The 57,671-nt window shown below is 45.6% G+C and carries 46 protein-coding genes and 3 pseudogenes (1 of these 49 cut by a window edge); 15 read left to right on the top strand and 34 right to left on the bottom strand.

The annotated features are described in order from the left end of the window. A protein-coding gene (locus QUA50_RS11015; RefSeq protein ID WP_333263063.1) for a peptidylprolyl isomerase crosses the window boundary here: on the bottom strand, window positions 1–366 show its beginning. It extends 432 nt beyond the left edge of the window; only the first 366 of its 798 coding nucleotides appear in the window; the start codon lies at window positions 364–366; its stop codon lies beyond the left edge, outside the window. Between the two features lie 85 nt (window positions 367–451). After that, complete coding sequence (locus QUA50_RS11010) at window positions 452–2,125, bottom strand: hypothetical protein (RefSeq protein WP_333263060.1); 1,674 nt, start codon at window positions 2,123–2,125, stop codon at window positions 452–454. A gap of 537 nt (window positions 2,126–2,662) precedes the next feature. Here QUA50_RS11010 and QUA50_RS11005 point away from each other — a divergent pair. Then, window positions 2,663–2,806, top strand: coding sequence for a hypothetical protein (locus QUA50_RS11005; protein WP_333263057.1), 144 nt, complete (start codon window positions 2,663–2,665; stop codon window positions 2,804–2,806). A gap of 347 nt (window positions 2,807–3,153) precedes the next feature. Here QUA50_RS11005 and QUA50_RS11000 read toward each other — a convergent pair whose 3' ends face one another. From QUA50_RS11000 to QUA50_RS10965, 8 genes are all read right to left on the bottom strand, one after another. Further along, window positions 3,154–3,477, bottom strand: a complete 324-nt coding sequence (locus QUA50_RS11000) for a hypothetical protein (RefSeq protein ID WP_333263054.1) — start codon at window positions 3,475–3,477, stop codon at window positions 3,154–3,156. Window positions 3,478–3,521: 44 nt separating this feature from the next. Further along, complete coding sequence (locus QUA50_RS10995) at window positions 3,522–5,288, bottom strand: GNAT family N-acetyltransferase (protein ID WP_333263051.1); 1,767 nt, start codon at window positions 5,286–5,288, stop codon at window positions 3,522–3,524. A gap of 121 nt (window positions 5,289–5,409) precedes the next feature. After that, window positions 5,410–5,736, bottom strand: coding sequence for a TonB-dependent receptor (locus QUA50_RS10990; protein WP_333263048.1), 327 nt, complete (start codon window positions 5,734–5,736; stop codon window positions 5,410–5,412). Between the two features lie 40 nt (window positions 5,737–5,776). Then, window positions 5,777–6,022: a hypothetical protein gene (locus QUA50_RS10985; RefSeq protein WP_333263046.1), complete on the bottom strand. Its 246-nt coding sequence runs from the start codon at window positions 6,020–6,022 to the stop codon at window positions 5,777–5,779. A 321-nt stretch (window positions 6,023–6,343) separates the two neighbouring features. Next, window positions 6,344–6,619: a hypothetical protein gene (locus QUA50_RS10980; RefSeq protein ID WP_333263043.1), complete on the bottom strand. Its 276-nt coding sequence runs from the start codon at window positions 6,617–6,619 to the stop codon at window positions 6,344–6,346. A gap of 405 nt (window positions 6,620–7,024) precedes the next feature. Then, window positions 7,025–7,495 (bottom strand): HetP family heterocyst commitment protein, encoded by a 471-nt coding sequence (locus QUA50_RS10975; RefSeq protein ID WP_333263040.1) that lies wholly within the window; start codon window positions 7,493–7,495, stop codon window positions 7,025–7,027. A gap of 59 nt (window positions 7,496–7,554) precedes the next feature. After that, complete coding sequence (locus QUA50_RS10970; RefSeq protein ID WP_333263038.1) at window positions 7,555–9,357, bottom strand: HlyD family efflux transporter periplasmic adaptor subunit; 1,803 nt, start codon at window positions 9,355–9,357, stop codon at window positions 7,555–7,557. Between the two features lie 346 nt (window positions 9,358–9,703). Continuing rightward, window positions 9,704–12,874: an ABC transporter transmembrane domain-containing protein gene (locus QUA50_RS10965; RefSeq protein ID WP_333263035.1), complete on the bottom strand. Its 3,171-nt coding sequence runs from the start codon at window positions 12,872–12,874 to the stop codon at window positions 9,704–9,706. Window positions 12,875–13,742: 868 nt separating this feature from the next. Between QUA50_RS10965 and QUA50_RS10960 the strand changes: the two are divergent. Together QUA50_RS10960 and QUA50_RS10955 are read left to right on the top strand one after the other, a co-directional pair. Then, a pseudogene (locus tag QUA50_RS10960) lies at window positions 13,743–13,868 on the top strand (DEAD/DEAH box helicase); the annotation flags it as partial. A gap of 372 nt (window positions 13,869–14,240) precedes the next feature. Then, the gene (locus QUA50_RS10955) at window positions 14,241–14,543 is read left to right on the top strand and encodes a UPF0175 family protein (RefSeq protein ID WP_333263033.1); all 303 of its coding nucleotides are present in this window, start codon (window positions 14,241–14,243) and stop codon (window positions 14,541–14,543) included. Window positions 14,544–15,072: 529 nt separating this feature from the next. On the opposite strand, the gene QUA50_RS10950 is transcribed toward QUA50_RS10955, so the two are convergent. Next, window positions 15,073–16,248, bottom strand: a complete 1,176-nt coding sequence (locus tag QUA50_RS10950; RefSeq protein WP_333263030.1) for a leucine-rich repeat domain-containing protein — start codon at window positions 16,246–16,248, stop codon at window positions 15,073–15,075. 285 nt (window positions 16,249–16,533) lie between these two features. Between QUA50_RS10950 and QUA50_RS10945 the strand changes: the two genes are divergently transcribed. The 3 genes from QUA50_RS10945 to QUA50_RS10935 all read left to right on the top strand — a co-directional run bounded on the left by QUA50_RS10945 (window position 16,534) and on the right by QUA50_RS10935 (window position 20,526). After that, on the top strand, window positions 16,534–18,471 hold the full coding sequence (locus tag QUA50_RS10945) for a long-chain fatty acid--CoA ligase (RefSeq protein ID WP_333263027.1): 1,938 nt from the start codon (window positions 16,534–16,536) through the stop codon (window positions 18,469–18,471). Window positions 18,472–18,622: 151 nt separating this feature from the next. Next, window positions 18,623–19,063: a YlqD family protein gene (locus QUA50_RS10940; protein ID WP_015179467.1), complete on the top strand. Its 441-nt coding sequence runs from the start codon at window positions 18,623–18,625 to the stop codon at window positions 19,061–19,063. A gap of 173 nt (window positions 19,064–19,236) precedes the next feature. Continuing rightward, window positions 19,237–20,526, top strand: coding sequence for a dihydrolipoamide acetyltransferase family protein (locus QUA50_RS10935; protein WP_333263025.1), 1,290 nt, complete (start codon window positions 19,237–19,239; stop codon window positions 20,524–20,526). A gap of 489 nt (window positions 20,527–21,015) precedes the next feature. On the opposite strand, the gene QUA50_RS10930 is transcribed toward QUA50_RS10935, so the two are convergent. Then, window positions 21,016–26,280: an AAA family ATPase gene (locus tag QUA50_RS10930; RefSeq protein ID WP_333263070.1), complete on the bottom strand. Its 5,265-nt coding sequence runs from the start codon at window positions 26,278–26,280 to the stop codon at window positions 21,016–21,018. Window positions 26,281–27,145: 865 nt separating this feature from the next. Here QUA50_RS10930 and surE point away from each other — a divergent pair. Then, entirely contained in the window at window positions 27,146–27,823 is a 678-nt protein-coding gene (gene surE / locus QUA50_RS10925) for a 5'/3'-nucleotidase SurE (RefSeq protein WP_333263022.1), read from the top strand. 1,241 nt (window positions 27,824–29,064) lie between these two features. Continuing rightward, complete coding sequence (locus QUA50_RS10920; protein WP_333263020.1) at window positions 29,065–29,937, top strand: pentapeptide repeat-containing protein; 873 nt, start codon at window positions 29,065–29,067, stop codon at window positions 29,935–29,937. A 146-nt stretch (window positions 29,938–30,083) separates the two neighbouring features. Here the strand turns inward: QUA50_RS10920 and QUA50_RS10915 are convergent, their stop codons facing one another. The 11 genes from QUA50_RS10915 to QUA50_RS10865 form a co-directional block, all read right to left on the bottom strand. After that, window positions 30,084–31,298: an FAD-dependent oxidoreductase gene (locus tag QUA50_RS10915; RefSeq protein WP_333263016.1), complete on the bottom strand. Its 1,215-nt coding sequence runs from the start codon at window positions 31,296–31,298 to the stop codon at window positions 30,084–30,086. 198 nt (window positions 31,299–31,496) lie between these two features. Then, window positions 31,497–31,634, bottom strand: coding sequence for a hypothetical protein (locus tag QUA50_RS10910; protein WP_333433653.1), 138 nt, complete (start codon window positions 31,632–31,634; stop codon window positions 31,497–31,499). Window positions 31,635–31,691: 57 nt separating this feature from the next. Further along, the gene (locus QUA50_RS10905; protein WP_333263013.1) at window positions 31,692–33,224 is read right to left on the bottom strand and encodes an NAD(P)/FAD-dependent oxidoreductase; all 1,533 of its coding nucleotides are present in this window, start codon (window positions 33,222–33,224) and stop codon (window positions 31,692–31,694) included. A gap of 495 nt (window positions 33,225–33,719) precedes the next feature. Further along, the gene (locus tag QUA50_RS10900; RefSeq protein ID WP_333263012.1) at window positions 33,720–34,205 is read right to left on the bottom strand and encodes a CRR6 family NdhI maturation factor; all 486 of its coding nucleotides are present in this window, start codon (window positions 34,203–34,205) and stop codon (window positions 33,720–33,722) included. 212 nt (window positions 34,206–34,417) lie between these two features. Next, window positions 34,418–36,346 carry a DUF3685 domain-containing protein gene (locus tag QUA50_RS10895; protein WP_333263009.1) on the bottom strand — a complete coding sequence of 643 codons (1,929 nt, stop codon included), beginning with the start codon at window positions 36,344–36,346 and terminating at the stop codon, window positions 34,418–34,420. A gap of 47 nt (window positions 36,347–36,393) precedes the next feature. Further along, on the bottom strand, window positions 36,394–38,538 hold the full coding sequence (locus QUA50_RS10890) for a hypothetical protein (protein WP_333263006.1): 2,145 nt from the start codon (window positions 38,536–38,538) through the stop codon (window positions 36,394–36,396). Window positions 38,539–39,275: 737 nt separating this feature from the next. Continuing rightward, complete coding sequence (locus QUA50_RS10885) at window positions 39,276–39,740, bottom strand: Fur family transcriptional regulator (protein WP_333263004.1); 465 nt, start codon at window positions 39,738–39,740, stop codon at window positions 39,276–39,278. Between the two features lie 10 nt (window positions 39,741–39,750). Further along, window positions 39,751–39,909, bottom strand: coding sequence for a hypothetical protein (locus QUA50_RS10880; protein WP_333263001.1), 159 nt, complete (start codon window positions 39,907–39,909; stop codon window positions 39,751–39,753). A gap of 5 nt (window positions 39,910–39,914) precedes the next feature. Beyond that, window positions 39,915–40,889 carry an Hpt domain-containing protein gene (locus QUA50_RS10875; protein ID WP_445301931.1) on the bottom strand — a complete coding sequence of 325 codons (975 nt, stop codon included), beginning with the start codon at window positions 40,887–40,889 and terminating at the stop codon, window positions 39,915–39,917. A gap of 181 nt (window positions 40,890–41,070) precedes the next feature. Further along, window positions 41,071–41,325 carry a hypothetical protein gene (locus QUA50_RS10870; protein ID WP_333069422.1) on the bottom strand — a complete coding sequence of 85 codons (255 nt, stop codon included), beginning with the start codon at window positions 41,323–41,325 and terminating at the stop codon, window positions 41,071–41,073. Further along, on the bottom strand, window positions 41,289–41,435 hold the full coding sequence (locus QUA50_RS10865; protein ID WP_333299460.1) for a hypothetical protein: 147 nt from the start codon (window positions 41,433–41,435) through the stop codon (window positions 41,289–41,291). Before QUA50_RS10865 ends, QUA50_RS10870 begins: the two co-directional genes overlap by 37 nt. A gap of 160 nt (window positions 41,436–41,595) precedes the next feature. On the opposite strand from QUA50_RS10865, the gene QUA50_RS10860 reads away from it, so the two are divergent. From QUA50_RS10860 to QUA50_RS10845, 4 genes are all read left to right on the top strand, one after another. Continuing rightward, complete coding sequence (locus tag QUA50_RS10860) at window positions 41,596–41,856, top strand: sulfiredoxin (RefSeq protein ID WP_333262995.1); 261 nt, start codon at window positions 41,596–41,598, stop codon at window positions 41,854–41,856. Between the two features lie 70 nt (window positions 41,857–41,926). After that, window positions 41,927–42,478: a DNA starvation/stationary phase protection protein Dps gene (gene dps, locus QUA50_RS10855; protein ID WP_333262992.1), complete on the top strand. Its 552-nt coding sequence runs from the start codon at window positions 41,927–41,929 to the stop codon at window positions 42,476–42,478. A gap of 78 nt (window positions 42,479–42,556) precedes the next feature. Next, complete coding sequence (locus QUA50_RS10850; RefSeq protein ID WP_333262989.1) at window positions 42,557–43,261, top strand: helix-turn-helix domain-containing protein; 705 nt, start codon at window positions 42,557–42,559, stop codon at window positions 43,259–43,261. Window positions 43,262–43,500: 239 nt separating this feature from the next. Beyond that, window positions 43,501–43,827, top strand: coding sequence for an STAS domain-containing protein (locus tag QUA50_RS10845; RefSeq protein WP_333047161.1), 327 nt, complete (start codon window positions 43,501–43,503; stop codon window positions 43,825–43,827). 56 nt (window positions 43,828–43,883) lie between these two features. Here QUA50_RS10845 and QUA50_RS10840 read toward each other — a convergent pair whose 3' ends face one another. Beyond that, a complete protein-coding gene (locus tag QUA50_RS10840; protein WP_333262986.1) occupies window positions 43,884–45,020 on the bottom strand; it encodes a SpoIIE family protein phosphatase in 1,137 nt (378 codons plus the stop codon). Between the two features lie 435 nt (window positions 45,021–45,455). Between QUA50_RS10840 and QUA50_RS10835 the strand changes: the two genes are divergently transcribed. Next, entirely contained in the window at window positions 45,456–45,932 is a 477-nt protein-coding gene (locus QUA50_RS10835) for an anti-sigma regulatory factor (RefSeq protein WP_333298642.1), read from the top strand. 60 nt (window positions 45,933–45,992) lie between these two features. On the opposite strand, the gene QUA50_RS10830 is transcribed toward QUA50_RS10835, so the two are convergent. The 5 genes from QUA50_RS10830 to QUA50_RS10810 all read right to left on the bottom strand — a co-directional run bounded on the left by QUA50_RS10830 (window position 45,993) and on the right by QUA50_RS10810 (window position 52,325). Then, window positions 45,993–46,760, bottom strand: coding sequence for a DUF1350 family protein (locus QUA50_RS10830; RefSeq protein WP_333262981.1), 768 nt, complete (start codon window positions 46,758–46,760; stop codon window positions 45,993–45,995). Between the two features lie 447 nt (window positions 46,761–47,207). Next, a complete protein-coding gene (locus QUA50_RS10825; RefSeq protein ID WP_333262978.1) occupies window positions 47,208–48,299 on the bottom strand; it encodes a glycosyltransferase family 2 protein in 1,092 nt (363 codons plus the stop codon). Between the two features lie 501 nt (window positions 48,300–48,800). After that, a complete protein-coding gene (locus tag QUA50_RS10820; RefSeq protein WP_333262976.1) occupies window positions 48,801–49,901 on the bottom strand; it encodes a DUF3616 domain-containing protein in 1,101 nt (366 codons plus the stop codon). Between the two features lie 312 nt (window positions 49,902–50,213). Next, window positions 50,214–51,851 (bottom strand): AAA family ATPase, encoded by a 1,638-nt coding sequence (locus QUA50_RS10815; RefSeq protein ID WP_333262973.1) that lies wholly within the window; start codon window positions 51,849–51,851, stop codon window positions 50,214–50,216. Between the two features lie 189 nt (window positions 51,852–52,040). Further along, a complete protein-coding gene (locus QUA50_RS10810) occupies window positions 52,041–52,325 on the bottom strand; it encodes a DUF2470 domain-containing protein (RefSeq protein WP_333262970.1) in 285 nt (94 codons plus the stop codon). Window positions 52,326–52,627: 302 nt separating this feature from the next. On the opposite strand from QUA50_RS10810, the gene QUA50_RS10805 reads away from it, so the two are divergent. Further along, the gene (locus tag QUA50_RS10805) at window positions 52,628–52,768 is read left to right on the top strand and encodes a hypothetical protein (RefSeq protein ID WP_333298640.1); all 141 of its coding nucleotides are present in this window, start codon (window positions 52,628–52,630) and stop codon (window positions 52,766–52,768) included. A 315-nt stretch (window positions 52,769–53,083) separates the two neighbouring features. On the opposite strand, the gene QUA50_RS10800 is transcribed toward QUA50_RS10805, so the two are convergent. The 4 genes from QUA50_RS10800 to QUA50_RS10785 all read right to left on the bottom strand — a co-directional run bounded on the left by QUA50_RS10800 (window position 53,084) and on the right by QUA50_RS10785 (window position 55,882). Further along, window positions 53,084–53,302 carry a hypothetical protein gene (locus tag QUA50_RS10800; protein ID WP_333262965.1) on the bottom strand — a complete coding sequence of 73 codons (219 nt, stop codon included), beginning with the start codon at window positions 53,300–53,302 and terminating at the stop codon, window positions 53,084–53,086. A gap of 110 nt (window positions 53,303–53,412) precedes the next feature. Next, the gene (locus QUA50_RS10795) at window positions 53,413–54,042 is read right to left on the bottom strand and encodes a response regulator transcription factor (RefSeq protein ID WP_333263068.1); all 630 of its coding nucleotides are present in this window, start codon (window positions 54,040–54,042) and stop codon (window positions 53,413–53,415) included. Window positions 54,043–54,125: 83 nt separating this feature from the next. Next, window positions 54,126–55,157, bottom strand: a complete 1,032-nt coding sequence (locus QUA50_RS10790) for a response regulator (protein WP_333262963.1) — start codon at window positions 55,155–55,157, stop codon at window positions 54,126–54,128. Beyond that, window positions 55,154–55,882 (bottom strand): response regulator, encoded by a 729-nt coding sequence (locus QUA50_RS10785; protein ID WP_333262961.1) that lies wholly within the window; start codon window positions 55,880–55,882, stop codon window positions 55,154–55,156. Before QUA50_RS10785 ends, QUA50_RS10790 begins: the two co-directional genes overlap by 4 nt. 29 nt (window positions 55,883–55,911) lie before the next feature. Between QUA50_RS10785 and QUA50_RS10780 the strand changes: the two are divergent. Beyond that, window positions 55,912–56,646, top strand: a pseudogene (locus tag QUA50_RS10780) (IS1 family transposase). A gap of 48 nt (window positions 56,647–56,694) precedes the next feature. Here the strand turns inward: QUA50_RS10780 and QUA50_RS10775 are convergent. After that, a pseudogene (locus QUA50_RS10775) lies at window positions 56,695–57,671 on the bottom strand (ATP-binding protein); the annotation flags it as partial.

Here is a 57,671-nt window from a genome sequence, read left to right as displayed (position 1 = left end):
TATTTGATCGAATTGCAATTTGTTTTGAACAAAAATCTTTTCTACTTCTTTGCTAAACAAGTGTTCGGCTAGTTTTTGGCTGAGAAGCCGATCGCAAATTCCGGCCTCTAGATATTCTACAGAAATCATCTGATCGACCAGCCAAGCAATCGTATCGGCGGCTTTCTCCAAACGCTTCTCCCGGCGGAGTTGGTCGCCCACAGCTTGAATTTCGTCGGGAGTCACAGTTAACCCCCGTTCCTTGGCTGCTTTCTCAATAACTTTTTTCTGCAAAACCTTTTGACTAAATGTTTTTAATTGCATCTCTTGTCTGAGTTGTTCGATGATTTCACTTGCTTCAATTAATGGCCCGTAAAAGTCCTTCATCTTTCTCTATCAACCTATATAAATTTATTAACTTCATCCCCGGACGCTTCCTGCGGGGTAGTTGGGGTTAACGGTTAACGGTTAGCTACAAGATGTCATTTGGCAAACTAATAAAATCAGCATTGCTCAAAGTTGTTGCACCCGCTGCGTTAACTGTTCCCAAAACAACAGCTAAAATTCGATCGCCATTATTTGAACTAAACTTGACCAGAGTCGCGTCTGCCGTACCGTCACCATCCGCATCAAACGCGACGAGTGTCAAGTCTGCTACCGAAAGTCCCCCTATTAGCCCTATTCGATCGCCTTGAGCGGGATTGAAATCAACGACTCGATCGGCTAACAATGGATTAGCTGCTGCACTCCCTGTTTCGGATCTCAAGGCAAAGGTATCAGCGCCGCTACCTCCAATCAATGTATCGCTGCCGAAGTCGCCGCAAAGAAAATCGTCGCTGTTGCCACCACTGAGCAAATCTTGACCTTTTCCTCCCCGCAAAGTGTCGTTTCCATCGCCTCCATCGATCGCATCATCACCTTTGTTACCTGTGACAATATCGTCGCCGCTTCCTGCAAAAATTCGATCGCTCCCGCTACCGCAAATAATCACATCGCTGTCGCTGGTGCCGAGCCAATATCCGTCGCCGTTGCTGTCGTAGCTGATAGTTAATGCTGCAGGATAGTTTTCTGGGGCGACCATTTCTGGAGGCGCGGTTGTCTCAGCATTGCTGCTGTTGGTATTGTTGCCGGGAAGTGCGATCGAATTATTGCTGTTACTGTTATCTGTGGGATTAGAAGCGATCGCGCTGCTGTCACCACCAGCCGTACCCGCATTCTCATTATTTGAGGGTGTTGGCGGTGTTGGCGGTGTTGGCGGTGTTGGCGGTGTTGGCGCTGGTGCGGGCGCTGGTGCGGGCGCTGGTGTTGCGATGTTAGTTGTGATGTTAGTTGTTGGTGGAGCGCCTGTAGCAGCGGTTGCTTCTGCACTGCCAGAAGTAGCTCCCGGAGTATAGCCTGTCTGATTGCTAGTGCTACTGCCTGCGGGGGAAGTTACTGTCGCGCTGCTGTTGTTAGTAACGCCTTGATTATTGGCGATCGAGCTCGTTTCGCTCGAACTGCTACTCTCTGAAGGCGCTGGTGTTGGTGCTGGTGTTGGCGCTGGTGTTGGTGCTGGTGTTGGCGCTGGTACGGGGGCTGGCGCTGGTGCGGGCGCTGGTGTTGGCGCTGGTGCTGGTGCTGGTGTTGGCGCTGGTGCGGGCGCTGGTGTTGGCGCTGGTGCGGGCGCTGGTGTTGGCGCTGGTACGGGGGCTGGTGCTGGTGCGGGCGCTGGTGCTGGTGCGGGTGCGGGCGCTGGTGTTGGTGCTGGTGCGGGTGCGGGCGCTGGTGTTGGCGCTGGTTCAGGCGCGGGCGTTGGTGCTGGTGCTGGCGCTGGTGTTGGCGCTGGTGTTGCTGCTGGAGCCGAAGCTGTGGCGCTAGTAGTTGGCGGAGCAACGGAAGAAGTTTGCGCTTGTGCACTCCCGCTGCTAGAGGTAGCCCCCGCAGCGTAAGCAGTCTCACTGCTGGTACTGCTTCCCGTCGGGGAAGTGGCTGTCGCACTGCTGGTGCTGCCTGCACCGCTGTTATCTACAAAGGCACTAGATGTGCTGGAACTACTGCTGCTGCCCGCACCAGGGTTATTCGCCAACGAATTCAAGGTGTTTAAACTATTGCTGTTTCCAACAATATTATTTAAGGACTCAGGAGCTAATGAATCTAATGGAGGCATCGCGATTTATCTCCTTTTACCTGTATGTAAAGACCAAAAGCACTTGCACGAGCGCTGACATTGCCAATCTCAATGAATGCCAATGTAGGATTTTAAAGAGTGTGAAACAATTGGTTTTGACTTCAGACTAAAGACTGAAATATTTTTAATAAATGAACCTTGGTGCATCCCGAAAATAGGACGAAATAAAACTGTTACTAATACCAATCTGGGCGATCGGTACAGATTGCCATTTGCATTTGATTTAGCCATCACCATCACTCTCAAAAGGCTTGTATAAATTTAAACTGCACCTTCCTTGCACTCGCCCTTACTCAAAAAATATGAGGGCGTACTGCTAAAGATGAGCAAAAACCGTGTTTTATTTCGATTTACCTAAATATATCTGGACTAATTAGAGGTATGTTGCCAATTTGGCAGATTTGTTTCAAATTATCAGACTTACGCAAGTTTTCAATGTTTACACTCTTTGTATCCGAGCGCGCCCTTGCTGGTGTTGAAGGCCGATCGACACACCGCTGCTCCCGTTCCTGAATTTTGATTGACAGAGCGGGGTTTGGCAGCAGTTTGATGACTGTGGTTGACCGGATGGGAGGGGACTTGGAAGGGCGGTTGGAGGGGCTTGCATCAGCCTCTAAGGCGACGGATTTGGCCGATTTGAATACGATCGCGATCGAATAGATGCGGAGTCATGGCAGGTGCAGGGCGATCGCGATCGCCCCGCACCTGCGATGATGGGGAAGTAATTAGAATTGGCATTCAGCGAGTAGGGGCGATCGGCTTTTTCCTGGGCTGAAACCAGCTCGTACCCCTGACGTAGTGGTTAATAACTCTCTTTTGTCACTTCGGGCGAGAGTATAGCGGTATGGTGCGTCGCTCATTGATAGTCGTAAACAATCAGAATTCTGGCGGCGACGCACCCTACTTTAATTAGAATAGGAGTAGGATAATCATCTCTACCAAAAGTGACAGAAGAGGGATAATTAAAAGCTAAAAAGGGCTTAAGCCCTCAGTGCAAGCTATCAAAGTTAGTGTGGCAAGTCCATCGCCTTCACAGTAACAGTCTCAAAAGCATAGTTTGCTCCCGATCCTGATTTAATTTTTACTTGGACTTTATCAAAGCCTGAGTAGTAAACATCAACATCAGCTAGAGGATTAGTGCCAATGGCTATAGCTGTTCCTGTACCCGTTGCTTTCGTAACTTTACCTTTGTTTCTAAAAATAATGTCTGTAGCAGTCAAAGTGTTTCCACTGTCCACTACTGCAAAGGCATCCAATCCCAATGCAGCACCCCCTAAAATCAACTCGTTTTCTGAAATATTTTTGAGGTAGGACAAATCAGATATCAACATAATAATGCTCCTTGTTTTTAAACTAATCGAAACTCACTTACAGGCTAGGCAGGTATGGGAGTTTTTCGCTCGCAGTTACTTGCGGTTTGATGTTCAGCTTGTTCTTGCAGCAGCCGCTCCAAATTATAGTGAGCCTCTGCTAAATCTGGTTTCATAGAGAGGGATTGGCGATAGTAGGCGATCGCTGTTTTTAAATCCCCTACTTGTTTACATTTGGAGCCTAAATCATTGTTCATTGCCGCGTAATGAGCTTGTTTCTCTAAGGATAGCTTTCCTTGAGCATGAAGCGCATTAGCTAAGTTAACCTCAGCTTCAACGCAATCCGGCTTTAGTTCTAGCGCTTTTTGATAGTAGGCGATCGCATCTTCCCATTTGCCTTGCTGCTGTAGAGCATAGCCAAGGTTATTGTATGCGGCGATCGCATCAGGCTGTAGAGCTAGGATTTGATGATAGGATTCTATCGCGTCGGATAACCGATCTTGAGTTTGATATAAATTCCCCAAACCAAATAAAGCCTTGATAGAGTTTGGCTGCACCTGAAGCAGGTTTTTCAGTAAATTTTCTGCCGTTTGGTACTCACCTTTTTGCCTCATCAACACCCCCAGTCCATAGAGTGCTTCTGGATGATTTGATTGAGCTGCCAAAATCTGATGGTATCCCTGCTCAGCTTTGGTGAGTCGGTTCGCTCGATGATCCCGCACAGCAAGTTGAATTGCTAAAGGAAGAAGATCCCTAACATCCTGTTGTCTCTTCTGGCCATTCTTGTATGTGGCTACGATATGCTGCAGGTGCCGATCTTTAGCTCCAAAAGAATACTTATATTCCTCATTCCCAATTAAAAAGTCGTACACTTTAAATCCATTTTGAATCGCGTATCGAATTGCATCAGCATGGAGGATAAGCCCCGGTGGAGGATTTTTAAAAGTTTGATCGCGACCTGTAATCACAAATAGCATGGATTTTTGCTGAAAATCAACAAAGTTGGCGATCGCCCCTAAAGGTCTGCCTCCTTTCCACAGAACCGAAAGATACAGACAGTTATGTTCAAAACAATGACGTAAAATAAGGCGATTGTAACCCAGGAGCACCTCAAAGGTATCCCCTTTTTGCTTTTTCCATCTGGACTCCCATAATTTGAGTAGGATTTCAATATGAGATTTCCAATTTTCTGCGTTAATGTGGGTGATATAAAACTCATCAGAGCTGTCAACTTTCCTTAAAAAGCGTCTGATTTTTTGACGAGTATTGACACCGACAGAGTTTTGCAGATATTGCTCCCAGTCATCTGGTAATGAAACATAAGGAGCCAGATAAATATCGGGTTCTTCTTCATTCACATTTTGAAGGCGGACTTGACTAATTTCAAAACAATCGGTACAGAAATTACTCAAGAAGAGAGACATCCGTGTATCTGTTTCTAGAATACTTTTTACATTGAAACTAGACCATACTAACTTTTGCTGGATGTAAGCAGCAAAAGCAGGAATTACTTCGGCTTCATAACCAGGCAGGCAAATAAGTCCTGTGTAATCTGCCATGCTATTTCCTGCCATGCAGATTTCTGTTTCAAAGCCGCCTCCATCCTGGTGGTTTAATAAAGTTTTTAGAGGGAAAAAAGCAACATAGGATGAATCTTTGGTATCTGGTTTTGCAGCTAATATGAAGCACGGCTCATGCACCATCTGCAACCATCCAGATAACCAAATCCAGGATAAGAAAAAGTGAGCCTGACGATCGGCAGCGTATACAGAATCCCAATTTTCTCTGATTTTCTTAAATGTTTCAAAATTATCAATTTTCTCAATCTGCATATAATTTTTCCTCACGAATTATACTCCCCATATTTGTCGGTTAAGACTAGATCCTCCTAATCCTCCTGAGAGGATGTCTGAAACCCAGCATTATCCATCCTCTTCCTATCGGGTGAGATTATTAACGCCCAAAAAATGAAATTGAAGTGCTGCGAATTGTAGATGAAGCAGTTTGGTTTCCAGTGTTTGCATAGGCTGTGCCTGTTGCATAGGCTCTACTATACTCAAGATTACCCAAGTCTTTAACCGTTGTGTTGGTTACAGTATTTGTATAAGTTTGATTGCCAATGGCAAGTCCACCTGCAACAGCTATCGCATATCCACGACCCGCTGCTGTTGTGGCGAATGTATCAGCGTAAACATTGCCACCACCTACAACAACTGTGATTTCGCTTTCGTTAATTGGTTCTAAATAACTTAAGTCAGAGATGATTAAGCAATATTTCATGGCAGGATAACGATAAGTTTTTAGCAGACTAAATTCATTATTAAATTGAAGAGATTCTAGAGGAACTCGATGTTGATGAAGTGCTGCTAAAACTAGATGAAGAAGAACTACTAGAACTCGATTTGGCGTAACTGCTGGAGCTATTAGCAGATGAAACCTTTACAGAAACGCTTTGACTAATTTCACCTCGATCATCGCCAGATGCTTCGACTACGCTTTTCGCCTCAGCAATAATTTTCCCATCGGGTGAGACTATGCGTTTGACAACAACTTTATAGTCAGTCATGAATTTTAAACCAATTTTTGTTGATAATAAAATTGGATAGATCCTAAATTTTTGATTGGGAGATGGTAATTGCCTAAAGCTCCATTTTCAACTAGATGGCGGTAGTTAATTACTTGTTTTAAAGCAAAATAATCAACTAGGTAAATCATCTACTAAGTAAGGCGGTCAGAATCAACCCAACTATGTAAGAAAACCTCAATTCTCTGTATTAAATTATTAGTAGGGCTTGAGCTCTGAAGCCCTACTATCAAATAGTTGAAATTGTTTCTGCCGACCCACTTATTCCAATTTCCAAGTGACTTGATGAATTGGAGTTATATGCTAGCTAGCTGCAGAAAATCCTGTGGAGGCAGAATACTTACCTTCTACAACAGTAGTAAAGATTTGGGTGGAGGTATCTTTCCCAAAAGCTTCAGATTGAGCTGTCGCTAGATTGCCCTTGATGTCAACAAATTGCGTGTAAATTTTGTCAACGTCAAAGCGTTCCTTAACATTGAGTTTAGCAAAAACATTTGAGTTGAGGCGGCCGAAAAAGATACCACCAACTACATCAGAAGTTTCAGCAGTCTCCAAGTAGTTCAGATCGGAAATAATCATGGCTTTTATCCTTTTTGCTTGTGAGTTGTTTGCTAGAAGCAACCTTTGGTTGTTCTGTATTTAATATAGCTAGGCTAATCATACCTGTGTTGCCATTTTGGCAGATTAATTTTGCTAGGTACTGAAAACGAAAAAGGTAGGCTACTCAATCAACTTGAGTAGGATTAGTATTGCCGAAACAGAGGAATAACAGTATTAAACTCGATCGCGAATCAGTATAAATCGACAATAGCTAAAATCGGGTTTCTGAGTATAAAGTAATTAATTTGGCTAAGGTTGCCATTTTGGCAGATTTATTGAAAGCGCGGATGTTCGATACTCAAAAACCCGATCGCCCGCAGCTCCTTCTACCAAAAAACAGGTACGCTCAAGGCTAGCGATCGGGTTGTCGGTATCTCGACTAAATTACTTACCCGCCCAATTAAACAAGCGCGTCTTAAATCCCGCAAAAAATCCTTGACTTGGAATTGGCAAACACTCAACCTTCGGCATCGAGAGATATTGCCCTTCCTTGACTTCAAGTCCAAAACCTCTGGTATCTGAGTGCAACTCGCTAAAAGCCTCAGTTACATAACCCCCTCGAACTCCGGCTCGTTTTTCCCTCACCACTTCCACATAATCTAAATCCGCAATTTTGCCCGATGCAGGCTTAGTTTCCGATTTACTCGACTTGCTGATTTGACTGTTTTCCTTAAGCAAGCGGTTGGAAGTACGGTAAGGGATATAGTCTAGAGGGTTGTAACCCGTGCACCGCAAAAGTAAAAAACAAGCCCAAGAATACTTTCCTGCCAGGATGGCTGAAATTATCTCATCCAATTGTTCTGGTTTGATTCCAACTTGGGAATGATTGGCAGAATGGTGAAATTGGGAATTCATTATTTTATCCTGTTTTGTGTATAGAGAGTGACAAAGGACAACAACCACTTAACTAAGTTCTACAAACTCATGCCGCCCTTTTGTAGCTGCTTGAGAGGGTCAAGCAAAATGTCGGCTATGCTGCGCTGGCGGATGACAATTTCTGCAGAAGCTGTTTGGCCGGCTTTGAGTTTCCAGGTTTGATTTTTGGCTTTCACTGAGTCTCGATCGATACTCACTTCTACCCGGTAAAAAACACCCAATCGCTCGTCGGTTTTGGCATCTGGCGAAATAGATAAAACTTTTCCCTCAATCACGCCGTAATTTTGATAAGGAAAAGCATCGAATTTGACTTGCACCGGCATTCCGGTTTTGACAAATCCCGCTTCTCGGTTCGGCAAACTGACTTCGAGCACCAGAGGAGCATGATTCGGAGTCATTTCTGCAATAGTTTGACCCGGTTGAACTACTTCGCCGGTGTTGTAAATGTTGAGTGCGGAAATCACTCCGCTGACGGGTGCGTAGAGAAATCTTTGTTTGAGCTTATTTTTTGCTTGATCGAGCAGGGTTTGGGTTTCGGCAATTTTGGATTTGACTTGATTTAATTGCATTTCCAACTGCTGAATTTTTTGCTCTTTTTCTAACTGCATTTGGCGCGCTGCAGCTTGTTTGCTGGCGGCTTCGGCTTGCAGTCGATCGACTTCTGCCAGTTGTTGAGTTAATTCACCTTGGGTTCTAGAAATGGCTGTAGTTCGATCGCGCAAATTTTGCTCGACTTCAAACAACCTTTCCTTAACCCCAGTTGCCTCAGACAGTTGACTCCTGATAGCAGCACTTTGCCTGTCGCGAACGGTTTGCTCGACTTCAAAAGCGCGATCGTCAGCCTGAGTTGTCTCACCCAACTGGCTTCTAATCACCGCATTTTCGCTTTCTCGCAGAGCTTCCTCAGCTTGAAACAATACGTCTTTAGACAGTGCTCCCTCATCTACCAAAGGTTTGAGACGCGCGATCCGCTCTTTGTGAGCCACGACTTTTGCTTGCAACCCGGCCAGCAATTCTTGAGTCTTGCGTTGCAACGGTTTCACCCCATCGCGCCGCCCTTGCTGGGAATTAATATCTGTATTCAGTTGCGAGAGCAAGTCTTGCACATTCTTTTCCAGAGGTTTGAGCTGTTGCTTGCGCGCTTGCTGAGACACTAAATCTGCTTGCAATTGCTCGATTTGAGACTGCGTGGTGGCGGCTGAAGCGATCGCGCGGGCGATCGCAGCTTCAGCCCCCCGCTTGTCAGCAGCAGCAATAGCTTGGCTAGCTTCCGCTTCCAGTTTAGTTCTCTCGATCGAACTCATCTCTTGCACCAATTGAATTCGATAAGCGTCCAAAACTTGATCGAGACGCTCCACCTCGCTCTCGGCATTCGACGGGTCTAATTCCGCCAATAATTGTCCAGCTTTGATTTTTTGACCTTCTTTGATAGCGAGGTTAATAATTTTTCCCGTCTCCGTCGGGTGAATTTTGTAAACAGCGCCTTTGGGAACTAATTTACCCTGAGCATGACCAACCTCGTCAATTTTTCCCAAAGTTGCCCACGCTCCAAAAGCTACGGAAAAAACCATTCCTCCTAATATCAACCGCTGGGGAAAATATACTGGCGGCTGGTCGAGTACCGAGTGCAAAGAAGTAGACCAATTATTCGCATCAGGCTGCCGCAACTTGGCAATATTGATACCGTCATGAGTTTGACAGGAGCGCTTTTGAGATTCGACTACTTCTAAAGAGCGGTCTTTTTTTCTGAGTTCGTTTTCTTGCCTAGAAGCTACGCCCCCGTAGACTTCACCTATTTCGTTAGGAGCGCGGCCTAATTGTTTGCCATCTTCTGAAAACATTGTCTTTCCTCCAAATTAGTCTTTTGACTGTTGGCAGTTGGCAGTTGTTAGGAGCTATCAGTCAGGAGTCAGAAGTAAGTGATATCATTTCCGGTCGAGCGAGATCGATTTTTGTAGGGGAGGGTTCGCCAACAATACCTGCTAATAATTGACAATCTCAAAAACCCGCCCGACCGGGATATTATGGTTAATCGATCGGACATGATATGAAAATTATCTTTAGCCTTGTCTTGCTAATGACTAATGACTAATGACCAATAACTAATGACCAATAACTAATGACCAATAACTAATGACCAATAACTAATGACCAATGACTAATGACTGATGACCAATGACTAATGACTTAAATATCGAGTTGTTGCTGAGCGAGGTGATAGTAAAGTCCGCGTTCAGCCATCAATTCGTCGTGGTTGCCTTGTTCGGCTAAAATGCCTTTGTCTAGAACCAAAATGCGATCGGCATTACGCACCGTAGACAACCGGTGAGCGATAATAAACGCAGTGCGATCGCGACTAATGCGGGCGAGATTTTGCTGAAACCTGCGCTCAGATTCGGTATCCAGCGAAGAAGTTGCTTCATCCAAAACCAAAATTCGGGGATCGCCCAAAAGAGCGCGGGCGATCGCAATTCGCTGTCGCTGGCCCCCAGACAAACTCGTTCCCCTTTCCCCCACAGGAGTTTGATAACCAAGCGGCATATCTTGAATAAAAGCGTGAGCTTCTGCTAGCTTCGCCACTTCTATCGCCTGTTCCAAGCTTGCAGAATCCGCATCGTTTCCGTTTTTATACAGCGTAATATTTTCCAAAATCGTTCCCGAAAACAAGAAACAATCTTGAGGAACAACACCCAACTGAACTCGCAGCGACTGCAAAGAAATGTGCCGAATATCGTGGCCGTCAATTGTCAGCCGCCCCTTTTCTGGATAATAGAAACCTTGCAGCAACTTTACCAAAGTGCTCTTACCGGAACCGCTGCGGCCGACAATTGCCACAGTTTCTCCAGCTTGCACCTCAAAGGAAAGATTTTGCAGCGTATTGCGTTCCTCATCCTGAGCATAACGGAAAGAAACATTGTCAAACTTGACGTTTCCCTGAATGCGAGGCAGCACCAGCATTGGCTTGTAAGGGCTTTCTTCAGGTTGGGCAGAGAATACATCATCCAAACGCTCGATCGAAACCAGCACTTCTTGAAACTCATCCCAAAGTCCCACCACTGAAAGCACAGGAGAAATTACGCTCCCAATCATCATATTAAAAGCCACAAATTGACCGATCGTCAACTCGTCTTGAATCACCAGCATTGCCCCGTACCACAGCAAAGCCGTACTCCCCAAAGTATTAATCCCGCCCCCGATCACCTGCAAAGAATTCGCCAACTTCTGCCCGCGAAATTTAGCATTAATCATCGAAGTTAATTGGTCTTCCCAGCGCCAACGCATTTCTCGCTCAGCAGCAGTTGCCTTAACCGTAGCTACCCCAGTAATCATTTCCACCAAAGATGAATTTTGCTTGGCACTTTCGGTAAAAATCTCGCGGGACACTTTTCGCAGAAAGGGAGTTGCGATTAAAGTCAAAATCACGATCGGCGGAATCAACGCCAGCACCAACAAAGCCAGACGCCAGTTATAGTAAACCATCAGTCCGATGTAAACTACAGCCATCAAAGCATCCAACCAAGCCGTAATAGCTTGGCGAGTCAAAAATGCCTGAATTTTTTGATTTTCCTGAACCCGCGTCAAGATATCGCCCACCTGACGAGATTCAAAAAACTTAATCGGCAAACTGAGAGTGTGACTGATAAAGCCGCTAATTAAAGTCACGTCAATGCGGTTCGACAAATAATCCAGCAAATACTGTCTCGTTGCACCCAACAGCGTTCGCCAAACACTAAACAGCAGCAGTCCGATCGCAAAAACGTGCAGAGTTACTACGCTTTTGCTGACAACCACTTGGTCGAGAATTACTTGAGTAAATAGGGGAGTAACTAAACCAAATAGTTGGAGCAACAAGGAGAGGATCAGAATTTGGGCGATCGCAGCCCGGTAGGGCCAGACTATGCCAACAAAATCTTTAAGTTTGATGCCTTGATGTTCGGCAGTGTGATTGCGGTAGAGTTCCGCTGTCGGGTCTAAAATTAGGGCGTACCCAGTCCAATTTTCGGTAAAACTTTTAATGCTCATCCACCGCTTGCCCGCAGCCGGATCGGCAACTAAAACCTGTTGATTTTTAAAGCGGTAAACTGCCACGTAGTGATTGCCTTGCCAGTGAGCAATCCAGGGATTTTGATTTCGCAGCGGAGTTAAAGAAGCTCGCACGGGACGGGTTTGAAAGCCCATCCTTTCCGCTGCTTTTGCCAGACTCTTGAGCGAAGCGCCGCTGCGGCCAATTTCTGCCAATTCGCGCAAGTAATTTAGGCTGAATTTTTTACCCCAATACTCGCTAATCATCGCTAAGCAAGTTGCTCCACAATCTGCTGCGCTCTGTTGTTGAATGAATGGGTGTCTGCTGCTCAACCAGCGCCGCTGCTTGGGTTTGGGAAAGCTGATGATTCCGGTTGCGGCTTTTTGCCGAGCAACTGCGGTTAATTTTGATGGCTCGGTTTGTGGGCTATATCTGGCATCTTGGGGCGGCGTTACTAAGCTTAAAATTGGAGGTTTGCGAATGATTTTAGGGCGGGAATTGCTTTCGGAACTAATTGTGGCTTTGGCTATTTCCCACTGTTCGCTGCTAAGCTGGTAAATTATCAGGTTTGTTACCGCTATCCAGTCGCTCTTTACGTCTGAATGTTCCCAATTACTGCCGAGAATTGGCGGTGATTGACCTTGAATTTGACCGCTGCGGAGCCAAAAATGATTGTTGGAGTTTTGGCAGTGCTCAGCGATGGAAACTCCGGCAGTAATTCGGCTTTCTTCTGTGTAAGGAAGTAAGTGCGGCCACAGAAGCTGTTGTTTGTGGGGAGGGAGCGATCGCAAATCTGTTTGTGTCTTGAAAAAGATTAACCGCTGTCGCTTTTGAAATTCTTGCCGCCAGTGCAGTTGCAGTTGCGGGAATTCTTCTAAAATCAGCTCCAATGTGGTGGCGGAAATTCGACCGATTTGGCAAGTCCCAGCCGCAATAGCCCTGTAAGGCAGTCCGCTTTCAATAAATAGGTGATCTGTGCCAAATATTGCTCCGACTTCCAGTACCACCGCCGAAATCTCCTGCTGTTGCGACGCTTCTACCGCTAGCAGCCTGACTCTTCCCTCGCAAACTAAATAAAAATTGCGTGAAGCGAAGCTATCCCGTAGGGAATCCTTCTGTTCTTTTTCAAGGAAATTGTTGCTATTATCTGATGTTTGATATTGAGTGATTTCATCTCCGAGTTGAAACTCGCAAATTTCACAGGCTGTATTTAATTTCGCCACTAAAGTCTGCCCTGCACCGACTTCCTCGAAATTTTTATGAATGGCCGGGAAATTTTCCAAGGCTTCTGGGGTTTTAAAAATTTGATTTCCCACCCCTAATTTTTTTTTCATAACTTACCCTGTCAAAAAAGTGTTTCATTTTTTTTGAATGGCAACTAACCCGGTTATGAGCGATTTTTATTGGTTTAGTTGCAACCTAGTTGGCTTACAAACTGTTTGTCGATACAGCACTTTCCAGGTAAGTGAAGTACAGAGAAACCGGGTTTCTTGAATAAAACTGGTTTCTGGCGATAAATCCAGAAGAAACCCGGTTTCTGGGGTGTACTTTATAAACCTGGAATCCGCTGTATGTCCGACTAACACCTCTTAGTTACGGCATCCCTTCAACGCCTTTAGGATATATAAAATTGCGTTTTTTCAGGATTTTGTGGTGATTACGTAAGTGTGGTTTTGGCTGGCTCTCAGTTTAACTTACAGAATCGTGGTTTTGGCTACCTTTAAGGGCAATCTTTACGTAATCTTTATATAACTACCGTAATTATACGGAATATTTGTGAAGATTGTGTGAAGCTGGGCGAGGCAGGTGTTGTGTGCGGCATACGTATATCTACAGAGAAATTGACATTCAGAACTCAAAAACCATCAATTTTCGACGCTCGTTTGTGAAATCCAGGGCCCGATCGTGGTAAAGAAATATTGATGGCTGTTAATTTGTAGCAGCAATTCAAGCAATTAATTGACCCTCTGGTCTGGGTATATAACGGATTAAAGTAAGATGGAAAGTTTTGCGATTGATAACGGTCTTCCATTTGGGGGTGACTTCTGTGATGGCCTAAACCCATCACTATCGCTACCCATCACTATGAATCTAAACCCCGATTAAAAGTATCGGTTTCTCTGCTTAAGGAATTTTGTGCGATCGCACTCAGTGTATTGGTTCTCCAAAAGCATGGAATAGTGTAGAATCCAACAACCAACTCAGGAAATTGTCGAACCTGCTTTACAAAAACTGGATATGATGATTGTCATCCCGACGGGCGGTGGCAAGTCTTTGTATTTTCAATTACCGACACTGTTGAAAGCAGGATTGACGGTAGTGATTTCGTAGTTAATTGCTCTGATACAATACCAGATAGTTGCGTTGCGGTAAGTCATTAACTATGCAGAATCCAGCGATTGCCGCCGCAAAATCTAGTTAAATTATTTTGGGGATGGGAGGAAGGGTACTTTTCGGCACATCTTAGCCGTATCATCTGTTGTTGAATTCACCCTATTTCATGCCGCTTCACCTGAGTTCTGCTCAGTCAAGGCAACTGCTAGTAATTGAGCAGCCTGCACGTTACTCATTGCGACTTCCCAAATGCCTTTTGCACAATAGCTGTAAAAGTTAGGAACAGGCAGAAACAATGAATCAAAGTTTAATGAATCTGTAAGATCGCACTTCAGAGACAATTGAAATAAAAAGGTACTATAAATTATGCAAATTACGATCGACCTTCCCGACAACCTCCCCCTGACTGAAGCCGATGTGAGGATAGAATTGGCGATCGTACTTTATCAGCAGCACAGCCTCCGTCTCGATAAAGCCGCTCAACTCGCTGTAATGTCTGTGGACGACTTGTACCAACTATTAATCAGCCGCCATATTGTCACCCCGCCCGCAGATCCCGATGACGAACCCACCGAACTCGTCCTAGCTAGCCTCCGTACCTCCCTCCAGCAAATTAAAGAAGGCAAATTACATCCTATTTCCGAACTGTGGGATGGCATTGATGACTGACGAGACACCCCAAATCCAGCTTCTCTTTTCCGATGAGTTCAAAACACGACTTCGCACCTTACCTTAATTAAACGCTACCGCAGTATCCGCACCGACCTAAAACCGCTACTTGATGAGCTACAGTCTGGCAATTTCATCGGCGACCAAATCCCCGGCACAGGCTACACTGTTTTCAAAGTCCGCCTCAAAAACAGCGACATCCAAAAAGGCAAAAAAAGTGGCGGCTAGCGAGTTATCTATCAACTCAGGGGCGATACCTACATCTTACTCGTCGTTATCTACTCCAAGTCAGACCAAGATGACATCCCAGCTAATCAAATTCGAGACATTATCGATCGCACTTAAAAGACCATCAAAATTAAAAAGTAGCTTAAATCATGCAAATTACGATCGACCTTCCCGACAATCTCCCCCTGACTGAAGCCGATGTGCGACTCGAACTCGCGATCGAACTTTATCAGCAGCACAGCCATCGTCATTGAAATATTGAAGTGCGATCGGGCATCATTTTCAAGTTTTATGGTTTGGGTTATGGTTCCCACTTACAGATAGACTCTGGCGAAAGAGGACAAGTCTTGGGAGCGATCGGATTGCCATTGAGGTCGAGATATGTCAGGTTAGTCAAGGATGCTAGCGGTTTGATATCCCTGATTTGATTATTGCTGAGGTCGAGATATGTCAGGTTAGTCAAGGATGCTAGCGGTTTGATCTCGCCGATCCGATTGCCTCTGAGGATCAGCTTCGTCAGGTTAGTCAAGGATGCTAGCGGTTTGATCTCGCCGCTCTGATTTCCTTCGAGGCTGAGTTCAGTCAGGTTAGTCAAGGATACTAGCGGTTTGATCTCGCCGCTCTGATTTCCCTTGAGCCAGAGCTTCGTCAGGTTAGTCAAGGATGCTAGCGGTTTGATATCGCCGATCCCATCGCCACTGAGCCACAGCTTCGTCAGTTTCGTCAAAGATGCTAGCGGTTTGATGTCGCCGATTTGATTTCCGATGAGCCTGAGATCCATCAGGTTAGTCAAGGATGCTAGCGGTTTGATGTCGCCGATCTGATTATTGATGAGGTCGAGTTCAGTCAGTTTCGTCAAAGATGCTAGCGGTTTGATGTCGCCGATTTGATTTCCTTGGAGGACGAGCTGTGTCAGGTGAGTCAAGGATGCTAGCGGTTTGATGTCGCTGATTTCATTGAAGGTGAGGTCGATCGCAGTCAGGTTAGTCAAGGATACTAGCGGTTTGATGTCGCCGATTTTATTGCCATCAAGGTGGAGCTGTGTCAGGTGAGTCAAGGATGCTAGCGGTTTGATGTCGCTGATTTGATTGTAGCTGAGGTAGAGATTGGTCAGGTTAGTCAAGGATACTAGCGGTTTGATGTCGCCGATTTCATTGAAGGCGAGGGCGAGCTGTGTCAGGTTAGTCAAGGATGCTAGCGGTTTGATATCGCCGATCCCCTGGTGGTTGAGGTAGAGCTCCGTGAGACTAGAAAGTTTCCGATCGGCCGCATCGCAATCATTAGTCCCCGCTTCCTTCAACAGCACATCAACGGTATATTTGGTTTCAGGACTCAAATCAGCTTTTTGGCGACACCAATCAGCAAATGTTCGTCTACTATTTTCTGGTTGCGTCTGTGCAACTTTGGCTCCAAGTACATTTCCACATGATGCCGCGATCGCACTCAAAGCAACTACTATAAACTTTCGTAAATTCATATATTTCTGTTTAACTTTGTTTGCTAAATGGATAATTGTGCATCAAATACCAAAGAAACCGGGTTTTTGATCGATATTAAAGGCTGCGATCGAACATTTTTGCAAAAAAGCCGATTTCTGCCTCAGCCCGATCGATGAAAAGATAACAACAACTAACAAAAAATAGCCTCTCTCAGGTACAGACAGGTATGCAAACTGTCCCGGTTCGATCGCCCCCCTTCAGATATAAATTAATAATAGATTCACAAACAACTCTTTAATCTCACACAAATCGCAAAAATCCTTATGAACAACACATCCTATCAAATGGCAGATCGCGAACGCGCGAACCTCAGCCGCCTGATCGATTACAGTTCCATTCGATCGATACCCGAAATTTGGGCTACCGTCAAACAAAAATTCGGTCAAACCGTCGCCCTCCACGACCCCCACAGCCAGCCAGAAATCAAATTCACCTACACCGACCTCTACCAGCAAATCCAGCAATTCGCCGCCGGCCTCCAAGCCCTCGGCATCGAACCAAATCCCGAAGAAGCAGTCCCTCCCCGCGTCGCCCTCTTCGCCGACAACAGCCCCCGCTGGCTGATAGCCGACCAAGGCATCATGATGGCCGGGGCCGCCAACGCCGTTCGAGGTGCCACCGCCGACCCCGAAGAACTTTTGTACATCATCCAAGACAGCGGCAGCAGTGCCTTGGTAGTCGAAAACCTGGCATTACTGAAAAAACTGCAACACCGCCTCCCAGATTTGCCCGTTCAACTCATCGTCCTCCTCTCGGACGAAGAACCGGAAATCAGCCAAACCCTGAGCACAGTCAAATTTTCCCAAGTCATGACCACAGGGGCCAACCGTCCCCTCAAACCCACCAACCACAGCCAGCAAACCCTCGCCACCCTCCTCTACACCAGCGGCACCACCGGCAAACCCAAAGGCGTCATGCTGACTCACGGCAACCTGCTGCACCAAGTCACCACTTTAGGTACAGTTCTCCAGCCAGAACCGGGCGAATGCGCCCTCAGTATGTTGCCCAGTTGGCACGCTTACGAACGCAGCGTCGAATACTTCCTGCTTTCCCAAGGATGCACCCAAATTTACACCAATATTCGCTATTTCAAACAAGACTTTAAAGCCTACAAACCCCACTACATGGTCAGCGTTCCGCGCATCTGGGAATCGATTTACGAGGCAGTACAAAAGCAATTTCGGGAACAGCCAGCCAACAAACAAAAATTGGTGAATTTCCTGTTATCTGCCAGCCAGCAATACATCGAGAACCGCCGCATTTCCCAAGGATTAACTCTGAGTTTGACACCGGCTTCTGCTTCCGAAAAACTAATCGCCCGCATCAAAAGCATTCTGTGGTCGCCCGTACACGCCCTGGCCGAAAAATTGGTTTACAAAAAAGTCAGGGAAGCTACAGGGGGACGCTTAAAATGGGCAATTAGCGGAGGCGGTTCTTTGGCCGCGCATATAGACAATTTCTTTGAAATAGCGAATATCGGTTTGTTGGTGGGATACGGTTTAACCGAAACTTCGCCGGTTTTAACTGTGCGCCGCCCTTGGCACAATCTTAAAGGTTCCGCAGGACAGCCTCTAGCCCATACGGAAATTAAAATAGTAGACCCGGAAACCAGACAGCAACTGCCAACAGGCCAGCGCGGTTTAGTATTGGCGCGGGGGCCGCAAATTATGGCAGGTTATTATCTCAATCCCCAAGCGACTGCCAAGGCGATAGACTCCCAAGGCTGGTTCGACACCGGCGATTTGGGCTGGCTGACACCGGGAAATGACTTAATCTTGACCGGGCGGGCCAAAGATACGATCGTCCTCACCAACGGCGAAAACATCGAACCCCAGCCCATAGAAGACGCCTGCGTCCGCAGCCCCTACATCGACCAAATTATGTTAGTAGGTCAAGACCAGAAATCCGTCGGCGCCTTAATTGTCCCCAATGCAGAAGCCGTGCAGAAATGGGCAGAAACTCAGACTCCCCCATTACACGAAATTGACTGGAATAGCAAGACAATTCAAGATTTATTCCGCAAAGAATTGAACCGAGAGGTGCAAAATCGCCCTGGATACCGCGCGGACGATCGCATCGGCCCGTTTCGGTTGATTCAGGAGCCATTTTCGATCGAAAATGGAATGTTGACCCAGACCCTGAAAATTAAGCGCCCGGTTGTGACGCAACACTACCGCGATATGATTGACGGGATGTTTTGAAATATTCGCAGGACTTGGGGAATGGAAAAGCAAAAATTATCCCAACACCCGAGTCCCGAGTCCGAGTCCTCAGTCCTGGGCCATTAGTTCATGTTTACCAACTAATGACTAATGACTAATGCCTAATTCCTAATTGACAAGCAACAACTTTATGGAACCACAATTACTCTTGAAACGATCGATTAACGTTAAAGTCGTCGTTACTCCCCGCTGGAAAGAAGAAGCTCAACAGCAACTCCAAGCCCAAATCAACCAAATTGATTCTCAGCTACAACAGTTAGAAATGCAAGGGCAGCGGATGATTTCAGAAATCCAAAAGCAAAATCTGCAGCCCCCAGGCCCGCAAGTAATGCAGCAAATAGAAAACATTCAAGTGCAGGTGAATCAAAGAAAAAGCGAACTGCTAGAACAGAAAAACCAAAACCTGCAACAGCTTCAGCAAGTGCAGGTGCTAGACCTGGAACAAGAAGTGAGTCAAGGTCAAATTGACGGCACGTTCACTGTCGGGCTCGGAGAAAACTTGATTCAAAAAATGCAAGTAGAAATTCTCCTCCGCGACGGCATAGTCGAAGAAATTCGAGGTGATATTTAGAAATTGGTAAGTGGTAATTGGCGATCGGTAATTGGCAATTGATTTTGAGTCAACAGTCACACATCAAGAATGCGAGAGACTGGCATAATAATAAGTATTGCCGGTAGCCGATCGCCAATTATCAATTGCCAAATACCGATTACCTATTACCAACACAAAAGGACTTTTTACAGATGATTCGCGAAGTTTTCATGCCAGCCCTGAGTTCGACAATGACAGAGGGCAAAATTGTTTCCTGGGTCAAATCCGCCGGAGACAAAGTAGAAAAAGGCGAAACGGTGGTAGTCGTTGAATCCGACAAAGCCGACATGGATGTCGAGTCTTTCTACGAAGGCTATTTAGCAATAATTATCGTACCTGCAGGCGAAGTTGCTCCGGTGGGGGCGGCAATCGCCCTAGTGGCAGAAACAGAAGCCGAAATCGCCGTCGCTCAGCAGCAAGGAGCCGCCGCTCCAACCCCAGCAGCAGCCCCGGCTCCCAGCCCCGCTCCTGTCAGCGCAGCTACATCCTCAGCAGGTTTACAGCAAAATGTCAGCCGCCAAAACGGCCGCAGCGTCGTTTCTCCCCGCGCTCGCAAATTAGCCAAAGAGTTTAAAGTAGATTTGAATTCTATCAAAGGCAGCGGGCCCAACGGTCGCATTGTCGCAGAGGATGTGGAAGCAGCAGCCGGCAAAGCTCAACCCGCTCCGGTTCAGCAAGCGGTAACAGTTCCCGCAGCACCCGCCCCCGCAGCACCCGCCCCCGCAGCAGCCAAACCCGCACCCGCACCAGTCCCGGCGATCGCACTTTCGGGCCAAAAAGTACCGATGAATGCGCTGCAAAATGCGGTGGTGCGGAATATGGAAGCAAGTTTGAGCGTGCCTTCTTTCCGCGTGGGTTACACAATTACTACTGATAATCTCGACAAACTCTACAAACAAATTAAGTCGAAGGGCGTCACGATGACGGCTATGCTGGCGAAGGCTGTAGCTGTAACTTTACAAAAACATCCTCTGCTGAATGCTTCTTATGTGGAGTCGGGAATTCAATACCGCGCTGATATTAATGTGGCGGTAGCGGTGGCGATGGATGGCGGTGGTTTGATTACGCCGGTGTTGCAAAATGCCGATCGCCTCGATATTTATTCGCTCTCTCGCACTTGGAAGGATTTAGTCGATCGCGCTCGCACCAAGCAGTTGAAGCCTGATGAATACAGCACGGGAACTTTTACTCTTTCCAATTTGGGAATGTTTGGAGTAGACAAGTTTGACGCGATTTTGCCGCCGAATCAAGGCTCGATTTTGGCGATCGGCTCTTCGCGGCCGCAAGTAGTAGCTAATGAAGATGGTTTGATGGGAGTGAAGCGGCAAATGCAGGTGAATATTACTTGCGATCACCGGATTATTTACGGTGCTGATGCTGCGTCTTTCTTGCAAGATTTAGCGAAATTGATTGAGACAAATCCTCAGTCTTTGACGCTTTAGCGATCGTCCTAAATCTCCCTTTTACTCTTATTGGCAGGAAAGGGGGATTTAGACTTAGCTTTGAATGAGATTTCTAATTTCGGAATGATTTAACCGCAGAGACCGCAGAGGACACAGAGGAAGAGAAGAGAGAGATTAATAATTCCGATACCAACGGATTTGATATTACTCGTTAATACAATGAAAGTGCAAGTTTTGTCTGTTCAACCTGCGAGGCAACCTAATACTCACCAGGTTTTGGTGTCAGTTGGTACGCATACACACAAATTTCTTTTTACCACAAGTTGGTTGATGTGTTTGAGGAATTTTGGATTTTAGGTGGATGTTTGCAGTAAATTCGCCGATCGCCCAATTTAGCACAGACGTAGCGCTCAGCTTTCGATCGCACCTTCGTGAGTCCGCGCACCATTTCCAAAATTGTTGGGCGTGAAGTCGGTTTCTATCGTCGGACGCTCAAACAATTTACCAATTACCAATTACCAACTTGCGTTATTTCTGTTTTATAACTACCAACGTAATGTCGTCAAAAACTTTATGTTTGTCAATATGTTGCCGCAGATGATCGATTACTGCTTGTCGAATTTCTTCAGCCGTTTTGTGGCGATTTTCTTTTGTCACTTGGCACAATCTTTCTATGCCGTAATACACTTTATTTATATTTACAGCTTCGGTAATTCCATCTGTGTAAAGCACTACTACATCCCCTGGATTAAGATGCACTTCAACTTGGGAAACAAAATCAGCAATATCTTCCTCTAATCCTAGAGGAAAGCCGAGTTCCATTGTATCGAGCCGTTCGATGTTACCATCAGTACGGACTACGATAACTTCTTCATGTTGACCGCTGAGGCTGAAGTTACTATCTTGATAATCTAACAAAGCCAAGGTCATGTTTTTAGACGAGTCGATGCGCTCGATATTGGCATAAAGGGTGCGGTTTAACACATCAAGAAATTTCACCGGATCGGTTTCGTTCATTTGTTGGAGAGTGCGGACGGCGGTTTGCGCCATAATCATTAATACGCCACTTTCTAAACCATGTCCAGTAACATCGCCGATGCTAATTTTTACCCGCTCATTTTGGGTTAGCACGTCGTAGTAGTCGCCACCCACTTCATCGGCAGGTTCCATATATCCAGCTATTTCTAATCCTTTAATTTTATCTAGTTCTGATTGTTTGGGCAAGATCATTTGTTGCAGTCGTTTCGTGACTTCTAACTCAGCACTGAGGCGGATGTTTTCGGCTTTAAGTTTGTTATTGAGGCTGCTAATTTCCTGGTTTGCTTGGGCGAGTTGGGCGGTGCGTTGTTGCACCTTTTCTTCTAAAGTTTGATAGAGACGGGCATTTTCGATGGAGATCGCAGCTTGGGCGGAAATGATGTTGAGGACTTCTAAGCGATCGCGCGTAAAAGCCCCCGCTGTTAAATTATTTTCTAGGTATAAGATGCCCACCAATTTACCTTGATCGATCAGAGAGCTACACAAGATAGATTTAGGTCGCTGCTGAATAATATACGGGTCAGATGCAAACCTGCTTTTATTCGTTGCATCATCCATCGCCAGAGTTTCTTGCGTGCGTTGTACATAATTAACCAGCGAGATAGGCATCACTTGATTTTCAGTCGCTGACTTAGATATTAATTCACATCGTTCACCCGTACATTGAGCTTCAATTTTCCACTTACCTGCTGGGTCAGGTATGATGAAATAAAACTTTTCTGCTCCCGCGTTTTCCAGCAAGACTTGCATCAACTTCGAGAGTAACTTATCTAAATGAACTTCCCCTGAGAGCGCTTGGGAGGCTTTGATAATTGTTGATAAATCCAGCTCGTTTGCAGCACCTGAACTGGTAGAAGTGACAGTCGTTCTGGTCTGAAAAATCGTTTCGTCTCTTCCACTCGTCAGGCTGTTTTTCCTACCGACGACTGGTGCGAGTAATTCAGCATGGCGCTCTTCTAAATCTTTAACTTTTGCCTTTGCTCCCCAGCGAATATAAGCATAGTAAGCGTCTATCATGTAGGTACGCGCTACTTTCTGACGACCTAAAGTTAAATAAAATTCTGCTGCTAGTTCATTGGCGAGGGCTTCGTGCTGGACGTATCCATTTTCCTTGGCTCCATCTATCGCCAAGTCGTAATATTCCATTGCTGAGAAAGATTGCCCCAATACGCGGGCTTTTTCTGCTTCTACTAAGTCATACTCATGCTGGTAATTCATTGGGCAATGTTGCGCCCAATATTTCATCTTTTCCTGATTTTCTTCTACTTGTTTCAGGTATTGTTGCTGCTTTTCCTCACTTTCCTGAAAATACTGAGCTAAAAGAGCCATAGAATAGTAATAAACCTGGTTATTAAAGCTAATATTAGCTTGAACTAGCATTGAATTATCTAACGCTCTTTTAGCATAAATTATAGCATTTTTATAATCTTTAAATAAATAGCAAAGTAGGGTTTTTGCAAAAAGCACTCTAAATAAAGACATTAAATTATTAATTTTTGTCAAATAAGCAATAGCTTCTCCCTCATTCAAAAATTCACCAGTTAAAATCAGGCTATTATCTGTTATGCCTCGTAAATTTGCGACTAATTGACCAATTATTTTGAGCAGATAAAACTGATATTCTTGGGAAAAATTATCGGCAAAATCAATATAGTGTTTTTGTTGTTCTTGCACGTAGTCTAGATGCTCGCCATTAAAAAACAGATGAGCGCAGTAGTAATCAGCAGCATGACAAGCATATTCTATATCTCCAAATTCTAAGCCGCTATTAATTGCTTGACGAAGGGGTTTTATAGTTTCCCTAGTATGCTTTTTGAAGTGCGTAATACAGATGGAAACATTAACCAATATTTTAGAACGAAACTCTTTGGCATCTAACTGCTCTAATACTTGTAAAGAAAGTTTACCAAGTTGATAGGCAAAATCTATATCTGGTATGAGCCAAGACACCATTGCTCCGTAAATAGAATAGGCAAAAGTACACTGTGGCGAATTCCCATACTGACGAGAAAGTTCGATCGTAGTATATAGAATTGGTAGCGATAGCGGGCTTTCTGCGAAGCAAGCTGGTGGGAAAATCAGAACTAAAAGCTCCATAGCCGCCAGCTTGTAGGGATCGATCATTTTTGGCAGCGTAGCTAACTCCTCAATATTAAGTTCTTGCGGGGGTGATTGAGATATTGTCACTCCCAGTATTTCTAGGATTTGTAGCCCAGTATCTAAAGCAGATTTAATCTGGTTTTTAGCGAGGTTAAGCCTAATTTTCAGCACATATAAGTTGACTTGTTCGAGGATTGTTTTGGCTTTTTGGAGAGTGCGATCGCACAAAATTTCCGCACGTTCTAAATTGGCATTGAGATATTCGGCTTCCGCCGCTTCCCGATAAAAATTAAATGTCACATCGTATCTACTTTCCCAGCTATCTTGACTCAGGAGTTCTATACCTACATTCAAATAATTAACAGGGGCTTCATAGGCAGTAGCTGCCTTTGCTTTCTGTCCAGCAATCAGGTTTAATTGGGCTAACTCATCTTTTTCTGACTGATTAGTTAGCAAATCTGTGCCAAAATTCAGTTGGTTAACCAGAGCAAAAATATTATCTTTTCGCTCTTGCTCTGTTGTATTATTCAGCAGTAGTTGACCAATTTTCAGGTGAGTGGCTTTTTTCTCCGATTCTGGAATCAAAGAATAGGCTGCTTGCTGCACGCGATCGTGCAAAAATTTGTAGTCAACTTTGATATCGCGTATAGATGCCAACTCTTCCTGGGCAAAGACTAGAGGAATTTTGTAATTTTCAGACAGCGGCAGAATCAAACCCGCTTGCATTGCCTCCCACAAATGAGCAGCCGTCGCTAAGTTTGATTCTTCATTGACAATTGATAAAACTTCTAAGTTAAATTGGTTGCCGATGCAAGCCGCTAATTTTAATGATTTCTGGTTTTTTTCAGGGAGTTTGCGAATATTGCGACCAACCAGTTCAACAATATTGAAATCTGCGATACCAATCGCCTGTATTTGTTGAATATCCCACTCCCAGCGGTCTGTATCTACTTGATAAACCAGCAGATTTTCCGAGTACAGGGTTTTGAGTAGCTGCGTTAAGAAAAACGGATTGCCTTGGGTTTTATTAAAAAGTAACTCGGAAAAAACTTTGATTTTGTCTGAATTTACGCTGGCATCGAGAGTGTCGGCGATTAATTGGTTGACGCTATCCAAAGCCAGCGCCTGAATGGTGATATTATTCACCGCCGTTTCAGTTTCTTGAATTTTTTCTATTGTCTGAATTAAAGGATGAACGGGACTGACTTCGTTATCTCGATAAGCTCCAATCGTTAACAAATATTTGCTATCTGGGTCAGTGACTAAGAGTTGAATTAACTTTAGAGATGCCGAATCTGCCCACTGTAAATCGTCTAGGAATATGACTAGCGGGTGTTCGGGTTGACAAAAAACGCGAATAAATTGTTGAAAGACCCGATTAAATCTGTTTTGGGATTCCGATGAACCCAGTTGAGGAACTTCAGGCTGTTTACCGATAATTAGTTCGACTTCGGGGATAACATCAATAATAACTTGACCGTTATTATCTAGCGACTTTAATAAGTTTTCTTTCCAAATAGCAATGTGTTCGGAAATTTCTGTTAATAGCTGACGAACTAATTCTTGAAATGCTTGGATTAACGCCGCATAGGGAATGTTGCGCTTAAACTGGTCAAACTTACCCGCAATAAAATATCCCCTAGCTGCTACAATTGGTTTATGAACTTCATTGACGATTGAAGTTTTACCAATCCCGGAATAACCGGAAACTAACATCATCTCGGTGGCACCGAGGCTGACTCGTCCAAAGGCATCTAGAAGAATTTGGACTTCGGTTTCTCTACCATAAAGTTTCTGGGGAATGAGTAATTGGTTGCCGCGATCGCGTTGACCGATGGCAAAATTTTCAATCTTTCCAGTTGTCTGCAATTGCTGCAAACAAGTTTCCAGGTCAAATTTTAATCCCGCCGCACTTTGATATCGGTCTTCCGCATTTTTTGCTAACAGTTTCATCACAATATCTGAAACCGCTTGAGGAATTTCTGCTACCTCTTTAGGTGGGACGGGTTGTTTGGCAATATGACAGTAAACCAACTCCATCGGATCGGTGGTACTAAATGGCAACTGGTTGGTCAGCATTTCATAGAAAGTCACTCCCAAAGAGTAGAAGTCGGTGCGGTAGTCAATTGCGCGATTCATCCTTCCCGTTTGTTCGGGTGACATATAAGCGAGAGTCCCTTCTAGCAAGTTGGGATTGCTAATGCTTTGGTTTTTCAATTCCAAGCGCGATGAAATACTAAAGTCAGTCAGTTTTACTTTTCCTGTCGCTGGATTGATAATGATATTTGAGGGCTTAATGTCTTTGTGAATGATCGGTACTTGATGGAGATAGATCAAAGTTTCGGATAGAGCGATCGCTACCCTCAGCCACTCGGTTATTGACAGGTTATTGGCTGCCATAAAATGATAAAGGGATAGACCCCCAAAATCTTCTAATATCAGCGCTAAACTATTCTGATAATTCTCTAACTTGTAAGTTTTGACAATTCCTTCACACTCTAAATTTTGAGTGATTATAAATTCTTGCCTTAAATTGGTGATTTGTTCAAGGCTAGGATAATCATTTTTTATTATTTTAACGATGACAAGCTGTCGATCCCGATTTCTTATCCCTCGATAAACAACGGTTCTGACTCCTTCGTAAATATTTTCTATAATTTCGTATCCTGAAAGAATGATCGTTTTTTTAACCTTACCCTTTTCATTAACTATTCTAAATCGATGCGATCTAGTTCTTCCCGACTGGCGCTCATAATCGACTGAGGAACTGGGGGACAGCCTGCTTTGGTATTGCTTTGAGTGGGTTCGTTCATCTGGCTCTCCTGAGTTACAATGTAATAATGGTAACAGTGTAGATAAGTATTTGATTTATGAAGGGGAAATGAGGACAGTAACTTAGATACTATCTTTGATAAAAATTTGATATTTATTCTCTCCTCCCCTACGTCAAAGCGCAATTGGAATCGACATTAACTTATTATCGGCTCTCTCGTACTTATGGTGATAACGCAAGCTAAGAATTTAGCACGATCGAGAGTTTCAACGTTCAGTCTCAGATACTTAGTATCATCTGCTACTTTTAAGACAAAGCATCGGGGAGAGCCGAGGAAAAAATTATGTGATTAATTGATGTTTGCATCGACACTGATGTCATGAATGCTGCACTGGGGCAAGCGTAACAAGTCGCTTTAGCTGTCATATCAAGGTGCGACTCGGCTAAAATGTGGCGCGCCACATTTCTGGGGCAATTGTTCAATTAATGCGATGATATAAATGTGTGGCAATGCTCATAAGCTGTGGAGCATTTAAACCAGTAACGAGGCTAGTAGGGTGCGTCATTCGCGAACCCTTACGCTGAAACGGAAAACCTTAGATGCTGACGCACCTTACGCAAGTCCTTTAAATGCCGAACAGCTTACTGACGATCGCCACTAACCAACAACCAATTTAGGCTAGAACTACCAGAAGGTTGCCAGCCTCTGCGCTCTCAAATCGGTTCTATAAAACCGACACATTTTTAATGACGATAATTTTAACCAACGACGACGGCATCGATGCTCCCGGCATTCAAGCACTTTTGCAAGCAGTAAAGGGCAAAACAATTATGGTTGCTCCCCAAGGCCAATTGTCCGGCTGCGGGCATCAGGTGACAGCCCACAGTCCGATTCATGTCGATCGGCGATCGTCCGTGGAATATGCTGTAGGGGGAACACCGGCCGATTGCGTCCGCATCGCTCTTCATCACGTTTGTGCGAAGCCGGATTTGGTGCTTTCGGGTATTAACGCGGGCGGCAATTTGGGGGTTGACGTGTATATTTCCGGTACGGTGGCGGCTGTGCGGGAAGCAGCCATGCACGGTATTCCGGGAATCGCAATTTCCCACCGAATTAAAAGGCCACTGGAAATAGATTGGGATGTCGCTACTCGCTGGACATCGCGGGTGTTGGGGGATTTGCTGAATCGGGAACCAAAGTCGGGGTGTTTCTGGAATGTGAATTTGCCGCATTTAGCGCCCGGAAGTGCGGAACCGGAAATTGTGTTTTGCCAGCCTTCGACGCAGCCGCTGCCAGTGGTTTACCGGATGGAGGGAGAATACTTTTATTATGCGGGAGAGTATGGATCGCGCGATCGAGCGGCGGGGACTGATGTTGACGTGTGTTTTGAGGGTAATATTGCGGTGACTGAGATATCGCTGTGATGGGATTTGATGGATTTAGGCGATCGAACTATATTTTTTTTCAACCAAGTCTAAAAAAATGGTGTTAAATTCGATCGGCGACAGAATGTTTCATATTCATGGCTAAAAACAGATTTTATTATACTTTGGGTTTAGCACTGCATATACCCTAGGTATAATAAACCTGTCTTCGGATCATCCCAAAATAGGATATTTAAAGCTGTTAAAAATCGATACTAATGACAATTCAACAAAATTAATCACAATTCCGAGAGTGGCAGCTATCTTTACTTGCGGCCGTCCGTGCTACCATAATTTTTTTTGTCGTCCTTCGGCTTAGCAACACCATCAGGTTGTTTCTTTGGCTTTTTGACTTCTTTGTTGCTTTTTCTTTCTTTTGACATAATTATTCCTCAATTTTGACTCAGTATAACATAGATTGAGACCTTTGCCTAACAGCCAGTAGAGGGGGCGATTGTGTACCGATATTACTCGCTGTTAGTTTTGTACCATCTGCGGTATATTATCTGCTAGGTTTTGAACGAATACCCTCTACCGTTAGGCATATCGATAAATTCCTCAGAAGTACAATGTCTGAAATTACTTTTAACCCCGATCGACTAAAGGAAATATTGAAAAGCGCGATCGTCTAACTGCTGCCAGACAACCGAGAAACATTATCGCTGATTAAGCTGTTGTTTTACATCTATCTAATTTTCATGAAAAATGACAGTAGATAAAATATGCAGCTATGACCATGCCAGCCTTAGCGAAACCTGACGCAAAAAGAACCAACAAATTTGCAGTCTCGGTTTAAAAAAGCTCTTAGCTACAGGGGACAACAAAAATATTGATTTTACTATTTATTAACACTTCGGACAGTGTTTGATGGCTGACCTACTGAGAATAACGGTTTCACATATCTCAGTACGATCGCAACCCTTGCCGAAGCACACTAGAGGCCCACCATAAATCAAGGGTTTCAGACTATGACCTCAAAAAGGTCGGGACTCTGGAAAAAGCGCAAAGTATAGCAATCCTCGCATCATTTGTGAATTTCTTACTCCCTAGCAAGCGGGTTCGGGGCAGGTTGGGGAGGGGTAAAAATTTACGACTCCTGCAAGGATTGCTATATATGTATAAATATAAAGTTAATTATCAGCTTTGTTGAAAGTGCGAGCGCCTCCACTCCCTTTGAGATAAAATTTTTATAAAGAGTGTTTATTTCTAGATAAATTTCTGCTATTAGGAATGTGACCCGTATGGAAGTAACCGAGCTGCTCAAAGAGTACGAAAATGGAAACAGAGACTTTGCTGACGCCAACCTCAGCGGAGCAAACCTCAGCGGAGCTATGTTAGTTGGCGTCAACCTTTCAAGGGCTAACCTGTCAGGAGCTAATCTGAGTCGGGCGCATCTCACCAAAGCAGAACTCAACGACGCAAACCTTTACAGGGCAAATCTGAGTTTTGCCAAAATGGGCCAAGCCAGACTAGCCGATGCAGAGCTTACAAAAGCCAATCTCAGCGGAGCTTTCCTCGTCAAAGCAAAACTGCCGAGGGCCAAGTTGAGCGGCGCCCAACTCATAGGTAGCAACCTGCGGAGCGCCATCCTCTGGAACGCCAATTTGTGTACAGCCGATATGCAATTCATTAACCTGCGGGGTGCCAACCTCACGGGAGCCAACCTCAACTGGGCAAACTGCGGAGGGGCCAAACTCAGCGGTGCAAAGCTTTTTGGCGCTCAACTAACAGGCATCTATCTCAGGAAAGCTTACATCAATGGCATCGACCTGAGCAGGACGGATCTCAATGGCGTCAACCTCAGCGAAGCCAAACTGAACGGGGTAAACTTGGAAGGCTCGAACTTGTTAGCTGCCAATCTCAGCGGGGCTCAGTTGCGGGGCGTCAAGTTGATAGGAGCAGATTTAACCAGGGCAAATCTGGTGGGAGTTTCTTTGGTGCAGGCAAACCTCGATTGGGCTAGGCTGTGCTATGCAGACTTGAGCGAAGCCGACTTGAGCGAGGCAACGTTCACGGGAACCAACTTTGAGGGTACTCAGTTAGCCGGATCGACAATCCCCCCATCTTTGACCAATGATGTCTACTTAACTGCAGCACGCGGTGTCGCAGCTTAGGCAACGCCAAAAATTAATTTCGCATCCGAGTACACGACTCTCGCATTGGTTTAACTTTTGATGCAGAAATCATTACTTTTGTGAGAGTGTTGCACCGGCAAGAAATTTACTAATATTTGCGAGAGTTTGTAGCATCACAATTAAGCTCACCCGATTAATTTCGCGACTCGCAAAGCAGAAGTAATGGCTCCTTCGTGCAAACCATCCCCCAAATAAGCTCCCGCATGATAAGTGTTGTTCTCGCCATTAGTCTCGATAACTTCATTTCGATATCGAAAAGACTCGACAGTGTACAGCGGCGTGTGATGTTTCTGAATGTGAATAATCTGCTTTTGGGCGATCGACTCCTCCAGTTGAAAAGCTAAACTGTACTCTCGTGGCGAGGAGATGCCGCAAAGCTGATTTAAGCTCGCATTATATCCCCATCCCTTGTCCGTCTCGAAAAAATCAAATTCTGATAACTTGCGGATACCGTAGCGATCGTACATTGATGTATCAGAATGCAGTACAGTGGTGGCATAATTGGCTTTCCACGCCGAAAACCGCTTCGTTTCCGCATCAGTCGGATCGGACAATAACCTCAGAACTCGATCTGGTGGCATCGCAAAAACCACCTTCTCAAATTCCTGGATTTCCCCATCAGAAAGCACAATTTTTACAGCATCCGCACTTCTAAAAATATTGGCAATCTCCACATTTAGCCGTATATCGCCCTTAAACAGCTCCAAAATCTTTTCAATGTAAGAATACACCCCGCCTTTAATCCTCACCCAGTTGACCGAGCCATATTCGCGCAAAACAGGCATCGCTAATTCTGCCGGGAAATTGTCGAGCAATTCAAACGGTATCGAGTAGCTGTACATCGTCAGCAACTTCAGCCAATAATTGCGGACGCACGAGCTTTTCAAACTCTGAGAAAGCGGCACATCGTAGAAATCGTGCTGTTTAGCAAACCGCATTTTTAAAATAAATCCTGCAGAACGAGCGTAGAGACTATCAAGCCGCAAATACTCGATCAGGCGTTGGATTCCGGTGAAATTCTTTTGGATAGATACCGCAGACAAAAAGTGAGTGCCATCTTTAAAAAACAGCGCTGAACCAATCTGCACGGGTTCTAATTCAACGCCGAGTTCCTGCATCAACGCCACGAAATTGTAAAACACAGTGGGAAATTCCAGCACCCCATTTTCTAATATTTCATTGCACTCAGATTGATTGGGCGCCACATTTTTGTTGAGCGTCCGAATGTGTCCGCCCAAAATCGGCTGCTTTTCCAACACAGTGACGTGATGCCCCTGTTTATCGAGCCAGTAGGCTGCTGCCATACCGCTCGCTCCGCCCCCAACAATTGCTATTCTCATAGTTCACTCCTAGATTGATACAAGGAAGTTCGGCAACGGATTCTGTAACGGATGTAACGGATGTAACGGATGTAACGGATGTCAGGAAAAAGGAAGTTCGGCAACGGATTTTGTAACGGATGTAACGGATGTAACGGATGTCAGGAAGAAGGAAAAAGTAAGAAATTCTCGTTTCCAGGTAGAACCGGGAAACGCATTTCAGTCTTGCTGTCCCTCGTCATTCTTAACAGGAGGTAGAGCCTCCATAAATTCCTTCTTTGGCACAGCTAAGGAACGAGATAATGAGAGCAGAAACGAGAGATTTTTAACAGGAGGCAGAGCAAGTGTGAAATTCATTCCTTGGCAAAACCAAGGAACGAGAGAAACAGGAAAATAACCAATTGCTAATTTTCCTTAGCCTAAAATTGCATCGCCGGATAAACGTTGATAAAGCAGCGCCCCCGTCCAAAATGTCGGCGCAAAGCCTGGATAGCCCGAAGAGGCGTTGCAGAAATAGAAATTGTTGAGGGATGTTTCATGATTTAGCCGATCGACCCCCATGTTTTTTGGCGTCAGAGTAGAACCGTAGGAATTGCCGTTAGGACACCAACAGAAGCGCTCGTTAGTCGTCGGACTTCCCGTAATATGAAAGACCATGTGTTTGCGGAAATTAGGAACATAGTGTTTTTCCACAACATCTAAAATCGAGTCCAGAATCTCTTGTTTCTTCTGTCTGTAAGCTTTGCGATCCGTCTCCCAAAGCTTTTTAAAATAGCTGTAATTAGCAACAGTCAGAAATTCGACAATTTGACAATCTTCTGGACAATCCCGCCGCGCCTGGGTCAGTAAAGTTGGCGTTGTAATGGCAAAACTCGGACGAGAAAAATCATTTTGCTCGTACATTTGAGCAAAGGCTTCATTTAGATCCAAGTGTTCCGTATGAAACGTATTCCACTTGCCAAATCCATAGTCTCGGAGATCGATATCTTTGACAACGCAGTACACCATGTAGTTAGATGCAGAATACTCATAGTTGAGTTTCCGCCGCACTTTTTTAGAGAACAGTTCCTCTCCAATCATTTTGGCTGCTCTTTTCGGGTCGAGGTTGCAAATTACGGTGTCCCCCGTGAATTCATGGGTTTGATGCGTGGTCAAATCCATCGCCTCAACTCCCGTTACTGTCCTGTTTGTCACCCTAAAATTCGTGACTTCATGGTTTAGTAGAACTTTCCCCCCGTTGGATTCAATGACATTAACTAAAGAATTGATGACAGATTCAAAATGCTGCGTCGGGTAAAATGCACCTTCTTGATAGCCTCTAAACAAGGCAATCCAAGCATAGAAAGAAAGCTGATTTGGAGGCAGCAAAAAGTCCGGCCATTGCAGGGCTAATAAGGTTTGGGCGGCTTGCGGGAGTTGGAACTTGTCGAAAACGTCCTGAAGTGTACTGTTGAGATGTTGGACGGCACAGAATACGTCACCGAAGTTTTTGAGCAATTCAATTGGTTTGACGGGAGGAGCAAGTTTTCTGAGTCCCTCGCCGGTTTTCTCGACTTCGTTGACGAATTTGCGAATTCTCTCGCCCGCTTCGGGAAACAGCGCCGACAATCTGCGGATCAGTTCCTCTGGTTCCGAGGGAATATCCAGCGCATACCCAGGCATTCTCATGTGGTCGTAGCCATTCGGATCGTAGCGTTCAAAGGTGACATCTCGATCGAGACCGAGTTTTTTGAGAACTCGATTGACTGTATGTCCTTCGCCGCAGTCCCAAACGTAGTGGAATTGGGCATTAAAGGTGTATTTGTTGGCCATCGTAAAGGTGTGACCAAAACCTCCGGGATGCTCGTGAGCTTCGAGGATGTGTACGGTTTTGCCGGAGTTTGCCATCAAAGCTCCGAAAACCAGTGCTGATAAACCACTGCCGACGATGAGGTAATCTGTTTTCATGGTAAATTTCCTCGATCGATTGAATCGGGCGATCGTTGTTTATTTAAAGTAACTCTCAATTATGAGAAAATTCTGAAGTCCAGCAACAATTTTTTGAGGCGCGCTGGTTTAAGGATGGTATTAAAGTCTGAGTAAGGTTGCTGTTAAGGATCGCGAATTAAATAACTTACAATTTTAATTGTTATTGTGGGATGGGCGTCCCGCCCGTCCAAAAAGGACGAATTAAATAACTTACAATTTTAATTGTTATTGTGGGATGGGCGTCCCGCCCGTCCACTGATGACGGGCGTCCCGCCCATCCCACAAACTTGTGGAAGTTATTTAATTCTCATTCCTAAGCTTAATCAAGCTGTTGCGGATCGAACTTATAGCTGCGGAGGCGGACTGGAAAGCCCGCCCCACCAGGGAAGAAACCGGGTTGATACCTTTGTTCTTAGTCTTAAGGTATAGAGTAGCCTACCTAATTAGGAGTATGTTAATTAGAGGCGCGATCGCTTATTTGTGCGGTACAATCACATCAAAAAAAGCATCCTCCAAATCATAACCAAACATCTGCGACATCGCCATCAACTTCGATTTACTGGGAATTCCCTGCTGATTCAACCAATCAGTCAACACAAAAATTTTGTTCATCAAAAACATTTCCAAAGCTTCAGGATTGTACTGAATACCTTGGGTGCGGTGAAACTGGTGCGGCACCAACATCGCGGCATAGCGCGCCAATTCTCCCGCTTTCCAATCCAGCAAAAATGGCAGCCAAGGGTAACAAGCATCCAAGCGAATAAACCACAGCCGCACTTCGGGAATTTCTGAAATTTCTCGCGGATCTAACTCTTCGCGCGGATACTCAATTTCAAATTTTAGCTGTTGTTCGTTTTGGGCGATCGCTCCTTCGGCGAGCCACTTTTCAATTACAGTCCGCACCGGAGACAAATCTAAACTGTTTATGCGATCGGCATTTATCGATATCATAATACTCATAAAAAGTCAACCCTATAGCATTAAGTTTTATCTATAATACCACCAATCACCAATCACCAATTATATCAACTCTGTTAAATCCCGTACACAAGAACTCTTGCAGACATTCGCAAAATGTTTTGAAAAGCATCTGCGTTAATCTCCGTTAATCTGCGGTTTCCCTCTTCCATCAAAGATTTATGGAATATTTTCTACTACTCGTTGCCGAACCACTACCCATTTTTGCCAAACTTGCTATCTTGCAAAGAATTACCAATCCCCTGGATAATTCCCCGCCCGATTAAACCAATTCCCCGCCCTATAACCTGAGTCAAAACGTAAACAACTCCAGCACCCAACAGCGAAATAACCGCGCGAACTCTAGGTGCGATCGCATCTCTAGTTTCGAGCACCAAAGTCAAGGCTAACGGCCACCCAGACAACTGTGCTAACTCCGTATTTCTCGGAGCATAAATAGAAATTCTCTTAATTCCTGAATCGCCAAAAACAAACAGCCAAAACCTGCTTTCAAAAATAGCTTTCGGTTCCACAAAATATCTATCCCAGCTATATCTCCAGGACAAATCATTCCGAAATCTCTCAATTTCTCGCGTCGAAATCAACTTTCCATCGTAAAAAATTTGCTTAATTTCTTCAATATTTGCCAAATTATTTAGCAGAGGCTGTACCACTCCGCTAGCAACTTGAATTGCCAAATTTTCTAACAAAGCTTCAGCTCGCTGCATCGCTTCCGCGCTGCCAGCTACACAAGAAACATTGTCAACTGTTAGAGGAGTTTCAAATAGCAAATGTGCAAAGAAATCAACAGTCATCGGTATTTTGTCAAGGATTTCGGCTGCAACTACATCAGCATCTGCTAGCAACCGCGGCACAACTTCTACGCCGCTGCCTGCCCAGATATCAGCAGCGCTTTCCCCTTGACTTTCTCCCAGTATCAAGCTGGTTTGACTGCCATCAAAAGCCTGATTTTCTCCCGTTTGCAGTGTATAGTATCTGCCAAAAAAATCTATGATTGTCGCCTGCCACAAATCCCGTAAAATAGCAGGCATTTTTTGCGACAATTGAGTTTCCTGCACTTGCGAAAAGCGCAATTCTTCCAGCAAATCCTTTAACTTCCGCAGGATGGAACTCATCAATTCACGCTTTTTAGGCGATCGCAAAATATCGATTTCCAAAGGCAAGCCAGTCAAATTCACCAAATCAAACTGCAATTTAGCTGCCGCCGAGTCAAACAAGCTACCTTGCCAATTAGTTGCAACCACCAAAGATTCTGCCAAAACTTGGGACTTCGCTAATTGCGATTGAGAATTATTTAACAAATTCTCGCCTCTAATTTCTTCTTTCTCGCCTCTTCCTTCTTTCCTCTGCTTTCTGCCTTCTGCCTTCTCCCCTTTTCCTTCAAATAATAACTGACTGACTATCCAGCGAGCTGCGAGCAATTCCCTGCGGCGCCCGCTGAGTACAACCCCATCTAAAATAGAGGGAAAATCTGTCGGTTCTGCGGCTCTGATATCTTGCAAATCAGCTTGAACAACCGCCAAAGTTGCATCTATTTCGCGCAGTCCAGAGATGCACAAATGAGCCAGCATTTTTTTGTGTACTGGCGTATCAACTGTCGAATTATCTGCATTTTTATCTACAATTACTGCAGATTTTTCTACTGTTTGAACAACCGCTGCGTTTAGTTCTGTTTCCGAGTTAGCTGCCGCATCCGGCTCCCAATAAGTGCAACCAGACGCCACAGCGCGAATAGCTTCGATTGTCAGGGAAATATCTCTACCTTTAGGACAATAGCCATTCGCGCCCGTCGCCTGTAGCTGGGCCAACAGCTCCGGTGTCAGCGGCCGGGCTAGCAGCAACAGAGGCAGGTTGGGGTACAAACTTTTGAGTTGGCGACAAAATGCCACCGCCTCTATTTGACCCGATCGCAAATTTAGGGTCTCAACAGCCAAAATTATCAAATCTGCGGGCTTCTTGGCTGCTCCAGAGTCGAGCGAGCGAGTTTCTAGAACTCGCAAAGCCTCGGTTGGGGTTGAAACCTCTGCAACAACTTGCAAGTCTGGATACTGCTCGCAAGCGATTCGCAGCCCCAGCCGGAAAATGGGGTCGCCCTCGATCGTCAGCACTTGGAAATTACTCACTTGATTTTAGTTTTGAGATTTTAGAGACCGATCGCGCGAAAACCCAATTACTCCGGGAGCAAATTAGCATCAGGAGGTCCAACCGATTCAGGAATCGAGGGTGGCGCCGGTTCTGGAGCTGGAGCCGGAGGAGCCGGTTCCGGAGCCGGAGGCGGGGCCTCTTCTCTCGCGGGTGGATAGTAAGGTTCCGGCTCCGGAGCGGGTGGATAGTAAGGTTCCGGTTCCGGCTCTCTAGCAGGCGGATAGTAAGGCTCTGGCTCTGGCGCGTACTCCTCCTGTCGCGGAGCTGGCGCGTACTCCTCCTGTCGCGGAGCTGGCGCGTACTCCTCTGCTGGAGCTGGCGCATACTCGCCAGCGGGTTCCGGCGCGTACTCGCGAGCGGGTTCCGGCGGGGGCGCACTGTTGGCTCTGAGTTCAGCACTCCAGCGCCCGATCGCACCTGCCGCCTCTGAATACAGCGCCCTACCGTAACCGATTTGGGAAGCCGTATCGATCGCCGCTCCTAGACTGCCTTGAGATGCCAATTCCGCAGCGCGATCTAGAATCGGTCTGTCTTGAGCCACTTGCAGTTCGCTCACCCACTGATAGACATTATCCTGAGCTTTCGCGTACAAACTCCTACCGCTCTTAATTGCCGAAGCTTTTTCAATAGCAGCACTAAGTTTTCCTTGCTTCGCCAGGGCGATCGCTTCATCCAAAAAAGGCTGATCTTGAATAACTTCTATGCGTTTCGTCCACTCAGCCAAGAGAGTTTGCGCTTCTATTCTGCGGGGCCGGTTTTGAGCAACCAGGACTAACTGAGCCATGCCGCCCTTTAGTCCTTCAACCGTTTGCGTTTCTGCCAACTGCTTCGCCAGAGTCAGAAAAGATTGGTCTTCTATCCGCTGAATTTCCCGGCGCCAAGCAGCCACCAAAGTTTGAGCGTGAATCCGCCGCGGCTGCTTGATTCCGATAGTTTGCGCTTGCTCGATCGCGAGTCCAAACGTCTTTATGTGACCGAAACTCGCGATCGTACTCGCCACTTGCAGCCGCAGCAAATCTTGAAACTGCACCTGCAAATTTTCAATTTGAACTTGAGCTTGCTTGTACAGAGGGCGACCCGGAGCAATTTGGCTAGCAGCGCCCTGCCCTTCCAGCAAGCTAAAAATGTGCTGCGGCAGCGGAGTTGATATCGACTGGTTCCAAGTCACCGCCTGAGCTCTACCCAACTGCATCAAATCTTGAGCTTCCGCAAACAGTAGCGAATCCTGCGGCACAACAGAAGCAGCCTCGATCGCCCCCGGCAAATCTTTCGCCCCCAATCGCTTAGTAGCCATTGCCAGCAAAGTCCGGCTCCAGCCCTCAATTTCCTTCTCAGCTTTAGCGCGGGCAAAAAGCTGCGAGTCTATTTTGCGAGCCAGGACTATCGCCTCAGCGAACTTTTGCGGAGTCTCGTCCTTCGCCAAATCTCTAGCCTCTTGCAAGCGCTGCCAGCCGTTTCTTTCCAAAGAAATCTGCCCTATCAGCTCGTTGTAACGCTTCTGACTCCAGAAAATATTTTCCAGTTTAAATAGAGCTTGAGCATAATCCCAAGCCTTCCTTAAATCCTCACTTTTCAAAGCTGCTAGGGCTGTATCGTAGAGTTTTTGGCCCTCCTGCCAATTTTTTTCCCAAGCAGTAACCGCCTCTTCTACTTCGGGGTAAGACGGACTGGTTTTCGGAATTTTCGCCACAATCTCCAGAGCGCCTTTCAAATCGCCCCTCTCTATTTTTGCCCTGGCAAATCCCAGAATGGCTTTCGACCATTCCCCTATCAAATGTTGACCTTGCGAGTATAGCGGATGTTCTTTCGGCCAAGCCTGCACCAGTGCCATTGCCGATTCTAGCTGTTCTAGCTTGCCCGACTTAGCAGCTTGCTGAGCGCAGTAAAGTCGCTCTCCGTCCGCCGCCAGCGGCGACAGTTGCTGGCAATTGGGCGGTGGAGGCATCGTCAGCAACCACAGAAATGCAGCGGCCCCCGTTACTCCAAATCCCACCAGGAGACTCAGCCAGATCAGCTGCCACTGCCAAAAAGTTCTTTTTCCCTCGCCCGGCCCGGCCGTTACGAAGGAACTCGCATCGCCTGTCACCTCTGCACTGAACTGTGCCGTCGGTTTAGGGGATGGGTTGTATTGCGGTGGTGTGTGGAATTGGTCAGATTGTCGTCTCGCCATTACTTCAGCCTGTCCTGTAATGCGCTCTAGAATGTGACACTCCCACATCAAATCTATAGATTGTGATGTCGGCTTCTGACTCCTGTTAAGGAGATCGAGAACTTCCTTAAAGGTACTGGCAATCTTTCCCTCTAGGGCGTTTTATAGTGAGGTTCGTGTCTGACCCCACTGGTTGCTTCCGAGTATTTTAGGCTCAAGAAGCACGTAAATCATACCAGTTATCAAACATTTATTGACATATTCCGGGGCAGTTTAGCAGAAAAAACAGTATAAAGCCCCGTCAGTCGATCGATTGCGCGATTGCGCGATTTTAGATTTTAGATTTTAGAATTGACTCTGCACATGAATTGGGGGAGGGATTCAACTAAGCTCTCCTATTAAATCCGGGTCTGAAATTACCTTATCGTACTCAGCGGTTGAAACATTGAATGCACAAACTTTCGTCTCCTCCAAGCCGATTAAAAATCAAGGGGACACTACCGCCGGATTTGGTCTACACTTTTACGTGTAGCCGGTAGAACGGATTTTTTGGGTATAGTCGTAAATTTTATTCCCGATCGCCAAACTTGCCGATCGAGTTTCATGTTTCTGTTTTCATTTTTTTCCCACTGTGTCCAATGCCGGCGGGCGACGGCCAAAAAACCGATCCAACCCAGCTAAATACTTAAATCATTTTATACCACCCATAAGCTCAGTACAAATATCGGTTTTGTTTCCAACAGCCGCTGCTTTATCCGTTACGAAGCCTTTGGCGTATCGCTGACACTCGATGCTTGGGTGGCGGACTCGGCCGATCGGTATCCGTAGAAATCTATCCGGTAGTCTACTATTTTGACACCCGTTTGCTCTTGAATTAGCTCGATCAAGTCGATCGGCAATTCCACATGAACGTCTAGAATCTGAGCCGTATCAAGACAATTGACGTGAGAGTGAGAGTCGCTGACATTGCCGTACAAGCGTCCCTCCGAGCGTTCTATGCACTCAATAATCCCTGCTCTCGACAAAGCTTCTAGATTTTGATAAACAGAAGTATGCCCGATCGAATGCGCTTGTTTGTTGAGGCGATCGTAGATTTCGCGAGCCGAGAGGTGTTCTTTTGCCTCCCACAAAAGTTCTAGAATAAATCGACGCTGGCGGCTCAAGCGCATTCCCATCGCCTGACAGCGGTTTAAAGCATCTTCTAATGAACTAATTGGTTTCACAGCTACCGCCTTATAAAGCCTGCTCGATTTTTAATTCTGGTACAATATTGCACGCCGATACATTCACTAATTCTAACGCAGGGTTGCCCAACAGTAGAAGGTAGAGGGCAAAAATCTCGAATGAGTGAATTTTTTCGAGTTGCTGCTCAACTCTATCTTCTACTGCCACACATCCTAGTTCGAGGATTTGATGGCGTTAACCAGTAACTTGGCGATTTCCGAGAGTTGCTTTTTGTTGAAAGTTTTGAGCAAAAGCTTGACTACCGCCTTTGGTTCGGCTGGAAGTGCTACTTGCTTCGACGCTGGTGCTGGGGCTGCTGGGGCTGCTGGGGCACTTGCCTCTGCTGGTTTTAGGCTTGCTGCCAAAAGTAGCAAATTTTTACTCGGAACGATCGTCTTGACTTTCCCTACTTGTACTAAATCGCCAGCTTCTTTGAGTTCTTTGATAATCAGCGGAGCTAAGACTTTATAAGAGTTTTTGGGATTAACGATCGCTGCTCTAGCTGTTTTTACTAAATTTTGCCAAGTCTCTATTTTACCTCCCAACTTATAGAGGCGAACGCACACAGCCGTCAACTCAGAGCGACTAGCAGCCGATTCTTTCTGCTTGAACACCTGCAACATTTCTTTGAGTAAAGTCATCACTTCAACAGCAAAATTTGGCGGCACAGCGCCCGCTGTTGGAGCGGCGGGGGCACCAGACCCAGCAGCAACCGCCTGCACTTTGCCCGACGCCAATTTATCGAGGTGAGTTTCCAGTTGAGCAAAAACAGGCATCACCTGCTGCACGAGTTTTTCTCCCTCTTCATTCCTCAAGCCGAAAGGCCCCTCCAGTCGCCCCAGCAAGTCCTTAAGCGTATCAACTCCCTTTAAAAATAGGGATTCTGCCGTTTGGTCAACCTGCTTGACGGGCCCGTCCTTGAGCACCTTAAAACAATCTTCCAAGCGGTGAGCGGTTGTTTTAATACTATCTAAGCCGAGCATAGCCGCCCCTCCTTTCACGGAATGGGCGGCTCGAAACATCTCTTGGACGCTTTCGGGGTCTTTCATCGTGGACTTCAAATCCACTAAACCATTTTCTAGAGTATCGAGGTGCTCCTTAGCCTCCTCTATAAACAAACGCATTATTCGGTCTTGCTGATCTGACACGACAGTCCTCCTAACAATCTGTGCACCCTCCAGAAAGCACCCTGTTCGCGGGAGAAAACGCGACTCCTGCCCAGAGTCGGAAGCTCCCATGCAAAACATTCTAGCCTGCCTCAGCTAGCAGACTCAAAATACTGGTATCAGGGCAATCTTAGCTCTCAAACTGGTGCGGTGGAGATTGAGGCTAGAGTTCTGAGGGAGTATCTGGAGCGATTTCAATGCCCATTCCTTGTTTCATCATCTGCTGATTCGTAATCAAGTCGTTTAACTCCTTGACTTCGACGCCGATGTCTTGGCAAGCCTGTTTCAGTTCCCGCTCGAAGGTGTTGAGGTCGCCTCCGTAGCCGCAAAGCTTTGCGGCTGTGGCAATTCCTTGTTGGGCGTTAGCTTTGGCGCAGTCGATCAATTCAATGCCTTTGAGGGGTTGGGAGGATGCCATAATTTTAAGCCCCAATTTATATTTTCTCCCACTGTACCTAGAAGGTTGAGGTCGATCGATCTATCGAAAGGCATGAAAAAGCCAGCCTGTGCTGAGTGTTGCCAATTCATAGCTATTTGTATGGGATTTCCGGGCCAGATAGCAGTAATTGGGATTTTCTAGCCCCCATATTCCCCGCAGAAACCAGGTTTTTGCGTAAATCCTCATATTTGTTGCCAAGTCGAAGTCATTACGAGTATGATTTAACAAGAAGCAAAACAGACCAACGCCATGAGGATCGAAGAAATACCCCTCAACCAGATTCGCCGCCCCCTGCCGCGAGTCAACGACCAAACCAAAGTAGCCTCTCTCATGGAATCCATCCGCGAGGTAGGTTTAAACGAACCCATCGATGTGTTAGAAGTAGATGGTCAGTATTACGGATTTTCCGGCTGCCACCGCTACGAAGCTTGCCAGCGTCTCGGTTTAGAAACTATCCGCTGTAAAGTACGCCGAGCTCCCCGTGCCGTGTTGCAGATGCACTTAGCCTGAGCCTCTCAACAGAAATTCACCACAGGCAAAGATATTCGATCGACAATCACTAATAACAAGGTAAAAACCTATGACTGCCAACAACCACAAACAACATCTTTACCCCACCCGCATCGATATGTCCGCCGGCACCCGCTCTCAAGTAGTCGGGCTGCTCAACGCCACGCTGGCAACCACTCTGGACTTGAAAACTCAAGTCAAACAAGCTCACTGGAACGTTAAAGGCATGGACTTCTACCAGTTGCACTTGCTGTTTGACTCCATGGCAACAGAACTCGAAGAATACGTTGATACGGTTGCCGAACGGGTCACAGCTTTGGGCGGTTTGGCTGTAGGAACAGCCCGCACAGCCGCCGCAGATTCGATTTTGCCAGAATTTCCTTTCGACATTGTAGACGGGAAAGAATACGTGACGGCTTTGGCCGATCGCTACGCACCCTACGCCCAACACCTGCGAGTCGCCATAGACAAAGCAGACGAACTCGGCGATGCCGATACAGCGGATCTGTACACCGAAATTTCGCGGACAATTGACAAGCGTTTGTGGTTCCTAGAAGCGCATTTGCAAGGTTCTGCGACAAGTGCAACAGCCGCCGCCCGCGAAAAAGTAGCCGTCAAATAGCAAGCTGTCAATAATTAAACTTGCATCTTCATAAATTGCGAAACTCCTGTGGGGCGGATCGAACAGCCCGCCCCAAAAATGTATTTCGTTAAGGCTCGTGAGAGCTTAGGATCGAGAATATGTCCATTTATTAATTTGGATGAGTTTTTCGTGACTGCCAATATTCCAGATTACGCTCCTCAACTGCAACGCCTGATGGAACAGGCGGGGCTTTCGAGCGATCGAGAACTCAGCCAAAAAGCAGGAGTTTCCGAAATTCAGATCATCCGCCTGCGTCGCGGCTTAGCTCTGCAAACCCGAGCCGACATCCTGCTCAAAATTAGTCAAGCTTTGCAAATTTCCTTAACCGAACTGCTCGCAACCTTGGCGCCAAACTATGTAGATTTAGAAAAGACACCACCGACAGCCCTAGAACAAGAATATCAGCGCCTGCAAGCTTCGATCGCACAGCAGCGAGAATCTTTGATGCAGGAATTTCAGCTTCAAGGCGTGCAAATTTTGGAATCTTGGATGTTGCAGTGGCCGACTGCTGCGAGCAAAGCTCAGGAAAATCATAACTTGCGGGCCCAGAAACTGTTGCCGTTGCTGCGCCCCGTCGAGCAGTTATTGCAGCATTGGGGCATAGAGTCGATCGCCCCAGTCGGAGCCGAGATTCCCTACAACCCCCAACAGCACCAGCTAATGGAAGGAACAGCCGAACCCGGAGAACCCGTCACAGTCCGCTACACAGGCTACAGACAAGGTGAAAAACTGCTCTACCGCGCCAAAGTTAGCCGAGTTTGATTCATACCAGAAGGGCCTTCGGCAGAACAAAGATTGTCCCCCTCTCAAAATTCACTGCCGGCGAAGCGCTGCGACTCCGATGGCGTTACGATCCGCGACGACCACCATCTTTTGCACTCAAAACTATTCTGCCGCTCTGAGGCTCTGGCACTTTCCCCTTCTCTTATTTGGATCGGAGTCCATCTCGCAGCTATACTAGCCTAGTCTGGCTAGAAATTCTGACATTCCCACCGCAAAATATGAGTCCTGTAGTTAAAATTATTCAGCCCTCTGGCATTTTAGACGGCACCAAGGCAAGTCAATTCCGCCAAGAGATTAGCGACCTAGTGGAAGCGGGAGCCGATGTGGTATTGATAGACTTCACTGATGTGACATTTATGGATAGTTCTGGTTTAGGCGCTTTAGTGTTGGCGCTCAAAACAGTCCGGGCCGCTGGGAGTCAATTAGTTGTCTGTTCTATCAACGAGCAAATCCGCATCTTATTTGAACTCACCAGCATGGATCGAGTTTTCGAGATATTTCAGACCCGCGATGCTTTTAATAGCAAAATTCCTTCAACTAACTAAATCTTTTGGCTGCTGCCTTCTTGCTATTTGGTCGCAGATGCGCTGCCAGAAGTCAGCTAGCCAAAGTTTACCTTGAGTAAAGACCAATCATCATCAAAAACTGCTTTAGCGTTCAAGTTTTGAATGTAGTTCAAAACCAGCTCTAACTGGTCAGCACTTGCACCGTTGTAAGCTGCTAACAAATCTACGAAAGGGTCAAGCCCCCAGATATTGCCGTCAGGTTGGTGGATCTCGTATACCCCGTCGCTAAAGATGTAGAGAGAGCTCAAATCCTCGACATCGCAGCAATTATCGACATAGGGGGCGTCGGGGAACATTCCGACCGGCATTCCGGGGGTTTTTAATCGCTGGATTTTAGCGGTGCTCGCAGGGGACTGGGAAATCAACACTGCCGGTGGATGGCCGGCGCTGGCATAAACTAGCTGGCGAGAAATGCGGTTGTAAACGCCGTACCAGATGGTGAAATACTTGTCATTTTGGTAGCTCATCTGGAAGGTGGTGTTCAGGGCGCGCAAAACGTCGCTGGGTTTGTAGTAGTCTATGTTGGGGAGGGCGCGCGATCGCAGCAAATTCAGCACGGCCACAGAAGGCAGCGCCGCCCGCAAACCGTGACCGGCTACGTCTAGCAAGTAAATCGCCAAATAATCTGCATCTAGCCAGTTGTAGTCGAAGCAATCTCCCCCCAACTGCCGGGAGGGAATGAATTTTGCTTCGATGCTGATAGGTTCCGTCATCGGATCTGGCAGCAGCGATTGCACGTACTCCGCGGCTTCGGCTAACTCTGCTTCCAGACTTTGCTTGGCTATTTTCAAATCTCGGCTGAGTTGGTGCAGCCTCAATCCCGCGCGTACTCTCGCTTGTAACTCGTTGAGTTCGATCGGCTTGGAGATAAAATCGTCGGCACCGGCGTCGAGACCTTTGACTCGATCGGCGATCGATCCCAAAGAAGTCAGCAAAAAGAATTGTGTAGTTGACAGATCCGGATCTGCCTTAACTCGACGGCAGACATCGATGCCGGTCAAGCGCGGCATGATCCAATCGCAAATTATCAGGGCCGGACGCAATTTTTGCGCCTGGGCTACACCGTCTTCGCCATTGCTTGCTACTGTGACTTCGTAACCCTGTTTTTTCAGGGTTCTTCTGAGCAGTTCTTGAACAGCCGTATCATCGTCAATAACCAGAATTTGAAACATGGGCACTTAGGTACTACAGGTTTTTCAATGTCTGGGGGCCATTTAAAATATATCCTGTCAGCGCCCTTGTCTGAGATTGAGTATAGTTGATTGACATCGCTTTCGAGGTAATTGCTTTTGAGGGCGGGTCGTTGAGTTCAATTTACGTTAAAATTGGATAGAAATTCGGCGCGATCGAACTTCACTCAGTTTATACTCAGAATATAAATTTTTATAGACTTTTATTTGCCACAGCCGCTGGTTGACATGGAATTCATACTTATGGTATAGTGGCTAACCGATTAGTGGATAAGACATCGATCCACGGCTCTCCAAAGCTAGTATCCTCAAACTACCGTTCAATTTTGCCGCAGTTATACTTGGCTTCGTTGTATTTTATCTGGTTGTATTGTGTCTCGTTGTATTTTGCCCACTGGCCGATGAAGAACTTGTGTGGTGAGCGTGATTGAATTAAAAGGTTCCGAAAAGTTGCCGATGCTAAAAAAAGCGGATCTTCAAGTCAATACAGGTCTGAATGGATTAAGCTGGGTTTTGTCGTGGTTTGCACAATTGTACGACTCGCGAATTCCTACGAGTGTGTGGATACGGTGTCAGTTAGCTTTGGCTGAGGGCTTTACGAATGCGGTGCGTCACGCCCACAAGGGCAAACCAGCGGATTTGCCTGTTGACATTCAGGTGGCGGTGTTCGCTGAATCTTTAGAGATTAAAATTTGGGACTCGGGCGATCCGTTTGATTTAGAGAAAAAAATCAAAGATATTTCGGAAAAAGTCGATATTCACTCTCCGGGCGGGCGGGGTCTAAAATTGATTAAAGACATCGCAGACACTATTAGTTACGAGAGAACGGCTGATGGACGGAACTGTTTGTCGATCGTCAAAAATTATTCGCCCTGTCTTAATGCCGAACGATGAAGCTGATATGTGGTTGGCAACTGCCGAAGGAACTTTCGGGTTAATAGCCTTTAGAAGCTTTTAAACGCGGGACGCAGGATTCAGCCACAGCAGAATTGTCCGTTTTAATTGATTTAATTCTCGATACACTTCTTGTTTTACCCACTGCCCGATCGCGTCGAACGGCGTAAAAATTTGACCCACAGGCCAGCTAACATCTTGCCCCAAGGGCGTTTGATGGTTGCCCGCTAGAGTCTGAACGGTAATCATGTCGGGAAATCGTGCTTTTAGCAGTTTGGTCAACAGCAGGGTTTGGTCGATGTTGTCGCCGTTAAATTTGACTAAAAGATTGCGCCGGATTTGATAGCTATTTTGGACGAGGCGATTAGTCTCTTGCGGGGAAGGGGTAAACTCGACATTAAAGACGGGGGAAATTTGCTCGACGATCGGGATTGCTTCGGATGCCGCATAATTGTTGAAAGAAATCAGAATATTGCCTGCCCTTTCTACGTCAAACACAGAACCGATCAGCAAGTGCAGTTTGCATCCCATGCTGTGTCCCATACCGTAAATGGGGAGATAGGAAGATTTGAGCAATTTAGTTGCCCGCAGGCGATCTAGGGCATTTTCAAATTTGTTGAGGACATCGCGGGCGATCGCAATATGATCCAAGGTATTGACAAACGGCGTTGCTACTACAACATATCCTTGGTTCCCCAAAGCATCTAACAGCCAGCGATAAGTCAACTGCGGTGCTGTCGCTACAAATGCACCGCCGAGAAAATGTACGATCGCGATCGGTCTTGAAGGAATTAATACCCAATTTCCAGAAATTTCTTGCCAATCCATAAATTCAATCTAATTCAAAGTAAAAAGGCAGAATGTTTTATAAATTTTTGCTTTTATTTTATGCTTCAAAAAGGGTTGGCTACCCATTTTTTAATTCCAAAAACTTTCCTTTTTACTTATACATTATTTATTCTAACTGTTGTGGGGGCAAATAGCACGGCTGGCGATCGCTGTTATTTTCTCCCTCTATAGGGTTGAAGCTAGTAACCGAATAAATCAAGGCTGACATCCGCGGCTTTCAAAGATTTGTATATCGTGTCCCAGCGCACGGCTGCAAGCGGCTGTAGCTGGTAGTGCGGGTAATTGACCCGACAGGATATTAACAGTCAAATACGCCTCCAAACCCCAATATCGCGTATTAATCAGCCCCTGGGCGATCGGCTTCGATTCGGCTTTATGGACAGCACCTAATTTCTTGACTGAACCCGCATACAACTATAACATCCTTTAGGACAGCTCCCCGATTTCAGACGATCGCTGGCGGTTTAATTGTGGCGAATGGCTGATACCTTCTGCAGTTTGATGACTCAACTTTTCGTGAGTCTTCATCCATTTCCACTTGTGGACAGTAGCTTGAGGATTGAGCACTGTGGTAGCGATGCCGTAAACAATAGTCGGCAAAACCTCCCGATTCAACCAACTTTGTCCCAGCTTTCTCATGTAGTGCAGTGCCAAAACTTCTCGAAATTTGTTAAGCCTTTGCAAAAGCGGCAAATTCTTAAAACATAACTCTTCGTACTCGTGGAGTGATAACTCTTTTTCTCCCCGCAAGCGCCGCAGTTGGTTTTCCTTGACACAATCAGAAGCTATGCGCTTTTTGAGCCAGTGCTTATCTGTGAGAGAGTTCCCTCTAATTCGATAATTTCCCAAAGGTTCTGTCGCCGCTAGCAAGCCATACTTTTGAGCAAGTTTAGTAAATAATTCTGTATCTTCTCCTACCTCCCAATCTTCTGGAAACCCGCCTTCTTGGAGTAGAATAGAGCGATCGACTACAACAGAAGACGGGAAAACCCAAGGACTTTCGCCTGTTTCCTTAATCGCCTGCATTTCTGCTTTAGTTGTAGGATAGGTGGGAATATAACTCAACTTGTTGCCGCGCTTGTCTAAATACCGCAAAGCGTGAGCCACAGCTTTGACTTCGGGATTGTCTGCGAGCATCTTCAAACAAACTTCTAACTTATTGGGTTCCCAAGTATCGTCGCTGTCGATAAACGCTACATACTCGCCTGTGGCGCGATACATCATTAAATTTCTCGACTTAGAAACCCCGTAATTTTCGGGATTTCTGAAGTATTGAATTCTCGAATCTTGCTCTACCAGCTTAGCAGCAACTTTTTCAGTAGCGTCAGTAGAGCAGTCATCAACAATTAAAATTTCTAAATTCTTGTGGGTACCATTGAGTACGGAGGCAACTGTCTCGGCCAGAGTGTCGGCAGCATTGAATGCAGGAATGATGACGCTGACTTTTTGGCTGTTCATAACTTGCATTAAGGTGTGGTTTGGTAGTTGTTCGCCGAAGTATAGTCTCGAAGCAGACACTCTGACTCCTTTACGTGCAAGTACCTGTAGTCAGGCAACTTGCCTGCATACTGCCAATATAACAGGTTTACCACGTCAGTGTTATCTACCATAAGGAGGCAACAGCCCTTAGCAGGCGGAGTGCAGACTGTGATCTGGCGGCCAATTTTTTTGACACAAAAGCCACGGGTGCGAGGGATTGAGGTTTTTACCGGGGACTGGAGTTGTCCTAAATTCGATCGCATCTTTTTTTTTGTTAAATAGGACTTACCCAGAAAAACCCGGCCTTACCCAAAATTATTGGTTTGAGAAGTATGCAGCTACACAAAAATGGGTTTCTGACTTTGTTCGATTTCTGTTAATAGCTAATCATATTTTTTCGACCGCCAAAACCTGGAATTTAGGAGTGTGAAACTTTACTATAGCAATCTTAAATCAGTTGTACAAATATGTATGGGTAGTGCCAAGAATGCCTACCCCAAGGATCGGGGCAACCGGGCGTGAGTTGTGCCCATACAACACTTACACAATTCCTTGAGAATCGCTATCCGAACCTAATTTAAAAATATCAGCAAAAATAGCATTTTCCTCCACCATTCTTCCCGCATCCGGCGAATCGTAAACCACTAACAGCGAATTCTGGCCTCCCAAATAGGGAAACAGGCTCAATCCCTCAGCATTGTCCGTACCCACCTTAAAAGGCAAGTCAAACAATACCTCCAAATCTCCCCCATCTTGCCCCGTAATACTATCGCCCGATCGCCCTAAAATTCCCTTTAACCGAAAAACCCTCATCGCCCCAGATAAAGTCATCGTCGGCCCGGCTAAAACCATCAAATCTTCTCCATTCCAGCACAATTCTCGCACCCCCAAACCGTTCAAATCAACAAAATGTTTCTTGTACAATTTTTCTCCTTCCCCAATAGCCTTAAGCCTTAAAACTCCCGGTTCTGCCTCTTCAACTTCTATCTCTAAAATTATCGCCCAACCCCGCAGCACCGGTCCCCGCAAACCAAGAAAAATCCGATTTCCGCGCACCGCCAACCCTTCAATATCAAAGCCATTTTCTTTACTCGGAATCGGCACAGATAAATATAGACCGAGGTGGGTGTCATCTTTGAGCGCGTCTGTCAGCAAATTGCCTGTTTCTGTCCGCTGCAGGCATCCCACTGTCTGTTGAATTTCGGGATTGTCTGAATCGGGAATTGACTCGCACAAAATCCCGTCTTTCATAGGAATGCGCGCCAGTAAATAGCGGTTGACTTCTGTGACGATTTCTGCTAATCTTTCAATGTCTTTACCGGGGTCTTTGCCTTTAGCTTTCTTGCGTTTGGTGCTGTGAGAACCGACTACCCAAAGATAATCGTTGCTGAAATCAATTCCTTCAATATCGATTTCAGATTCTCCAGATAAATCTATAAAATCTGCGATCGCAAATTTTTGATGTTCTCCAAAAATATGAGGGGCGACAGGCGACAAACGCTCGATCGAAGTCGTTTCATCGGAACCCAGCCACAAATGGCCGTCTGGAGTTAAAGCAACAGCGGATAAGTCTGTAATGATATCCGCGGCTTCGCTGGTGAATTGCAGCAGCAGCCGACCGAGCAAAAAAGATTCTGGCATAATTATTAGCACTAAAACTATTGTTATGGTCAGTCATTATAGCTAAATATGCTTGAAATTGATATCTTGCCACAGGTGTAATAGCTATAGTAGTAGGGTGCGTCATAACGGGAGATATTTGGGAGAATTAATCAGGCATCAACTGACGCACGATGGGATTAGGAAGGTGCGTCAGATGTATAGCGGGAAGCTGCAGGCAGAGGTAATCAGAGCAAGGGTTTCAGGAATCGATACCGTCGTAACCGCCAAGGCGGTGGCTATAAATTTTCCCAGAATAAATTAGATATGAACTGAGGCAGCCTAGAAATTAAGTTAATTGTCGATGGCATCTCTTCGCCGCTGGCTGTAGCGTTTCAATTCATCAATTAAGTGAGTATCGTTAGAAGCTGTTCTCGCGCCCGCTTCCGCCGCCCACCGCTTCAAATCTTCAATTTGCGATCGCGCGATCGCAGCTAAAGGTACTGTATCCTCGATCGACCTCAAAATATCCTCCGTCATCAAATCCCGGCGCTGTCCGTTGACAAAAGTGCCAAAAGCCCGGTACAATCCATCTATTACCACTTGTTCGATTTCTGCACCGCTAAAATTCTCAGCGCGTTTCGCCAAAACTCCCAAATCAAACTCGCGCAATCTAGTTGGCCGCAGTCGCTGCAAATGCACTTTAAAAATATCTTGCCTTTCCGATTCTGAGGGCAAATTCAAAAAGAAAATTTCATCAAATCTGCCTTTTCTCAGCAACTCTGCCGGCAAAATCCTGACGTTATTTGCAGTTGCGACAATAAACACCGGACTGGTTTTTTCCTGCATCCAAGTAATCAAACTGCCGAATACCCGGCGCGAAGTTCCCGAATCGCCGTCGCTGCCGCTGATAATGTTGCCGAAGGCTTTATCTATTTCATCGATCCACAAAACGCAAGGTGCGATCGCCTCTGCTAACTGTATCATTTGCCTGACGCGACTTTCGCTTTCCCCGACCACGCCGCCAAACAATCTCCCAGTATCCAATCGCAACAGCGGCAAACGCCATTCTGAGGCTATTGTTTTCGCAGATAAAGATTTGCCAGTGCCTTGAATTCCTACTAACAAAACTCCTTTCGGATTCGGTATACCGTAGCGGCGCGCTTCGTCAGTAAAAGCATCTTGCCGCATCTTTACCCACTGTTTCAAATTCTCCAATCCGCCCACACTTTTCAGGGATTCTCTGGAGTTAAAAAACTCCAAAATTCCCGTCTGGCGAATTGCTTGCTGTTTTTCCTCCAAAACTCCGTCAATATCTGACTCGTTAATTTGCTGTTTGGCGGCCAAAGCTTTAGCCAAAACCCGCCCGATTCTAGCGCGACTCAAACCCTGACAAGCTTTAACCAACTGTTCCCTTGCTAAACCGCTAACTTGCAACTGTTCCGGTTTTTCTACAACGTGGGAAATTAAACTGTCGATTTCTTGCACGTTGGGCAAAGGAAAATCAATTACTGTGACTTCTTCTTTCAATTCCTCCGGCAATTCTAGCGTGTGAGAAGTAAGAACTATAGTTTTTTTGCTGCGCTTCAATTCCCGCGTTAAATTCCGCAATTCCCGCACTACCGGCGCATTTTTTTCGGTGTATGGATATTTCAAAATAGGGTGCAAATCCCGCAGTACAAATATGGTATATTCTTCAACAGCAGTTTTGCTGACGCGATCGAGCGCCGCCATTACCGAACCTTTCCCAGAACCGTTATCCTCCCAGCCCCGCACAAGATCCCAGAACAACACCCGGCGCGCGGGAGTTACTTGCAGCGCTACTTGGGCAATTACGGCTTCGACTGGTTCTTCCTCCGCGCCGACAATGTACAGCAGGGAATAGCGGGCGCGAATCATCAAATCTAGTCGCTTTACCAGTGCCTCGAAATGGTTATTTTTACTGCCCTTGACGGCATCTAATTCTTTGGGAACTGGGTAATTTTCTGTCATTTTATTGGATATCTTAAATATATATTCAACCCTATTAAATATTTTGTTTGCAGTCAGGACTTTAGTCCTTAAAAAGGATTTAACCGAACTAAAGGTTAGTAGTAAGGACTTTAGTCCTTAACAACTATTTAGCCGCACTAAAGTCCGTACTGCGAACGTTAAAATTATAACAGAATCGTGAGCAGTTGGCTACTTAGCAGCTTTTCGAGCTTGTTTCACCATTTCAATCAGAGTATGGTGAGCATCTTCGGCATCGGTTAAAGTGCGATCGAAATTTACTCTGACGGGCACTGTTTCATCGTTGACTTTAGCGGTTAAATCCATGCCGTTGGCATCAATAGCGAGCATTTGAGCTTCCGTTGCCTCTGGTTTGCCGCCAAATGCTTGAGCGTACAGCACTACAGCACTAGCGTGGTCTTCGTTCATGTGAGCGCAGATGCGATCGCTAATCTCAGTGGAAAACTGTTCTGACATGGGGAGATTCCTCAGATGCAATATCGATCGATTGTACTGCGATCGGTACAAAGATTTCAACCGCTATCAATTGCATCAAGAGTTATGAGGGATAAATAACTAAATTATATCTGCGTTAATCGGCGTTCATCTGCGGTTTAAAAAAAATTAATTTTTCCACTAAAATGATAAGATATTACTTGCTTTATATTGCACAAAAACATGGAAAACTCTAGCGCTCATATCGAACTACTAAAAACATTTAGTCCCGACCCATAACTGGTGAATAAGAATTAAATGCAACTCAAAAAAAGATAGACTATTTGTTGGATAAAGGCGAACTTAATCGCGACGAACGCGACTATCTAAACCTACTTGAAACTCTGGTTTATGAATACGAGCAAACTTTAGAACCCATACCTGACATTTATGGGATAGAACTGTTAAAAGCTTTAATCGAATAATTTAACCGGAGACAAAAAGACCTAGTTCCTATTTTTTCAACCGAGTTTATTGTCTCAGATATCCTCAAGGAAAAGCGCCAAGTTACAACTGAACGCATACAAAAATTTGCAGATTTTTTCAGTGTCTCGCCGGCTGTTTTCTTTCCGCTGCATCAAGTTAAAACAACTGCTTGAATTTCCAATGCTTCCCCTTGTATTTTGAAAAAGGTAGATGGGGATTTACGGTTGGGCGGGGGCGGGTTTATGAGATTATCTGTTTTAGGCACAGATGGTTGGTGAACCCGCCCCTACAATCCTCACTACAAACTTTATGGGTTAACTAAAAGATCGATCGTCAAACGGCAATTCATCAAACAGCGGATAAATATCAGCCTCAGAATTCGCAACAGGGGAATTAGCGCCAGATGCCGGCGGCTTAACAGAATTCACCTGGGCTACGGATAACTTGGCCGCAGGTTCCGATTTCTGTAGGTTAACTACAGGTAATTCTGCTCCGTTTTCTCCATTTTTGCTCGTTTGATTCCACATCATCATTAACTTTTTACCCCACCCCAACCCTCTCCTTATCAAGGGGAGGGAGTAAGAAATTCACAAATGATGCGAGGATTGCTATATTTCTCAGTAAATAAATACTGCTCGTTAAACTACAGGCTGACAATCCCCCGTTTTAATGCGGAAATTGCGGCCTGCGTGCGATCGCTAACTCCCATTTTTCTCAAAATATTGTTGATGTGAAACTTGACGGTGCTTTCGCTAATGTGCAAAACTTCACTAATCTCGCTGTTGCTTTTACCAGCGACTATGAGGCGGATGACTTCTAATTCGCGATCGCTCAATTCAGGCCCACTCAGGCGATCGGCTAACTTAACACCCACTGCCAGCGGAATATACTTTTTACCCTCAAAAACCGCCCGAATTGCTGCTAAAAGCTCCTCTGGTGCCGCATCCTTCAGCAGATAGCCCTTTGCACCAGCTTGCAATCCGCGATAGATGTTTTCATCGCCATCATAAGTCGTCAGCATCACAATCCGGGCGCTGGGAAACCCCTCACAAATCGCAGCAATAGCGGCGACTCCATCCATCACCGGCATCCGCCAATCCATCAGCGTTACATCGGGCTGATATTCGCGGAACATTGTCACAGCTTCCTGCCCGTTGCTTGCTTGCCCCACAACTTTTACATCTGATTCATGATTCAGCAGCGCCACTAAACCTTGCCGCACAATATAATGATCGTCAGCAATTAAAACGCGAATAATATTTGATTGGTTAATCATGTTTCCCTATTAATTTTATCAAAAAAACTGAATTTCTCACTACAAACTTACTATGTATGGTCCGAAATGTTCACCTTACTTTACTGGCGATTAACTGAAACTATAACTTCTGTGCCGTTTCCGGGGCGGCTGTTTACTGTTAGCTGCGCGTTAATGCGATCGGCGCGTTCTCTCATTCCCAATAAACCAAAGCCATTCCTAAAACAGATACTTTCCGTATCAAATCCCTGTCCGTTGTCTTGCACCCGCAAAATAAACTTGGATATTTCGTATACTAACTCAATTTTTATCGACGTAGCTTTGGCATATTTGAAAGTATTTGTTAATGCTTCCTGCCCGATACGCAACAGATTATTTTCTACCTCTAATGGTAGGGAATATGCCGTGCCAACAACTTCAAAAATAGTGTACCTATCAGTATCTGATGACAGTTGTTTAGCGATTTGGTTGAGAGCGCTATACAAGTCGCCATCTTCTAACAGTTGCGGGCGCAAAGATTCTACGGGTCGCCGCGATTCAGCCAGTCCAGATCGAGCCAATTCGCAGACTGTTTTCATGTGTGCTTGTGCTTGTTCTGGATTCGCTGCTATTACCCGTTCTGCTGCTCCCAAATGTATGATTATGCCTGTAAAAGTTTGCGCTAAAGTGTCGTGAATTTCCCGCGCCATGCGGTTGCGCTCTTCGAGAATATTTTGGTCTATGAGTTGTTTAGACATCCTTCTCAGACGCAATTGATTTTCGACGCGCACTAAAACTTCTTGTTGTTGAAAAGGTTTGGTAATGTAGTCTATTCCGCCCAGAGAAAATGCTTTTACATTATCTAAAACTTCTTGCAAAGCGCTGATAAAAATTATTGGAATATCTTGAGTTTTTGGATTAGCTTTGAGCTGCTCGCAGACTTCGTAGCCATCCATGTGAGGCATCATAATATCCAGTAAAATTAAGTCTGGTAAGTTGGCATTGATAAAGTTAAGAGCTAATTTCCCACTGGGAGCTAAGCGAACTTTATACCCAGCGGCCGATAGTATCCCGCTTAAAAGGTTTAAATTCTCAGGACAATCATCAATAACTAAAATACTTTCTTCGCGGGTAAAACTGAGGTTTTTGTTCATGTCTCATCCCTCAATGTGTGTATTAAATTTAGCAACTGTTCGTACTGAAAATTTTTAATGCAAGCTGCACTCGCCCTCGGTAAGGGCTGATTGATTTCGCGAATTTGACTGATGACTGTGTGCATCTGTTCCAAATCGAGGTTGCTAATGGCTTGCTGAAGATTGGCTACTAACTCAGGAGGCAATTCAGAAAACGCGCTTTTTGTCAATACATTTACTTCATTTTCTGTGAAACTGGGGGCAGCATTTAGTTCTTCAAAAACGAATTGCACCCCGATATGTTTGTGCAGAACATCAAATATGTTTGCTTCTCTAAATGGTTTGCGAATAAAATCATCGCAGCCGATAGAAAGGACAACGGCTTTCTCTTCCTCAAAACTACTTGCTGTTATGGCAATAATTGCTGTCTGGGGTAGGCACGGGGGCACTACCCCTACAAAATCCTCGTTTTCCGTAGGGGCAATCCCCCTGTGGTTGCCCTCTTTAATTTGTTTGGTTGCTTCATACCCATCCATCACCGGCATCCGCATATCCATAAAGATTAAGTGCGGCGAATATTGCTCCCACTTTTCTATTGCTTCCATCCCATTTTTGGCTTCGTAAACTTCAAAACCGAGCGCGCAAAGCAGCTTAACCAGCAGTTGACGGTTGTCAAAAGCGTCGTCTGCAACGAGAATCCGGCGTTGCTGAATTAGGGTATGATAAATAAGGCGTGCGAGCGCCAAAAAATAACACTTCAAAAAACGCAGAGCTTATGCAATGTCCTGAATGTCAGTCAACTCATGTTAATAAAAATGGTCATAAAAAAGGTAAACAGAATTATATTTGTGTCGGTTGTGGCAGACAATTTATAGATTGCTACCAACCTCATAAAGGTTACTCAGAAGAAGTTAAACGTGAATGTCTCAAAATGTATGTCAATGGTATGGTTTTTCGAGCAATTGAGAGGATTTGCATGAGGTACATCACACCAGCATTATAAATTGGGTTAAGCAAGTAGGAGAATTGCTCGCCTTAGCTTACGAACCAGACACAATTCCCCTGGTGGGAGAACTTGATGAACTAGAAACGTTTGTTGGTAAAAAAAATAATATTTGGCTCTGGACAGGCGTAGATCACTTTCAGCCAGGGATTTTAGGATGGGTATTGGGATCTCATAGTGCTATAACTTTTTGGCCACTATGGGCGTTAGTTGGCAATTGGAAATGTTACTTTTATATCACAGATGGATGGCCAGTTTACCCGATCTTTATTCCAGATGGAGACAAAATTATCTGTAAAACTTACATGACGCTTAGTAGAGGGCGAGAATACGCGACTACGACATTATTTGGCCCGGCTTCATCGCAAGACCCTGTGCTATTCTAAGTCGGGAGAAATGCTCAAACATTCAATTCGCTTAGTCATTCATTATCTTAAGTTTTGGGATGTTCCGGTTCCCTATCCATCGTATCATTGCAATCGCGCTCAAGCGAGGCAAATCGGGTAGCCAAAACATCCCTTGACCGCACAAATCCTACCTTAATTCAGCAACGCCAATTTTGCCAGCCATCAACTCGACAACATTATCAGTGAAATTCCTCGCTTGAATTTCTTCTAAATCCCACTGCAAACCCCCTGGTGTCCCTCCCTGGTGAGGCAGAGGAGTAAAGTCAAATTGTAACAGTCCTTCTGTATAAAGAGATTTGAGAAATTCATTCATAAAGAAAGGATTTCCGCCCGTCTTGAAAAACACTAACTCGGCAAGGGATTTGACTCTTGTTTCCGGGCAATTCAGGGCATCGGCAATCAGTTGAGTCACAGATGCCAAATCCAAAGGTGACAGGAAAATGCGATCGACCTTTGCCCCATTTTTGACAATCTCTTCAATTGTTAGCATTAACGGATGAGCAGCAGAAACTTCGTTATCCCGATAAGCCCCAATTAAAAACAGTCCTGTTGACGAAGCATTCATCAGCAGTTGCATCAGTTTCAGAGATGCCCCGTCAGCCCACTGCAAATCATCGATAAATATTGTCAAAGGATGTTCGGGTTTGGTAAAAACTTTAATGAAGTTTTGAAAGACAAAATTAAAGCGATTTTCCGCTTCAGCCGCACCCAATTCGGGCGGCGCGGGTTGCTGGCAGATAATTAATTCAATTTCAGGAATCACGTCAATCATGACTTGACCGTTTATTCCCAATGCTGCTAATAGTTTTTCCCGCCATTCATTGAGATTTGCTTCGCTTTCTGTCAACAGTTGTTTGGCTAAATCCTGAAAAGCGCTGACAATTGCGCTGTAGGGAATGTTGCGCTGATATTGGTCAAATTTACCGGAGATAAAATAACCGCGATGTTGAGTAATCGGTTTGTATAATTCTTGCACCAAAGCTGATTTGCCGATACCAGAATATCCCGAAATCAGCATCATTGAACTTGTGGCACAGGCATCTTGCCTGTGACTGCTTGTGGCATCTTCCCCATGTCCACTTGTGGCACAGGCATCTTCCCCATGTCCACTTGTGGCACAGGCAT

This window comes from Microcoleus sp. M2_D5 (assembly GCF_036701935.1).
Lineage (GTDB): Bacteria > Cyanobacteriota > Cyanobacteriia > Cyanobacteriales > Microcoleaceae > Microcoleus.
Note: the sequence above shows the minus strand (reverse complement) of the source record. Positions and strands in the feature narration are given on the sequence as shown.

Bases quoted from the DNA above. Each gene is read 5' to 3' on its own strand.
- QUA50_RS11000 (WP_333263054.1), bottom strand. From the start codon at position 3,477: ATGTTGATATCTGATTTGTCCTACCTCAAAAATATTTCAGAAAACGAG.
- QUA50_RS10990 (WP_333263048.1), bottom strand. From the start codon at position 5,736: ATGAAATATTGCTTAATCATCTCTGACTTAAGTTATTTAGAACCAATT.
- QUA50_RS10830 (WP_333262981.1), bottom strand. From the start codon at position 46,760: ATGGATTGGCAAGAAATTTCTGGAAATTGGGTATTAATTCCTTCAAGA.
- QUA50_RS10945 (WP_333263027.1), top strand. From the start codon at position 16,534: ATGAACAACACATCCTATCAAATGGCAGATCGCGAACGCGCGAACCTC.
- QUA50_RS10955 (WP_333263033.1), top strand. From the start codon at position 14,241: ATGCAAATTACGATCGACCTTCCCGACAACCTCCCCCTGACTGAAGCC.
- QUA50_RS10915 (WP_333263016.1), bottom strand. From the start codon at position 31,298: ATGAGAATAGCAATTGTTGGGGGCGGAGCGAGCGGTATGGCAGCAGCC.
- surE (WP_333263022.1), top strand. From the start codon at position 27,146: ATGACGATAATTTTAACCAACGACGACGGCATCGATGCTCCCGGCATT.
- QUA50_RS10985 (WP_333263046.1), bottom strand. From the start codon at position 6,022: ATGACTGACTATAAAGTTGTTGTCAAACGCATAGTCTCACCCGATGGG.
- dps (WP_333262992.1), top strand. From the start codon at position 41,927: ATGACTGCCAACAACCACAAACAACATCTTTACCCCACCCGCATCGAT.
- QUA50_RS10850 (WP_333262989.1), top strand. From the start codon at position 42,557: ATGTATTTCGTTAAGGCTCGTGAGAGCTTAGGATCGAGAATATGTCCA.
- QUA50_RS10865 (WP_333299460.1), bottom strand. From the start codon at position 41,435: ATGAATTGGCAACACTCAGCACAGGCTGGCTTTTTCATGCCTTTCGAT.
- QUA50_RS10965 (WP_333263035.1), bottom strand. From the start codon at position 12,874: ATGAAAAAAAAATTAGGGGTGGGAAATCAAATTTTTAAAACCCCAGAA.
- QUA50_RS10890 (WP_333263006.1), bottom strand. From the start codon at position 38,538: ATGGCGAGACGACAATCTGACCAATTCCACACACCACCGCAATACAAC.
- QUA50_RS10920 (WP_333263020.1), top strand. From the start codon at position 29,065: ATGGAAGTAACCGAGCTGCTCAAAGAGTACGAAAATGGAAACAGAGAC.
- QUA50_RS10940 (WP_015179467.1), top strand. From the start codon at position 18,623: ATGGAACCACAATTACTCTTGAAACGATCGATTAACGTTAAAGTCGTC.
- QUA50_RS10815 (WP_333262973.1), bottom strand. From the start codon at position 51,851: ATGACAGAAAATTACCCAGTTCCCAAAGAATTAGATGCCGTCAAGGGC.
- QUA50_RS10950 (WP_333263030.1), bottom strand. From the start codon at position 16,248: ATGAATTTACGAAAGTTTATAGTAGTTGCTTTGAGTGCGATCGCGGCA.
- QUA50_RS10905 (WP_333263013.1), bottom strand. From the start codon at position 33,224: ATGAAAACAGATTACCTCATCGTCGGCAGTGGTTTATCAGCACTGGTT.
- QUA50_RS10800 (WP_333262965.1), bottom strand. From the start codon at position 53,302: ATGATGATGTGGAATCAAACGAGCAAAAATGGAGAAAACGGAGCAGAA.
- QUA50_RS10860 (WP_333262995.1), top strand. From the start codon at position 41,596: ATGAGGATCGAAGAAATACCCCTCAACCAGATTCGCCGCCCCCTGCCG.
- QUA50_RS10935 (WP_333263025.1), top strand. From the start codon at position 19,237: ATGATTCGCGAAGTTTTCATGCCAGCCCTGAGTTCGACAATGACAGAG.
- QUA50_RS10975 (WP_333263040.1), bottom strand. From the start codon at position 7,495: ATGAATTCCCAATTTCACCATTCTGCCAATCATTCCCAAGTTGGAATC.
- QUA50_RS10995 (WP_333263051.1), bottom strand. From the start codon at position 5,288: ATGCAGATTGAGAAAATTGATAATTTTGAAACATTTAAGAAAATCAGA.
- QUA50_RS10870 (WP_333069422.1), bottom strand. From the start codon at position 41,325: ATGGCATCCTCCCAACCCCTCAAAGGCATTGAATTGATCGACTGCGCC.
- QUA50_RS10970 (WP_333263038.1), bottom strand. From the start codon at position 9,357: ATGTTTTCAGAAGATGGCAAACAATTAGGCCGCGCTCCTAACGAAATA.
- QUA50_RS10980 (WP_333263043.1), bottom strand. From the start codon at position 6,619: ATGATTATTTCCGATCTGAACTACTTGGAGACTGCTGAAACTTCTGAT.
- QUA50_RS10810 (WP_333262970.1), bottom strand. From the start codon at position 52,325: ATGTCAGAACAGTTTTCCACTGAGATTAGCGATCGCATCTGCGCTCAC.
- QUA50_RS10820 (WP_333262976.1), bottom strand. From the start codon at position 49,901: ATGCCAGAATCTTTTTTGCTCGGTCGGCTGCTGCTGCAATTCACCAGC.
- QUA50_RS10845 (WP_333047161.1), top strand. From the start codon at position 43,501: ATGAGTCCTGTAGTTAAAATTATTCAGCCCTCTGGCATTTTAGACGGC.
- QUA50_RS10910 (WP_333433653.1), bottom strand. From the start codon at position 31,634: ATGAATTTCACACTTGCTCTGCCTCCTGTTAAAAATCTCTCGTTTCTG.
- QUA50_RS10790 (WP_333262963.1), bottom strand. From the start codon at position 55,157: ATGAACAAAAACCTCAGTTTTACCCGCGAAGAAAGTATTTTAGTTATT.
- QUA50_RS11010 (WP_333263060.1), bottom strand. From the start codon at position 2,125: ATGCCTCCATTAGATTCATTAGCTCCTGAGTCCTTAAATAATATTGTT.
- QUA50_RS10900 (WP_333263012.1), bottom strand. From the start codon at position 34,205: ATGAGTATTATGATATCGATAAATGCCGATCGCATAAACAGTTTAGAT.
- QUA50_RS10840 (WP_333262986.1), bottom strand. From the start codon at position 45,020: ATGTTTCAAATTCTGGTTATTGACGATGATACGGCTGTTCAAGAACTG.